Annotated in this window: 60 protein-coding genes and 1 other annotated feature (2 of these 61 cut by a window edge); of the genes, 17 read left to right on the top strand and 43 right to left on the bottom strand. The window is 47.2% G+C overall.

Translation table 11 applies throughout. The features are described from left to right. Positions 1–2,784, bottom strand: partial view of a D-2-hydroxyglutarate dehydrogenase YdiJ gene (gene ydiJ, locus HGT71_RS01135; protein ID WP_214216165.1) — the 5' portion only. The gene continues 276 nt to the left of window position 1, outside the view; 2,784 of the gene's 3,060 nt are visible here — the first part of the coding sequence; its start codon is at positions 2,782–2,784; the stop codon falls past the left edge of the window. Between the two features lie 177 nt (positions 2,785–2,961). On the opposite strand from ydiJ, the gene ydiK reads away from it, so the two are divergent. Then, positions 2,962–4,113 carry an AI-2E family transporter YdiK gene (ydiK, locus tag HGT71_RS01130; protein WP_214216164.1) on the top strand — a complete coding sequence of 384 codons (1,152 nt, stop codon included), beginning with the start codon at positions 2,962–2,964 and terminating at the stop codon, positions 4,111–4,113. A gap of 230 nt (positions 4,114–4,343) precedes the next feature. Next, the gene (locus HGT71_RS01125) at positions 4,344–5,387 is read left to right on the top strand and encodes a 3-deoxy-7-phosphoheptulonate synthase (RefSeq protein WP_214216163.1); all 1,044 of its coding nucleotides are present in this window, start codon (positions 4,344–4,346) and stop codon (positions 5,385–5,387) included. Between the two features lie 12 nt (positions 5,388–5,399). Here HGT71_RS01125 and HGT71_RS01120 read toward each other — a convergent pair whose 3' ends face one another. The 9 genes from HGT71_RS01120 to thrS all read right to left on the bottom strand — a co-directional run bounded on the left by HGT71_RS01120 (position 5,400) and on the right by thrS (position 14,541). Then, positions 5,400–6,836, bottom strand: a complete 1,437-nt coding sequence (locus tag HGT71_RS01120; RefSeq protein ID WP_214216162.1) for a protein adenylyltransferase SelO — start codon at positions 6,834–6,836, stop codon at positions 5,400–5,402. A 22-nt stretch (positions 6,837–6,858) separates the two neighbouring features. Then, entirely contained in the window at positions 6,859–7,317 is a 459-nt protein-coding gene (locus tag HGT71_RS01115; protein ID WP_214216502.1) for a C40 family peptidase, read from the bottom strand. A gap of 121 nt (positions 7,318–7,438) precedes the next feature. Further along, complete coding sequence (ihfA, locus tag HGT71_RS01110) at positions 7,439–7,738, bottom strand: integration host factor subunit alpha (RefSeq protein ID WP_048912075.1); 300 nt, start codon at positions 7,736–7,738, stop codon at positions 7,439–7,441. Positions 7,739–7,742: 4 nt separating this feature from the next. Then, positions 7,743–10,130, bottom strand: a complete 2,388-nt coding sequence (pheT, locus tag HGT71_RS01105; protein ID WP_214216161.1) for a phenylalanine--tRNA ligase subunit beta — start codon at positions 10,128–10,130, stop codon at positions 7,743–7,745. A gap of 14 nt (positions 10,131–10,144) precedes the next feature. Then, positions 10,145–11,128 (bottom strand): phenylalanine--tRNA ligase subunit alpha, encoded by a 984-nt coding sequence (gene pheS, locus HGT71_RS01100; RefSeq protein ID WP_062812169.1) that lies wholly within the window; start codon positions 11,126–11,128, stop codon positions 10,145–10,147. Positions 11,129–11,198: 70 nt separating this feature from the next. Then, positions 11,199–11,327, bottom strand: a sequence feature (Phe leader region). Positions 11,328–11,380: 53 nt separating this feature from the next. Then, on the bottom strand, positions 11,381–11,737 hold the full coding sequence (gene rplT, locus HGT71_RS01095; RefSeq protein WP_048912072.1) for a 50S ribosomal protein L20: 357 nt from the start codon (positions 11,735–11,737) through the stop codon (positions 11,381–11,383). A gap of 41 nt (positions 11,738–11,778) precedes the next feature. Further along, on the bottom strand, positions 11,779–11,976 hold the full coding sequence (gene rpmI / locus HGT71_RS01090) for a 50S ribosomal protein L35 (protein ID WP_004157374.1): 198 nt from the start codon (positions 11,974–11,976) through the stop codon (positions 11,779–11,781). 90 nt (positions 11,977–12,066) lie between these two features. After that, complete coding sequence (gene infC / locus HGT71_RS01085) at positions 12,067–12,609, bottom strand: translation initiation factor IF-3 (RefSeq protein WP_099825336.1); 543 nt, start codon at positions 12,607–12,609, stop codon at positions 12,067–12,069. 3 nt (positions 12,610–12,612) lie between these two features. Further along, on the bottom strand, positions 12,613–14,541 hold the full coding sequence (gene thrS / locus HGT71_RS01080; protein WP_214216160.1) for a threonine--tRNA ligase: 1,929 nt from the start codon (positions 14,539–14,541) through the stop codon (positions 12,613–12,615). 379 nt (positions 14,542–14,920) lie between these two features. Here thrS and HGT71_RS01075 point away from each other — a divergent pair, with 379 nt between their 5' ends. Then, the gene (locus tag HGT71_RS01075) at positions 14,921–15,937 is read left to right on the top strand and encodes an acyltransferase family protein (protein ID WP_214216159.1); all 1,017 of its coding nucleotides are present in this window, start codon (positions 14,921–14,923) and stop codon (positions 15,935–15,937) included. Positions 15,938–16,282: 345 nt separating this feature from the next. Here the strand turns inward: HGT71_RS01075 and HGT71_RS01070 are convergent, their stop codons facing one another. From HGT71_RS01070 to HGT71_RS00980, 19 genes are all read right to left on the bottom strand, one after another. Continuing rightward, on the bottom strand, positions 16,283–17,710 hold the full coding sequence (locus HGT71_RS01070; protein ID WP_214216158.1) for a packaged DNA stabilization protein: 1,428 nt from the start codon (positions 17,708–17,710) through the stop codon (positions 16,283–16,285). Beyond that, entirely contained in the window at positions 17,658–18,176 is a 519-nt protein-coding gene (locus HGT71_RS01065) for a packaged DNA stabilization gp4 family protein (protein ID WP_214216157.1), read from the bottom strand. Before HGT71_RS01065 ends, HGT71_RS01070 begins: the two co-directional genes overlap by 53 nt. Continuing rightward, positions 18,154–18,297 carry a hypothetical protein gene (locus tag HGT71_RS01060; RefSeq protein ID WP_241594926.1) on the bottom strand — a complete coding sequence of 48 codons (144 nt, stop codon included), beginning with the start codon at positions 18,295–18,297 and terminating at the stop codon, positions 18,154–18,156. The genes HGT71_RS01065 and HGT71_RS01060 overlap by 23 nt, the downstream gene beginning before the upstream one ends. Before the next feature lie 87 nt (positions 18,298–18,384). Then, positions 18,385–19,674: a P22 phage major capsid protein family protein gene (locus tag HGT71_RS01055; RefSeq protein ID WP_214216155.1), complete on the bottom strand. Its 1,290-nt coding sequence runs from the start codon at positions 19,672–19,674 to the stop codon at positions 18,385–18,387. Beyond that, entirely contained in the window at positions 19,674–20,585 is a 912-nt protein-coding gene (locus HGT71_RS01050; RefSeq protein ID WP_214216154.1) for a scaffolding protein, read from the bottom strand. The genes HGT71_RS01055 and HGT71_RS01050 overlap by 1 nt, the downstream gene beginning before the upstream one ends. A gap of 25 nt (positions 20,586–20,610) precedes the next feature. Beyond that, a complete protein-coding gene (locus HGT71_RS01045; RefSeq protein ID WP_214216153.1) occupies positions 20,611–22,779 on the bottom strand; it encodes a portal protein in 2,169 nt (722 codons plus the stop codon). Beyond that, a complete protein-coding gene (locus HGT71_RS01040) occupies positions 22,779–24,227 on the bottom strand; it encodes a phage terminase large subunit family protein (protein WP_214216152.1) in 1,449 nt (482 codons plus the stop codon). Before HGT71_RS01040 ends, HGT71_RS01045 begins: the two co-directional genes overlap by 1 nt. Next, positions 24,196–24,645: a terminase small subunit-like protein gene (locus tag HGT71_RS01035; protein ID WP_099822223.1), complete on the bottom strand. Its 450-nt coding sequence runs from the start codon at positions 24,643–24,645 to the stop codon at positions 24,196–24,198. Before HGT71_RS01035 ends, HGT71_RS01040 begins: the two co-directional genes overlap by 32 nt. A 196-nt stretch (positions 24,646–24,841) precedes the next feature. Beyond that, positions 24,842–25,270 (bottom strand): head fiber protein, encoded by a 429-nt coding sequence (locus tag HGT71_RS01030; RefSeq protein WP_214216151.1) that lies wholly within the window; start codon positions 25,268–25,270, stop codon positions 24,842–24,844. Between the two features lie 92 nt (positions 25,271–25,362). After that, entirely contained in the window at positions 25,363–26,151 is a 789-nt protein-coding gene (locus HGT71_RS01025; protein ID WP_214216150.1) for a S1 family peptidase, read from the bottom strand. Positions 26,152–26,232: 81 nt separating this feature from the next. Beyond that, positions 26,233–26,490, bottom strand: a complete 258-nt coding sequence (locus HGT71_RS01020) for a hypothetical protein (protein ID WP_214216149.1) — start codon at positions 26,488–26,490, stop codon at positions 26,233–26,235. Between the two features lie 62 nt (positions 26,491–26,552). Then, entirely contained in the window at positions 26,553–26,789 is a 237-nt protein-coding gene (locus HGT71_RS01015) for a hypothetical protein (RefSeq protein ID WP_214216148.1), read from the bottom strand. Next, positions 26,786–27,262, bottom strand: a complete 477-nt coding sequence (locus HGT71_RS01010) for a lysis protein (RefSeq protein ID WP_214216147.1) — start codon at positions 27,260–27,262, stop codon at positions 26,786–26,788. Before HGT71_RS01010 ends, HGT71_RS01015 begins: the two co-directional genes overlap by 4 nt. A 49-nt stretch (positions 27,263–27,311) precedes the next feature. Then, a complete protein-coding gene (locus HGT71_RS01005; protein WP_214216146.1) occupies positions 27,312–27,734 on the bottom strand; it encodes a structural protein in 423 nt (140 codons plus the stop codon). Next, positions 27,721–28,062, bottom strand: a complete 342-nt coding sequence (locus tag HGT71_RS01000) for a phage holin, lambda family (protein WP_214216145.1) — start codon at positions 28,060–28,062, stop codon at positions 27,721–27,723. The genes HGT71_RS01005 and HGT71_RS01000 overlap by 14 nt, the downstream gene beginning before the upstream one ends. A gap of 1,080 nt (positions 28,063–29,142) precedes the next feature. After that, complete coding sequence (locus HGT71_RS00995) at positions 29,143–30,024, bottom strand: antitermination protein Q (RefSeq protein WP_214216144.1); 882 nt, start codon at positions 30,022–30,024, stop codon at positions 29,143–29,145. Between the two features lie 109 nt (positions 30,025–30,133). After that, entirely contained in the window at positions 30,134–30,325 is a 192-nt protein-coding gene (locus HGT71_RS00990; protein ID WP_214216143.1) for a hypothetical protein, read from the bottom strand. Between the two features lie 59 nt (positions 30,326–30,384). After that, on the bottom strand, positions 30,385–30,909 hold the full coding sequence (locus HGT71_RS00985) for a recombination protein NinG (RefSeq protein WP_214216142.1): 525 nt from the start codon (positions 30,907–30,909) through the stop codon (positions 30,385–30,387). Then, a complete protein-coding gene (locus HGT71_RS00980) occupies positions 30,872–31,561 on the bottom strand; it encodes a metallophosphoesterase (RefSeq protein WP_244986369.1) in 690 nt (229 codons plus the stop codon). Before HGT71_RS00980 ends, HGT71_RS00985 begins: the two co-directional genes overlap by 38 nt. Before the next feature lie 12 nt (positions 31,562–31,573). Between HGT71_RS00980 and HGT71_RS00975 the strand changes: the two genes are divergently transcribed. Continuing rightward, on the top strand, positions 31,574–32,371 hold the full coding sequence (locus HGT71_RS00975; RefSeq protein ID WP_214216140.1) for an FAD-binding oxidoreductase: 798 nt from the start codon (positions 31,574–31,576) through the stop codon (positions 32,369–32,371). A 30-nt stretch (positions 32,372–32,401) separates the two neighbouring features. Here the strand turns inward: HGT71_RS00975 and HGT71_RS00970 are convergent, their stop codons facing one another. The 3 genes from HGT71_RS00970 to HGT71_RS00960 all read right to left on the bottom strand — a co-directional run bounded on the left by HGT71_RS00970 (position 32,402) and on the right by HGT71_RS00960 (position 34,570). After that, positions 32,402–32,920, bottom strand: coding sequence for a hypothetical protein (locus tag HGT71_RS00970; protein WP_048912066.1), 519 nt, complete (start codon positions 32,918–32,920; stop codon positions 32,402–32,404). A gap of 113 nt (positions 32,921–33,033) precedes the next feature. Continuing rightward, positions 33,034–33,795, bottom strand: coding sequence for a DUF481 domain-containing protein (locus HGT71_RS00965; protein WP_214216139.1), 762 nt, complete (start codon positions 33,793–33,795; stop codon positions 33,034–33,036). Positions 33,796–34,036: 241 nt separating this feature from the next. After that, positions 34,037–34,570 carry a YniB family protein gene (locus HGT71_RS00960; protein ID WP_214216138.1) on the bottom strand — a complete coding sequence of 178 codons (534 nt, stop codon included), beginning with the start codon at positions 34,568–34,570 and terminating at the stop codon, positions 34,037–34,039. Between the two features lie 110 nt (positions 34,571–34,680). Here HGT71_RS00960 and hxpB point away from each other — a divergent pair, with 110 nt between their 5' ends. From hxpB to HGT71_RS00945, 3 genes are all read left to right on the top strand, one after another. Then, positions 34,681–35,352 carry a hexitol phosphatase HxpB gene (gene hxpB / locus HGT71_RS00955; protein ID WP_214216137.1) on the top strand — a complete coding sequence of 224 codons (672 nt, stop codon included), beginning with the start codon at positions 34,681–34,683 and terminating at the stop codon, positions 35,350–35,352. A gap of 89 nt (positions 35,353–35,441) precedes the next feature. After that, positions 35,442–36,026, top strand: coding sequence for a metal-dependent hydrolase (locus tag HGT71_RS00950; RefSeq protein WP_214216136.1), 585 nt, complete (start codon positions 35,442–35,444; stop codon positions 36,024–36,026). Between the two features lie 118 nt (positions 36,027–36,144). After that, positions 36,145–37,536, top strand: coding sequence for an L-cystine transporter (locus tag HGT71_RS00945; protein WP_099825347.1), 1,392 nt, complete (start codon positions 36,145–36,147; stop codon positions 37,534–37,536). Positions 37,537–37,572: 36 nt separating this feature from the next. Here HGT71_RS00945 and osmE read toward each other — a convergent pair whose 3' ends face one another. Continuing rightward, complete coding sequence (gene osmE, locus HGT71_RS00940) at positions 37,573–37,914, bottom strand: osmotically-inducible lipoprotein OsmE (RefSeq protein WP_062812166.1); 342 nt, start codon at positions 37,912–37,914, stop codon at positions 37,573–37,575. A gap of 187 nt (positions 37,915–38,101) precedes the next feature. Here osmE and HGT71_RS00935 point away from each other — a divergent pair, with 187 nt between their 5' ends. Together HGT71_RS00935 and nadE are read left to right on the top strand one after the other, a co-directional pair. After that, positions 38,102–39,304, top strand: coding sequence for a multidrug effflux MFS transporter (locus HGT71_RS00935; RefSeq protein WP_214216135.1), 1,203 nt, complete (start codon positions 38,102–38,104; stop codon positions 39,302–39,304). Between the two features lie 78 nt (positions 39,305–39,382). Next, complete coding sequence (nadE, locus tag HGT71_RS00930) at positions 39,383–40,210, top strand: ammonia-dependent NAD(+) synthetase (RefSeq protein ID WP_214216134.1); 828 nt, start codon at positions 39,383–39,385, stop codon at positions 40,208–40,210. Positions 40,211–40,245: 35 nt separating this feature from the next. Here the strand turns inward: nadE and HGT71_RS00925 are convergent, their stop codons facing one another. The 3 genes from HGT71_RS00925 to HGT71_RS00915 all read right to left on the bottom strand — a co-directional run bounded on the left by HGT71_RS00925 (position 40,246) and on the right by HGT71_RS00915 (position 43,093). Continuing rightward, positions 40,246–40,725 (bottom strand): Spy/CpxP family protein refolding chaperone, encoded by a 480-nt coding sequence (locus HGT71_RS00925; protein WP_214216133.1) that lies wholly within the window; start codon positions 40,723–40,725, stop codon positions 40,246–40,248. A 188-nt stretch (positions 40,726–40,913) separates the two neighbouring features. Next, positions 40,914–42,332: a YchO/YchP family invasin gene (locus HGT71_RS00920; RefSeq protein ID WP_214216132.1), complete on the bottom strand. Its 1,419-nt coding sequence runs from the start codon at positions 42,330–42,332 to the stop codon at positions 40,914–40,916. A gap of 80 nt (positions 42,333–42,412) precedes the next feature. Beyond that, positions 42,413–43,093, bottom strand: coding sequence for a gamma-glutamylcyclotransferase (locus HGT71_RS00915; RefSeq protein ID WP_214216501.1), 681 nt, complete (start codon positions 43,091–43,093; stop codon positions 42,413–42,415). A 427-nt stretch (positions 43,094–43,520) separates the two neighbouring features. On the opposite strand from HGT71_RS00915, the gene chaA reads away from it, so the two are divergent. Continuing rightward, on the top strand, positions 43,521–44,612 hold the full coding sequence (gene chaA, locus HGT71_RS00910) for a sodium-potassium/proton antiporter ChaA (RefSeq protein ID WP_214216131.1): 1,092 nt from the start codon (positions 43,521–43,523) through the stop codon (positions 44,610–44,612). 41 nt (positions 44,613–44,653) lie between these two features. Here the strand turns inward: chaA and kdsA are convergent, their stop codons facing one another. The 5 genes from kdsA to hemA form a co-directional block, all read right to left on the bottom strand. Beyond that, a complete protein-coding gene (gene kdsA, locus HGT71_RS00905; protein ID WP_048913181.1) occupies positions 44,654–45,508 on the bottom strand; it encodes a 3-deoxy-8-phosphooctulonate synthase in 855 nt (284 codons plus the stop codon). Between the two features lie 35 nt (positions 45,509–45,543). Next, complete coding sequence (gene sirB1 / locus HGT71_RS00900) at positions 45,544–46,353, bottom strand: invasion regulator SirB1 (RefSeq protein ID WP_214216130.1); 810 nt, start codon at positions 46,351–46,353, stop codon at positions 45,544–45,546. An 80-nt stretch (positions 46,354–46,433) separates the two neighbouring features. After that, positions 46,434–47,285, bottom strand: coding sequence for a peptide chain release factor N(5)-glutamine methyltransferase (gene prmC, locus HGT71_RS00895; RefSeq protein WP_214216129.1), 852 nt, complete (start codon positions 47,283–47,285; stop codon positions 46,434–46,436). Continuing rightward, complete coding sequence (gene prfA / locus HGT71_RS00890) at positions 47,285–48,367, bottom strand: peptide chain release factor 1 (RefSeq protein WP_048913184.1); 1,083 nt, start codon at positions 48,365–48,367, stop codon at positions 47,285–47,287. The genes prmC and prfA overlap by 1 nt, the downstream gene beginning before the upstream one ends. A 44-nt stretch (positions 48,368–48,411) precedes the next feature. Continuing rightward, entirely contained in the window at positions 48,412–49,668 is a 1,257-nt protein-coding gene (hemA, locus tag HGT71_RS00885) for a glutamyl-tRNA reductase (protein WP_214216128.1), read from the bottom strand. A gap of 192 nt (positions 49,669–49,860) precedes the next feature. Here hemA and lolB point away from each other — a divergent pair, with 192 nt between their 5' ends. From lolB to prs, 3 genes are all read left to right on the top strand, one after another. Continuing rightward, complete coding sequence (gene lolB / locus HGT71_RS00880) at positions 49,861–50,490, top strand: lipoprotein insertase outer membrane protein LolB (RefSeq protein WP_342355439.1); 630 nt, start codon at positions 49,861–49,863, stop codon at positions 50,488–50,490. Then, entirely contained in the window at positions 50,487–51,341 is an 855-nt protein-coding gene (ispE, locus tag HGT71_RS00875; protein WP_214216126.1) for a 4-(cytidine 5'-diphospho)-2-C-methyl-D-erythritol kinase, read from the top strand. Before lolB ends, ispE begins: the two co-directional genes overlap by 4 nt. A 120-nt stretch (positions 51,342–51,461) precedes the next feature. After that, entirely contained in the window at positions 51,462–52,409 is a 948-nt protein-coding gene (prs, locus tag HGT71_RS00870; protein WP_048913187.1) for a ribose-phosphate diphosphokinase, read from the top strand. A 42-nt stretch (positions 52,410–52,451) separates the two neighbouring features. Here the strand turns inward: prs and HGT71_RS00865 are convergent, their stop codons facing one another. Beyond that, the gene (locus tag HGT71_RS00865; protein ID WP_214216125.1) at positions 52,452–52,721 is read right to left on the bottom strand and encodes a DUF2583 family protein; all 270 of its coding nucleotides are present in this window, start codon (positions 52,719–52,721) and stop codon (positions 52,452–52,454) included. A 197-nt stretch (positions 52,722–52,918) separates the two neighbouring features. On the opposite strand from HGT71_RS00865, the gene pth reads away from it, so the two are divergent. The 4 genes from pth to HGT71_RS00845 all read left to right on the top strand — a co-directional run bounded on the left by pth (position 52,919) and on the right by HGT71_RS00845 (position 56,226). Further along, positions 52,919–53,506, top strand: a complete 588-nt coding sequence (pth, locus tag HGT71_RS00860) for an aminoacyl-tRNA hydrolase (RefSeq protein ID WP_214216124.1) — start codon at positions 52,919–52,921, stop codon at positions 53,504–53,506. 101 nt (positions 53,507–53,607) lie between these two features. Beyond that, positions 53,608–54,699, top strand: coding sequence for a redox-regulated ATPase YchF (gene ychF / locus HGT71_RS00855; RefSeq protein ID WP_214216123.1), 1,092 nt, complete (start codon positions 53,608–53,610; stop codon positions 54,697–54,699). Positions 54,700–55,148: 449 nt separating this feature from the next. Then, positions 55,149–55,481, top strand: coding sequence for a YegP family protein (locus tag HGT71_RS00850; RefSeq protein ID WP_214216122.1), 333 nt, complete (start codon positions 55,149–55,151; stop codon positions 55,479–55,481). A gap of 259 nt (positions 55,482–55,740) precedes the next feature. Continuing rightward, positions 55,741–56,226: a cold-shock protein gene (locus tag HGT71_RS00845; protein WP_214216121.1), complete on the top strand. Its 486-nt coding sequence runs from the start codon at positions 55,741–55,743 to the stop codon at positions 56,224–56,226. A 29-nt stretch (positions 56,227–56,255) separates the two neighbouring features. On the opposite strand, the gene araD is transcribed toward HGT71_RS00845, so the two are convergent. After that, on the bottom strand, positions 56,256–56,574 hold the final stretch of the coding sequence (gene araD / locus HGT71_RS00840) for an L-ribulose-5-phosphate 4-epimerase (RefSeq protein ID WP_214216120.1). 380 nt of this gene lie beyond the right edge of the window; only the last 319 of its 699 coding nucleotides appear in the window; the start codon falls outside the window, past its right edge; it ends in the stop codon at positions 56,256–56,258.

Below are 56,574 nucleotides of genomic sequence, written 5' to 3'. Positions count from 1 at the left end.
TCGCCACTGCTGTGACGCTGATGGCAATGCAGTCACTTCTGTACAGTGTGAGAAGAGATACCATGATTCCTCTGCATCAACCGAATCCGCGCAGGGTAAGCTGACTGTTTTCAGCCACTCGTGAGCCAGCAGTACATTAAATTCCCCCCGCTCGCTGCCCAGCATTTTATACTCATCGCGATAGCACAGAACCAGAGCCGGATCAGTGCCCACCATCGGTACATTTAATGCCGCCACGCGATTCAGCACCTCAGCGCTTTTCTTAGCCGTGCGAGTAAAGCGTTTCAAGAAACCTTTTACTTGCTGAGGCTTACCGTTCGGCACGAAAGGTAACAGTACCGGCTTAAAGCCTAATACCGTAATCAGCTGCACTAAATCATTGACGAGATTTGCTTCGTAAAAACTCGTGAAGGGATCTTGCACTACCACCACATAATCGGCACGCTGCTCAGCAGACATCCCTTGCAGGTCCTCAAGGGTCGTGGTCAGGGCAGCGTGGCCACTAAGCTGACGACGTAGCGTCGGATAAGATAAGGCAGGCAAATCAACCATCCCCACATAACGCCGACTCAGTTCATTCACCCATGGCTTCGCGAGTAAGAAATTGATGGCCTGAGGGGCTTTCGCCATCACCGGCAGTAAAGGCTCGATATTAGCAACAATATGGTCAGCTACCGGCCGCAAATAGCGCGTGTGGTAAAGCGCTAAGAAACGTGCACGAAAAGCTGGGACATCAATTTTAATCGGGCATTGTGTTGCGCAGGCTTTGCAGGCCAGACATCCGCTCATCGACTCTTTCACTTCATGAGAGAAGTCATAGTCAGTTTTAGCGCCCCAACTGTTTTTCACCTTTTGGCTAAGCGAGCGCAGCGAGAAGCCTGGCGAACTATCTAGGGCGTCGGGGTCGATATTCTGCTCGGAGAGCAGCCGTAACCACTCACGCACTAAAGTTGCTCGGCCCTTAGGTGAATGAATCCTATCGCGAGTGACTTTCATCGACGGGCACATTGGGCTGTTAACGTCGAAATTAAAACAGAGGCCATTACCGTTACAATCCATGGCCCCCCGCCAGCTCTCCCGTACGACCACGGGTATCTGCCGGTCAAAGGCCCCTCGTGTAGGACTGTCTATCGCCAACAGTGGCGTATTATTATCTAACGGCTGGCAGATTTTTCCTGGGTTTAGACGGTTATCGGGATCAAACGCCGTTTTGATGCGGCGTAACTGATAATAAAGTTCAGGCCCAAAGAAGTCAGCGCTGTAAGCAGAACGATAGCCTTTACCATGCTCACCCCATAAAAGCCCGCCGTAAGAACGGGTCAGCTCAGCGACTTGGTCAGATATTGTCAGCATCAGTTGGTGATGTTCGGGCAGCGTCATATCTAAGGCAGGACGCACATGTAACACTCCGGCATCGACATGGCCGAACATCCCGTATGAGAGTTTATGCTGGTCCAGAATCGCTCTGAACTCCGTAATGTAATCAGCAAGGTGTTCAGGTGGGACTGCGGTGTCCTCAACAAATGGAATCGGTTTAGCGCGCCCCTTGGCGTTTCCTAACAGCCCTACTGCTTTTTTACGCATCGCGTAAATTCTTTCGACTTGATCTAGCTCTCGGCAACACTGGTAGCCAATCACGCCCGCTTGATGTGTTTCGCGCAACTGATCCAGTTTTTGGCATAGCTCGGCCACCTGTTGCTCAATCTGCTCAAGGTCGTCCCCGGCAAATTCCACCAAGTTGATGCCTTGCATCACCTGACCTTCCACTTCGGTAATCAATTCGCTCACCGAATGCCAGACGATATCTTCACGCGCAAGGTTTAACACCGTGGAGTCAACCGTCTCGACTGATAACGCTTTCGCTTCTACCAAAAAGGGGGCATTACGTAACGCAGAATCAAAGGAATCGTATTTGATATTAACGAGCTGACGCACCTTAGGTATCGGCAAGACATTTAGCGTCGCTTCTGCAATGAAAGCGAGTGACCCTTCTGCACCACAGAGTATGCGTGTTAGATCGAAGCATTCATCTTGATCGGAGAAAACATGCCGTAGGTCGTAACCGGTAAGAAAGCGATTAAGCTTGGGAAATTTCTGTTCGATCAATGCACGGTTTTCTAAACAGCTACTCATCACTTCATGGTAGATGGTCGCTTCTTGTGAGGGGCCTTGCCCCTTCATCTCCGCTTGCTGGCGAGAGAGCGGTAAAGTGTCAATCACCTCGCCATTGAGCAGTACTGCACGTAATCCCAACACATGGTTCGACGTCTTACCGTACACCAAAGAGCCTTGCCCGGACGCATCCGTATTTATCATGCCGCCAATGGTGGCACGATTACTGGTCGAGAGTTCCGGTGCGAAGAAGAAGCCTTGTGGTTTTAGCCAGCTATTAAGCTGATCTTTTACGACGCCCGCCTCAACACGGACCCAGCCCTCTTCCGCGTTAAATTCTAGAATACCCCGCATATGGCGCGACAGATCAACCACAATCCCATTGGTTAGCGATTGTCCATTCGTGCCGGTTCCACCACCGCGTGGAGTGAAGGTTATCTTACGATACGGTTCGCTTGAGGCCAGTTGAGTGATCGTTACGATGTCTGCTAAAGATTTAGGAAAGAGAATCGCATCCGGTAAGTTTTGATAAATACTGTTATCGGTTGCCATGCTGAGGCGGTCGGCATAGCGCTGCCCAATATCTCCCGTAAATCCATGGTGTTTGAGTTGTTGTAAAAATTTACGGGTGAGATCTGTCTGTCCAGGAGAGTGATGTAGTTGTGGAATCATTTGCCCATTGCCAATTTTAAAAGTGGTCTTCGATCAACTCCTTTGTTTTAACATATTTTCAGGGCGCTGCCTTGTTGGATTACCAAATTTATCGAAAAGAGATGTTGTTCAGGCAGCGAATCAAGCATCATAGGCGAGATAAAAAGCTAGCCTTTATGAATACAAGGAACATTTACCATGAGTAGACCGCTTCCACCGGAGCGAAGTATTCCACAACGGTTACTAACATTAATATTTTTCTTGTTAATGATTGTGAGCTGTTTTTGGGTCGTGCAGCCCTTTATATTAGGTTTTGCCTGGGCGGGAATGGTCGTCATTGCGACGTGGGGGATGATGCAGCGTATCCAGCGCTTGCTCTGGAACCGGCGTACCCTAGCCGTTATTGTGATGACCTTTATTATCCTTTTGGTGTTCATCATTCCTATCGCCTTACTGATTAGTAGCGTATTGGATAATGCACAGCCAGTGCTCCATTGGCTCAGTGCGGGACACTTGGTTATGCCGCAGTTAGCTTGGCTTGATAGCTTACCTATGGTTGGCCACAAAGCCTCACGTTACTACCATCAAATGATAGCAGGTGGCGGCGCGCAACTTCTCGCGACTGTTCAACCTTACATTGGCCGGACAACCGGCTTCTTTGTCGCACAAGCAGGTCATTTCGGTCGCCTACTCGTACATTTAGCGCTGATGCTGCTTTTTAGTGCCCTACTGTATTGGCGAGGCGAACGCGTGGCCATGGGTATCCGTCACTTTGCGTTTTGGTTGGCAGGGAGCCGAGGCGATGCCGTAGTGATTCTGGCTAATCAGGCGATAAAAGCGGTGGCGTTGGGGATAGTGGTAACAGCCCTGTTGCAAGGCGTTGTGGCGGGCATTGGCTTAGCCTTAGCGGGTATCCCCTATGCGACCATCCTTACCGTGTTGATTATTCTCTGCTGCCTAATCCAAATCGGACCTCTGTTGGTACTGATACCGGCGATTATCTGGCTTTACTATACGGGTGATACAACGTGGGGCACCGTTCTCGTTATCTGGAGCGTAGTCGTCGCCTCAATGGACAGCGTGATCCGCCCGATGCTGATCCGCCTCGGTGCTGATCTGCCCATGCTGATTATTTTGACAGGAGTCATTGGCGGCCTAATCGCCTTTGGTATGCTTGGGCTGTTTATTGGGCCAGTGGTGTTAGCCGTGTCGTATCGACTGGTACATGTTTGGATGCATGAAGCCCCTTGTCCCGATGCACCGCCTGAAGAGGTGCTAGAAGAACTGTTCGAAGATACGCGGCACATCGCGGAGAATCAGCGCCAAATACGCGTCCCTAAAGAGCACTGATCCGCTTCTGGGAGAATTCTTACATATTACCCTGTACTGACAGGGTATTATTTTTTCAGACGCGTTTATTTCACCTGTCTTAATTATTGAATTGCTGTGTGTAGTCTTTTCCCGCCCAATGGCGGGCTTTTTTTTGCCCAGAATTCACGATGTTCTTCCCCGCTATTTTCGTTTATTGTTGAGAGATAATTATCGGCATGTTGCCGGTGAGTCAGACAACAGAGTAAACCATGACGTTAACCGACGAACTTAGAACGGTGCCAGTCGGAACCTTAATGACCGCGCACCAATTGAATCAACAAGTCCCTATTACCGAGCCTTGCCAACAACTGATCCACGCTACTCGTCATGCAATCAGTCAAATTCTTCACGGCCATGACCCACGATTGCTGGTGATTATTGGTCCTTGTTCAATTCACGACCCTGCAGCCGCTGTCGAATATGCGACAAGGCTTAAGCCTTTACGTGAGAAATATCAAGATCGTCTCGAAATCGTGATGCGCACCTATTTTGAGAAGCCCCGCACTATAGTTGGCTGGAAAGGTCTGATCAACGATCCCCACCTCGATGGCAGTCACGATATTAATCATGGATTGGTTGTCGCCCGGCAGTTACTTTCTGATATTAATGCCCTAGGGGTGCCGACGGCGACCGAGTTCCTCGATATGGTGACCGGCCAATATATCGCTGACCTGATTAGCTGGGGGGCGATTGGGGCACGTACAACAGAGAGCCAAATTCACCGTGAGATGGCTTCGGCGCTGTCATGCCCTGTCGGCTTTAAAAACGGTACTGACGGTAACTGTAAGATCGCGATGGATGCTGTGCGGGCCGCCCAAGTTTCACATCTCTTTCTCTCTCCGGATAAACAGGGGCAGATGTCGGTTTACCAAACACGAGGCAATCCTGATGGCCATGTCATTCTTCGCGGCGGTAAAGAACCCAACTACCAAGCGCAATATGTGAAAGCTTGTCAAGAAGCCCTCGCAGCGTTATCGCTTTCTGACCGTATGGTCATCGATTGTAGCCATGGAAACTGTTTAAAACAGCATAAGCGCCAGCTTGAGGTGGCGAATGATATTGCTGAGCAGCTCAGCCATCCGAATCATGGTATTGCTGGCGTAATGGTTGAAAGCTTTTTGGTCGAGGGACGTCAAGATTGGCAGGGCAATGGTAATGACCGCTATGGCCAATCCATTACCGATGCCTGTTTAGGCTGGGAAGATACCGAGCAACTGTTAGCCACACTCGCAGCGGTCCCCTCCCAAGCTTAGGCTCATAGCCTATTAACTTGAGCAACTAATCGTTAATTGCTTTCCCCACTCCGGTGGGGGCTTCGCAAAGGCACTGCCGTCAAGCTGGGTTGCAAAGGGGTTCTGCAGCGCCAAGTGAAGCGCTTCAAGCTCTGTGGTATCCCCTTTTTCTGCAGCAACGATTGCTTGCTGCGCCAGATAGTTACGCAGTACGATCGCTGGGTTTTCATTAAGCATCCGCACTTGTCGCGCTGCCGAATCCATTGGCTCGTGTTCAAGCCGCTGTTGATAACGTAAAAACCAACTATCGAAAGCAGCCCTGTCGATAAAATCGTCGCGTAATGCTCCGCCTTTATCTCTCCCCGCTGCATAACTCAGCAGTCGGAAAGTTCGAGTATAGTCTGCTCTCTCGCGGCCCATTAATGTAAAAAGCTCAATCAATAAATCGTTGTCTTGGGAGTGAGTGTCATAGAGACCGAGTTTGGCACGCATACGTTCTCCCCATGTGGCCATCAGTGCAGGCTCATATTCCTTCAGCGCCAACTTAAGCTTGTCCATCGGTAACAGCCCAGATAGCGCATGCGCGAGACGGTTAAGGTTCCACAAACCGACAGTAGGTTGGTTTTCAAAGGCGTAACGTCCCTGATAATCGCTATGATTAGAGATTAATTCAGGATTGTAGTCATCCATAAACGCGTACGGGCCGTAATCTAACGAGAGTCCTAACAATGACATATTGTCAGTATTCATCACCCCGTGGGCAAAGCCCACACTTTGCCATCGTCCAATCATCGTTGCTGTGCGTCGCACAATATCGGCAAACCACAGAGAGTAACGGTCCGCTTGATCCTGAAGCTCAGGCCAAAAGTTCTCGATACTATAATCCGCCAGTTTCGTTAATGCGTCGGTCTGTTGACGGTAGAACAGATGTTCGAAGTGTCCGAATCGTAGATGACTTTCGGCTGTGCGGATGAGCATCGCGCCCGGCTCTGCCACTTCGCGCTGCACAAGGTCACTCCCCGTGGCAATACTTAGTGCACGGGTTGTCGGGATCCCAAGACCATGCATGGCTTCGGAAGCGAGAAATTCACGGATCGTTGAGCGTAATACTGCTCGACCATCTCCCATCCTAGAATAGGGCGTCTTACCTGCCCCTTTCAGATGCCAATCGACCTTCACACCCGACGCGAGTTGTTGTTCACCAAGAAGTAAGCCTCGCCCATCGCCCAGCTGCCCGGCCCAAACCCCGAATTGATGACCGCTATAAACTTGAGCGACCGGGCGCATGCCTGTGAGCAGTTCACCGCCCCACCATACTGACGAGTTTTGCAGTGTTTCTGTGGCGGGAAGATTTAAATCGTCGGCAAGCGCGCGATTAAGATAGAGAAGCCTGCCTTCTTGTAGTGGCGTCGGCATGACCTCTGTGCAAAGTTCTGGTAGCTGATTGGCCCATTGATGTACAAATTTCATTTTTTACCTCGGACGAAAGCCGTTATAGACGACGCGCTTGCCAAAAAACCTTTCGCCAGTAGACATTATTTAACGACGAGCGCATCACGCCGCGACTGGTCGACGCATGAATAAATTGATTCTGGGTATCGTAAATGCCAACATGCAATCCGCCTTCGCCCCAACCTGTCTTAAAGAAGACCAGATCGCCCGGCAGTAAGTCTTTTTTACGGATACGTGTGCCAAGATCGCTCTGTTGGCGGGTGGTTCTCGGTAACTGAATACCGAAGCGCTCGCGGTAAGTGCGATACACAAAACCGGAACAATCGATACCACTGCGGCTTAAGCCGCCGTATCGATAAGGCGTTCCACGCCATTTCACCAATTGGTCACTCAGTACTTGGTGGACCACGCGGGGGTTTGAAAGCCGTGCATCGGGTGAAGGCGCATGACTACTACAGCCAATCACTAAGAACGCTAGCAATATTGCAAAAAACGGCATACTACGAGAAAGAAACGTTTTAACCATAAGCCTACACCACTCCTTGTCCTGAACGATAACGCAAGCACTAGAGATAAAAAAAGCTGCCGAGGCAGCTTCTTTTATTATTAGGGTATCTGCATTAACCTTTCTTAGGTACTGCAGTTTCAACCCGGCTTTTAAGCTTCTGGCCAGGCCGGAAAGTCACGACTCGGCGAGCAGTGATCGGGATGTCTTCACCGGTCTTAGGATTTCGTCCTGGACGTTGGTTTTTTTCCCGAAGATCAAAGTTACCAAATCCCGATAGCTTGACCTGTTCTCCCTTCTCCAGCGCACTGCGAATCTCTTCGAAGAAAAGTTCCACTAACTCTTTAGAGTCACGTTTGCTTAGACCCAATTTTTCAAACAAATATTCTGACATTTCAGCTTTTGTAAGCGCCATCGGTTCAATCCCTCAAGGTTGCCTGGAATCGCTCTTTTAACGCTGCAACACAGTCAGCTACCGTGGCAGCAATATCCTCTTCTTCAAGTGTACGCGTGGAATCTTGTAGGTGCAGGCTTATTGCAAGGCTCTTAAAACCTGGCTCAACCCCCTTTCCACGGTATACATCGAATAAGTTTACGCCAACCAACTGATTTACGCCAACTTTCTTACACTCAGCGATAATATCTGCTGCATTAATCGATTCTGAGACCACCACAGCGATATCGCGACGGTTGGCTGGGAACTTAGACACTGGCTTAGCATGCGGGATTTCACGCTCTGCCAATTTGTCCCATAAGAGTTCAAAGACAACTGTACGGCCGTTCAAATCGAGTTTACGTTCCAGCTCTGGATGGACCACACCAATCCAGCCGATCACTTCGCCGGCCAGCACAATTTCAGCACTCTGCCCCGGATGCAGTGCACTGTGCTCTGTGCGGCGGAAGGAGATGTGCTCGGTTTTACCAGTTAAGTCGAGTAGCCCTTCCAAGTCCCCTTTCAAATCGAAAAAGTCTACATTTTGACGCTCGATTAACCAGTGCTCGTCGCAACGCGCGCCGGCAATGACGCCCGATAGCATCATTTCCTGACGGATGCCTAAAGGTGCCTGGCTATCCGGGACAAAACGTAATCCGCTTTCGAAAAGACGCACACGGCTTTGCTGACGGTTTTGGTTATAGACCACAGCATCTAATAAGCCAGTCCACAACGATAACCGCATTGCCGACATATCCGCAGAGATTGGGCTAGGAAGAATGAGGGCTTCCTGTTGTGGATGCAGCAAAGATTGTGTCTTAGGGTCTACAAAACTATAAGTGATAGCTTCTTGATAGCCTTTATCGACCAGTAGGGTTTTGACGCGTTGCAGTGCGAGATTCGCTTCACGGTGCGCAGGCATAATCAAGCTTGCTTTAACTGGCACGTCAGGAATATTGTTATAACCATAGACACGAGCGACTTCTTCGATCAGATCTTCTTCAATCTCCATATCGAATCGCCAAGTCGGCGCAACCACCTGCCACTGTTGCTCAGCTGCAGTGACGTCACAACCGAGTTGCGTCAAAATATCGGTAACTTTTTGGTCAGCAATTTCATGACCAATCAGACGATCTAATTTACTGCGGCGTAAGGTTATTGCAGCGGGCTTAGGTAAATGTTGCTCAGAGGTTTTCTCGATAACTGGACCGGCTTGTCCTCCACAGATCGCCAATAATAGCTCGGTAGCACGCTCCATCGCTGCGTATTGGCCCGCTGGATCGACGCCGCGTTCATAGCGGTGTGAAGCATCAGTGTGCAGACCGAAACGGCGAGCGCGCCCCGTGATCGCTAATGGAGAGAAAAAGGCGCATTCTATTAAGACATTCTGAGTGGTTGCAGAGATACCGGACGCTTCTCCACCGAAAATCCCCGCCATCGCGAGCGCTTTCTCGTTATCAGCAATAACCAGAACGTCGTCAGTCAGTGTGACGTTATTACCATCCAATAAGGTCAAGGTTTCGCCTTGTTTCGCCTGACGCACCTCGATCTTGCCAGCTAACTTCGCTAAGTCGAATGCATGCATCGGCTGACCACGTTCAAGTAAGACGTAGTTTGTGATATCGACTATCGCGTCAATCGAACGAATACCACAACGACGCAATTTTTCTTGCATCCAGAGTGGCGTCGGGGCATTGATATCAATATTCTCGATCACACGACCTAAGTAGCGTGGACACGCTTCCCCTGCCGTTAATTCGATGGGGAATTGATGGTCGCTAGTTGGGGTGACCGCTGCTACCGCGGGGACGTTGAAGGGCAGTCCATTCGCTACCGCTACATCGCGAGCAATCCCCATAATCCCTAAGCAATCAGCACGGTTGGGCGTGACACTGATTTCAATGGTGTTGTCATCAAGCTGGAGGTATTGACGAATATCTTGACCGATCGGGGCATCAGCGGGTAGTTCAATAATCCCTTCTGACTCCACATCGATACCTAACTCGGTAAAGGAGCAAAGCATCCCTTCAGAGGGCTCGCCACGTAGCTTAGCCGGCTTGATTTTAAAATCACCCGGTAAAATCGCGCCCACTGTGGCCACGGCAACCTTTAACCCTTGGCGGCAGTTTGGTGCGCCACAGACGATATCGAGTAAACGCTCGCCACCGACGTTGATTTTGGTCACACGTAATTTGTCAGCATTGGGATGCTGATGGCACTCGACCACTTCACCGACCACGACACCGTTAAATACACCTGCAACGGCTTCAACCCCATCAACCTCTAATCCTGCCATGGTGATTTGGTTGGAGAGCTCATCACTTGTTAGGGCCGGATTTACCCATTCACGTAACCAGAGTTCACTGAATTTCATTGGATAACCTGCCCTTATTTAAACTGTTTGAGGAAACGTAAATCATTTTCGAAGAATGCGCGAAGATCGTTAACGCCGTAACGTAACATAGTCAAACGCTCCATCCCCATACCGAAGGCAAAACCAGAGTAAACGTCAGGGTCGATGCCAACGCTACGCAAGACATTAGGATGCACCATGCCACAGCCAAGCACTTCTAGCCATTTACCGTTTTTACCCATCACATCCACTTCTGCAGAAGGTTCGGTAAAGGGAAAATAGGATGGACGGAAACGGACCTGAAGATCTTCTTCAAAGAAATTACGCAGGAAATCGTGCAGCGTACCTTTAAGATTGGTAAAGCTAATATCTTTATCGACGATCAGCCCTTCCATTTGGTGGAACATTGGCGTGTGGGTTTGATCGTAGTCGTTTCGATAGACGCGGCCCGGCGCAATAATACGGATAGGCGGTTGCTCTGCCTTCATGGTGCGGATCTGTACACCTGAAGTTTGCGTTCTGAGAAGACGGTCTGCATCAAACCAGAAAGTATCATGGTCGGCACGAGCCGGGTGATGCGCAGGAATATTCAGGGCATCGAAGTTATGGTAGGCATCTTCAATCTCTGGGCCTGTTTTCACGCTAAAGCCGAGTTCACTAAAGAAGCCTTGAATGCGATCAATAGTCCGCGTGACCGGATGTAGGCCGCCATTCTCGATACGACGACCAGGGAGGCTGATATCGATGGTCTCTTCGGCTAAACGCGCATTCAGTGCCGCATTCTCTAGCGCCTCTTTACGCGCATTAAGATGTTCTTGTACCTGGCTTTTTGCTTCGTTAATCACTGCGCCCGCCGCTGGGCGTTCTTCGGCAGGTAACTCACGCAATTGGGTCATCTGTAAAGTAAGGTGACCTTTTTTACCTAAATATTCGACACGCACCGTGTCTAATGTGGCGATATCCGTCGCCTCGTCAATCGCGCCCTTTGCTTGGGACACCAATTCTGCGAGTTGGGACATGTCTTTCCTCTTTTATCCAGTCTATCTGGGAAGTTATGCTATGTAACAATGAATAACGACAAGTCTTAAAAACGACAAAGCCTCCTTAATGGAGGCTTTTCGCGCGTTTTTTCGTTTCTTATCTCATGCGCAAAAGCCTCAATTGTTTAGAGGCTAAAGAAAAAAAAGAAACGAAAAAAAACGGTATTCATAAGTAGAGTCCAATTCGAGAGTAGAAAATAAAAAAGGGAGCAAGCTCCCTTTTCTACTGACTTATGCCAGTGCTGCTTTCGCTTTTTCGACCAACGCAGTAAAGGTTGATTTGTCGAATACAGCGATATCAGCCAAAATCTTACGGTCGATTTCAATAGACGCTTTTTTCAGTCCATTGATGAAACGGCTGTAAGAGATGCCATTCTGACGAGCTGCTGCGTTGATACGCGCGATCCACAGCTGACGGAATTGACGTTTGCGCTGACGGCGGTCACGGTAAGCATATTGACCTGCTTTGATGACTGCCTGGAAGGCAACACGGTAAACACGTGAACGTGCTCCGTAATAACCTTTAGCTTGTTTTAAGATTTTTTTGTGACGAGCACGGGCAACAACACCACGTTTTACGCGAGCCATAGTAGCTCTCCTGTTTTATATTCTGAAATTAAAAAAATGACTTATGCGTACGGCAGGCAGGCAATAACTAGACCTAAATCGCCTTTTGACACCATGCCTTTCGGACGTAGGTGACGTTTACGCTTAGTTGATTTCTTAGTCAGAATATGACGCAGGTTCGCGTGCTTACGCTTAAAACCGCCAGAGGCAGTCTTTTTGAAGCGCTTAGCCGCGCCACGTACAGTTTTAATCTTTGGCATTTTTACAAATATCCACTTCGCATTGTTAATAATATAAAACAACAGGCGAATACAGCGCCAGCCGAAGCTGACGCAGCATTACTTGATGGCCTACTGTTTCTTCTTCGGCGCAAGCACCATTATCATCTGGCGGCCTTCGATCTTCGATGGGAAGGATTCGACCACTGCCAGTTCAGACAGATCTTCTTTCACGCGGTTAAGCACTTCCATACCAATCTGCTGGTGTGCCATTTCACGACCACGAAAACGCAGTGTGATTTTGGCTTTGTCGCCATCTTCGAGAAAACGAATCAGGTTGCGTAGTTTGACCTGATAGTCGCCTTCATCAGTGCCAGGACGGAATTTAATTTCCTTAACCTGAACAACTTTCTGCTTTTTCTTCTGTTCCTTAGAAGACTTGCTTTTTTCATAGAGGAATTTGCCGTAATCCATGATTCGACAAACTGGCGGCTCGGCGTTCGGGCTAATTTCAACTAAATCGACACCCGACTCTTCGGCTTTCTCTAAAGCTTCACGCAGACTAACGATACCGAGCTGCTCGCCTTCGATCCCCGTCAGACGTACTTCATTTGCGCGAATCTCGCTGTTAATACGGTTCGGACGCGTAGGTTGTACTCTTTTTCCGCCTTTAATACCTTATTCCTCCAACTGATGAATACTTCTGCTGCGAATTTCGTTTTGCAGCTTCTCAATCAATACGTCGACATCGAAAACACCTAAGTCTTTTCCACGGCGGGTGCGCACGGCAACTTTGCCTGCCTCGACCTCTTTATCACCGCAGACTAACATATAGGGTACGCGACGTAATGTGTGCTCACGGATTTTAAAGCCAATCTTCTCGTTTCTCAAGTCTGCTTTAGCTCTAATACCCGCATTTTGTAATTTTTTGGTCAATTCACTGACATATTCTGCTTGGCTATCGGTGATATTCATCACCACGGCTTGCATTGGCGCTAACCATGTTGGGAAGAAACCGGCAAACTCTTCGGTCAGTATCCCAATAAAGCGCTCAACGGAACCTAGTATAGCACGGTGAATCATTACTGGCGTTTGACGGTCATTATTTTCACCGACATAAGTGGCTTCTAAACGCTCAGGCAGAGAAAAGTCGAGCTGTACTGTACCACATTGCCATGCACGATCCAGACAATCATATAAAGTAAATTCGATTTTCGGGCCATAGAAAGCCCCTTCACCCGGCTGATATTCAAATTCAATATCATTATTTTTGAGCGCTTGCGCCAGATCCTGTTCCGCCTTGTCCCATAATTCATCGCTACCGATACGCTTTTCAGGACGCGTGGACAATTTTACCACGATCTTTTCAAAGCCAAAGGTGCTGTACATATCATAGACCATACGGATGCAGCTGTTTACTTCATCGAGAATTTGGTCTTCGGTACAGAAGATATGGGCATCATCTTGGGTAAAGCCACGAACACGCATCAAACCATGTAACGCACCCGATGGTTCATTACGGTGACAGCTTCCGAATTCAGCCATACGAAGTGGCAGATCACGGTAAGACTTTAATCCTTGATTAAAGATCTGGACGTGTCCTGGGCAGTTCATTGGCTTAATGCAGTACTCACGGTTCTCAGAAGAGGTGGTAAACATTGCTTCTTTATAGTTTTCCCAGTGCCCGGTTTTTTCCCACAGCACGCGGTCCATCATGAACGGACCTTTTACCTCTTGGTATTGGTACTCTTTAAGTTTACTGCGAACAAAGGTCTCTAACTCGCGGAAGATTGTCCAACCATCGTTGTGCCAGAAGACCATACCTGGCGCTTCTTCTTGCATATGGTAAAGATCGAGTTGCTTACCGATTTTACGGTGATCACGCTTAGCCGCTTCTTCTAAACGCTTTAAATACGCCGCAAGCTGTTTTTTATCCGCCCAGGCAGTACCGTAAATACGTTGCAGCATTTTGTTATCGCTATTGCCGCGCCAGTAGGCACCCGCCAGCTTCTGTAACGTGAAGTGGTGGCAGAAACGCATATTCGGAACGTGCGGTCCGCGACACATATCAACATATTCTTCGTGATGATACAGACCAGGTTGATCATCACGGCTGATGTTTTGGTCAAGAATTTCCATTTTGTACGGTTCGCCACGCGCTTCAAAGGTATCGCGCGCTTCTTGCCAACTAACGGTCTTCTTGACGACTTGATAATTTTTTTCGGCCAACTCGTGCATACGCTTTTCGAGTTTTTCGAGGTCTTCCTGAGTTAATGTGTGGTCGAGATCGACATCGTAGTAAAACCCATTCTCGATAACAGGACCAATCGCCATTTTGGTATTTGGCCACAGTTGCTTAATCGCATGTCCCAATAAGTGCGCACAAGAGTGACGAAGGATTTCAATCCCCTCTTCATCCTTAGCGGTAATAATTGAGACGCTTGCATCGTCAGTAATCGGATCAACGGCATCAACCAGTTCGCCATTCACACGTCCGGCAATACAGGCTTTAGCAAGACCAGGACCGATGTCTTGGGCTATATCCATCACGCTAACGGCATGATCAAAACTACGTTGGCTTCCATCAGGAAGAGTAATAACTGGCATTCTATATCCTTAATTGCAGTGGTAACCCACACGACAGGCTACATGCTAAAATGTTTTGTTCTTTATAATCAACTGGTTAATTTCATTAGTTCGCTGATTTTTCGGATTTGGTACACCATTTGGTACACACTTTCAAATCTATCTATCTGAGTTAACCCCAGAAATTACAATATTACAGGTTTAGGAGGATGACTTAAAGGGCGAGGTTCAATTCTGGATTTCATCGCCATCACCTCTCGGCAATTCCTTCACCATAAATGTCACCACTCTTAACACTCTGGCATCATCAAGAGCGTCACTCTAGACAGTCATTTGCTTGTGTTTTTACAAATGATACAATTCTTATCAAATTATTTTCTTTAACAAGAGGCAGTATTTAATGAGCAATGATAGATTCAACTCGCTCGATGGAATGCGTGGCTTGATGGCTGTGGCAGTTTTATATAGTCATTTAATAGGAACATACTATGGATGGTTGCCAGATAGACCTCTGGTTGGTGCTGGATTCTGCGTTATGTACTTTTTCATGCTTAGCGGTTTTGTTTTATCTGCATCGCATAAAGAAAATGAGGGGATAAAATACTTCTTTGTCAGGTTTTCTAGGCTTTTCCCTTTGCACTTCATCACAACAATATCAATGCTCATCATTTACGCATTTAACAAGAAAAATGGGCTTTATTACTCTAGTGATGATGTTTTCAATATCAATGTTATCATTAAAAATATTTTATTTATGCATGGGATAACACCAAATAACTTTATTTTGCTGAATGAGCCATCATGGAGCATAAGTCTTGAATTTTGGTGCTCCTTGCTTGTTCCTTTCATTTTAATGAAATTAGGAATAAAAGAAAAATTAATATCAGTCCCAATCATAATGGTCTTAACATTTAATTTTTTCCCTGAGAATTTACCTCATAATTTTCTAATGGCATCAATATGCATGTTGATTGGAAATGTTGCCTACACAATAAAATCTAAAAAATCAGTTATAAAAATAGCAGAAAGTAAATACTTCGAGTTATTATCTGTTATTTCCATAGCAATATGCATTCTTGCAATATATTATGGATCATCAGGATTTGAATCATACATTTGCCTTATGGCGTTTTGCCCACTTCTACTAATTGACCTTACGAGAAGAAATTTCATTATAAAAAGAATACTTTGCTGTAGATTCATCTTATTTCTTGGGTTTATTAGTTTCCCTTTATACCTTTTCCATGAATCAATAATCGTCTCTGACATCATCCCAAGACATTTCAACTTCTATACTTACTCTACATTAATTTTATTAACGACAATGACTGTCTCATACCTATACAACAGGAAAATTGGCTCCCCATTATATAAATACTGTAAAAATAAAATATACACATCAGGTAAAAAAAATTAAGACTGCAACTGGTAGTACTCAGCAATAAAATGTATTTACTGAGCACTACCAGTGCCATTGTGTATAATTAGTGATTCATCGCCAATACCCCCCCCCAAACATTACCAACAAGAGTGGATTTCGGATTAAAAATTAATAAAGAAGCAATTGGCGTCGCGGTAAATGTGAGCTTATATATCCACTCGTGGCTTTTACCTGAATCTACGAGCACTGAAATATCTTGCCGAGCACTTTTTACTATATGATTTTATTCAAAGTTTATTATATCAATTTCATATCCTTATGAATTTAGTTGCGGTTCAAAAGCAACTATAGTTACTAGGGTATTGAGGGTTTTATCTGCCATTATTCGGCCCTCACTTGGCAACCTGATAGCGTAATGGGTGACATGGTTATGACTCGCACCTTAAAACCGACATTCTTCCTGATTCGACCTATGCGCCGCCACAGTACGCGCCTATCGTACTCAAACGGACTATTCTGGCTAATCATCTGTTCTCGACCGAAGTTGATACCGTCAGTCGTAGCAGACAGGAATAATCGCCGGGCTTTCTGACTAATACCTGTCGACGCCTCAAGCTCAAAGTCGAATATCAGATTGTTGTCAGCTTTGAAAAGTGGCGTGTAGAGCAGGTGTTCTTGCTCTGCGTCGTACTGCGTTGAGTGAGCGTCATTAAGATACCCGGTCACAGATTGAGTCTTGTCGCCACAGGTAATCTGGTTATCCTCATACATGAAGTCGATTGCACGATAAGGTGAGTCATAGAGTCCAGTTTTCAGGATTGACCATTGTGGCCCATTCTGGCTTGCTGAGGCGTCATAGCAAAGTACATCATTCGGTAGGTGGATGATGATTAGCTCATGCCCATCGAATCGTAATGACTTCATGTACACCTGATCCAAATCAGTGGCACTGTAACTTCTAAGTACCTTATCGACACTGACCGAGGAGATTTGCGTGGCTGAGCCTTGGCTAATCACATACACAGACGGCGAACCATTGGCTGGATTACTGACGAAAGCGTGTGAGTCTGCATAGCGACACTTGGCGAACGTTCCAGCGATCCCCTTCTGTACCATCAGGGACGGTTGAGCAACGTAAATTGCCGCACTCGTATCAGTGGCCCCTGTCAGGGAGAAATACTCAATCGTTGACGTACCGAACATCACCGCGAAGTCACGCCATGAGTCACAACCTAGGATGCCATCTGGCTGGCTCTCTGCTGTGTAGAATGGGCGAAATTGGTCAGGGTGAGATTCGTTATCAATATCAGTTACGCCGAAGTCCTGCGACCCATCCTTAACCCAGATATAACGGCCACGCAGCCGACATACATCACGCACAGACCCGATTTCGTATTGCGTATAGGTAACATCGCCGACGGTATCAGGCCAGTTCTGCAGCGTCTTCACCGTACCGTCGTAGCGATAAAGTGTTAACACGCCATTTGCAGAAACTGCCTGACTCGTTGCTGAGTGAGCCATGCCTACACGGCTAGAGCCTGATACATCACCTGCCTGTGACTGACCTCGATACAGCTTATTACCCAGAACCCGATACACTACTGATTCGTGAGTATTGAACTGCACGCCCCGCGACAGGCCAGCCACATCATCGCGCTTATCAATGCCGGGGAATGAGCGGAGGTAACCCGAACTATCAAGCACCTCTTTCGGTACCGCCAGCATGTTCACTGGCATGGCATCGATATAGTCAGCGTTAACCTGACTCTTTGCTATCCCCTTCATCAGGGGTAACTGTTGTATTGGCATTGTGTTTCCCCGGATAGAAGTTCCAGCTATTAACCCTCGCCCACTTGTTACCGCTACCGATAGGCATGCGACTTGGGTATGAGTAACCGGTTTGAGCGGCACGAAGGATAGCTGTCGATTTCATCAATCGCTCCTTGCCGTAACGAGCGGTCGTGATGATTTTATCGGTAGGAGTGACTTGATAGTCAGGAGCAATACGCAGTGCGAGATTGTGTACTACTGCGCTAATCGATCTAGACTGCATAGAGTGGTCGTCACCTTCTGCCGGCGGGTCTTCATCATTAGCAAACGTGTAGCCAGTGATAATCCCTCGCCCATCCTGATACCATTCGCCCATCATCATCTCGAGGTCATTAACGCCGTCCTCCATCGATTGAGGCTCAACATCGGTTAGCGTAGCGTCAGAGGCGATACCTAGCTTGCGCAGCGCCACACGGACAATATCACCCTTCGTTTGAGTCAGCATCGGTCACCACCTTAGCTTTGCGCCGCTTAGGTTGTTCGAGCAACTTTGATGGGTGGTCGAGCCAGCCTTCTTTAACGTGCTTACCAACCTCGGAATGGTCAACAACCTTGACGTGAGCCATAACGCCCCATACCTTGCACGGGCCATCTGGTTTATATACTGCTGTGTCCATATCGACCTCAAAGTAAAGGGGCCGAAGCCCCATTGATTAAGCAGTTTGCCCAGCCAGGCCCACGCCGATTGCTTCCGGACGGGTTGCGTTGACGCCATACCACACTGCGATACGGCATAGGCCGGAAAGCGTTGAGATGTCGCCTTGCGTTGCGAAGATACCGCTGATACCCACGTCAGGGATGTCAAACGAACGAGTCTTCATACCTGCAAACATTTCGTGACTTGCTGGAATTGGCTGAGACACGATACGGATCGAGTCGTCTGCCCAGAAGACATTTGTCCGTGCATCCTGAGTGTTCAGGATGTTGATTGCTGTTTTATCAGCAAGAGTGGTATTCACGTTTGCGTAAGCGCGTTGCTCCGGTGACAACGTGGTGTCATTCAGTGCTACGGGCTTCGGCGTGATCTCAATGTGAGTACCATCAACCACTCGGACTACTGAGAACGTCGCGTCATGCGTCAGGACGTTTTTAGCCATCTGACCGAGGAACTTGACGCCCGCAAAGCTAATTTTATCGCCACGTTTCAAGCCTGAGGTGCTAGACAATGTCAAGCTAGCAAAACGATTATCAACGTTGGATTTATTACCTTCGTTATCCAGAGTCCAAGCCTGAGGCTTGAATGATTGTGCGCCAGAAACTGTCAGCCCCGTTGCTGTTGATTTAGGCAACACAGTGAGTTTCGGTGAGCGCATTACCTCATCAAAGCCAGCAACTTGGTTTTGGATGCTGCCAGTCTTGTAAGCATCTTCGGTCAGTCGACCAAAGTTGTCTTTACCAGCTAGGTTATAACCGGCCTTGGTGTAGTCCTTCGGGTTGAAGAAGTATGACAGTCCTGAATCACGGTTTAACTCGCGGTCAAACATAATTTCTTCAGCTTCAGCCAGGAAAGGCCAAGCACGATTATCCTGAGAGATTTCACCATCACTGGTAACCACAAGAGAACCCATTTCTGCGGCCATGGTGGCGATCTTAACTTCAAGATTGCTAGCTAACTTCTTGGCAGATGCCTGAATACGGCGTCGGTAGCTTGTTTCATCTCGTAAATCGTCAGCGCGAAGGGAGAAAAAATCGTTGTCTGGGTCACCTAAGTTCACCGCGACGCTTAGCTCCTCGATTCCCGTAGCTTTCCCAGTCAAATCCCACCCTTCCTGAGTAGGAGCCTCCTGCTCTACTGGCATCCAGATAGTATTGCTGCCGCGTTGCATGGCTCCTGCAGGCGGAGTATATTTATTAGCGCGTTGCGCCATTGGTGTCAGGTTAGTGACGGTTTCGATTACCTCGTCGATTGCGAGGGTGACCATTTGGCCTTCATTCAATGCCATTAGCGAATTCCTTTAAGTTTTAATTTGAGTTTGCGGTACAGCTCGACATCGCCACTGCTAGAAGCCTTGTCCATCTGCTTTTGAATGGACTCTCTATTGGCCGCAGTCACATCACCGGCGATCGCTTCATCAGCCGGGGGTGCTTTCGATACTTGTTTACCGCGAGGTTTAATCGTGAGTTGTGCGTCAAGTCGGGCCAACTCAATCAAGGCTTGCTGACCATTGAGCGAGTTGATGTGACGTAATTTCTCTGGGTTTGCGCCTAGGTGATACATGATTGCCGCTGATTTCTCTGGGAACAGACTCATAATCGTGGTGTCCACACCTTCTGGAACCTGCGACCGAAAGTAATCTTCCTTCTCCTGATAGTCCGGGAGGTTGAGCTTCTCAGCGGCATCGTAGTGTTTACGCACTGACTCGACCGTCTGCGTTGAATGCTGTGTGTACTCCTGAGTCTTACGGCCTTGTTCGGCTACGGCGTTGCTACGGGCATCCTGCGCTTTAATCAGCCACTCGTTATTGGCTTGGCTAAAGGCTGCAAGTGCTCGCGTTTGGTCGTAACCGTACTTCTCCAGACCATCATCAGAGAGATACTGATTAATGTCAGGCTGAGGTGGCAAGTCAGGATTTACACGCAGTGTCTCCGGTACCTCGCCGCGACGAACAGCTTCAAGTTGCTGCTCTAGTTCACGCTGGCGTTTACGTTCGATACGCGCCTGTGCAAACTTCGCGTTAGTTGCCGGGTCTTGTTTCTGTTCAGTCTCGCCGTCAGACAGGACAATCTCGAAGCCCTCATCTTGCCCTTCGCCACCGTTGGCATTATCGGTTAGCTGACTATCATCAAGTGCCGCTTGCTGATTGCCGGACAGGGTTTGTTCTTCAGTTGCCTGAATGTTGTCGGTATTACTCATGATTCACCTCATGGAAGGGATAAAGTTACTCGTCAGGATTGACGGAAGGTTGTTGATTCTGTCTCTGCTGTTGCAGGAGTCCGGCAATATCGAGTGCTTGACCATGTTGCTGTTGGTTAGCCCGTAGCATTTGGTCAGCCTCGTTATGTGCCGCTGTGTTCTGTTTCTGATACCAGTCAGACAGTGTGCTGAGTGCGCTCTGTAGTGACTTATCGTTGAGTGATTTAGCGTTAGCTAATGCTTGAACGGCTTGCGCTTGGGTGAGTTGTGCCTGTTGCTGTGCGGTGTAGGCTTTGATTTGCAGGTCGGTCTGTTGGTTCTGAGCTTTCTGCATGTCTGCTTGGCCTTGCAGTAACACGCCTTGAGCCTGAATTGTCGCCGCATCTGGCTGCCCTTGCTGCTCCTGCTGAGCTTCCTGTAACCACTGCTGTTCTTCTGCTGTCTCTGGCTGCTTGAGTCCCTGTACGATTAGCTGCTTGTTAGCGTAATCACGGGTAATCTCAATGCCTTTACCATCAAGCAACGTCAGGTATTGCAGCAACAACACATTCCAGACTTGCTGTGACGGGTCAATCTGGCCTAACAACTCTTTCAACTCGGCGCGGTGCTGTTCTTTCATCGACTGGAACGAAGGGCCAACATCGGTGTAGCACTCGAACCGACCGCTAATATCGTTGAGCACGACTGACTGACCAGACGCCACATCGACAACGCTCATCATCGTCTGCACTGCTTTCTCTTCGCCATCCGGTAGCGTCATGGTGACCGTGCGCGGAATATCGTAGATATCTGCAACCATCGAGGCGTAAATCTCACCGTCACGGCGCATCGCAGTAGCTAAGTTGTCCTGAAACACGAAAGTTTGCAGGTCTGAGCGCATGTTTAACTGGTTGACGGTATCAAACGCAACTTGACCATTGGCTGCTTGGTTATCGACACCTAGGTCAGCAACCTGTTGAACGGCATCACTGGCAGCCTGTAGAGCATATTGGTTAGCCGGGGGGATCTCAGGGTCATCGAGATAAGCCATCGGGCCGGGGTTTAAATCCTGATTGCTCTCGTCGGTGCGATTCATCAGGTAATACGGGTAATCCGCATCGCCCGAGTACATATACTCGTAGCCTTCGATTTGCTCAGGGTAAAACACAGGCTTCTTGCGAGGGTTTCGCGCCACGATGTCAGCATTAAAGCTCATAATCATGTTACGCAGTCGCTGGCCGTCTTTCGTCAACCGGACGATACCCTCATAGATTTCTTTGTCCTCGACAAAGCCCCACTCACCGAAAACTGGCACAATCGGCAGATGTTCACCGGCAATCAATGTGCGGTCTTTCAATACTGCGGAAGATGTTAGGATCGTCTTATACACCCTGCGGCGTTTAATTTTCTTCTCACCAATCTTCTTCATGCCACGGTCGGCAAGCATGTCGATAACGCTCTGAATATCTCGCTTGAAGTAGCTAACAGGCTCGCCGGTTAGCGGGTCCTCGTAGATGTAAGCGACCTCTTTCTTCTCTTCAACTTCGTAATACTCTGCGATGTACAGCGAGTTACTGGTCAGCCAAGGGAATACCCAATCATTCGGCGATTGAAAGCTAGGCTTATCGTCTGGATCGAGTCCGTACTCTTCGGCGAATGATTCCCAGCCATCCTGCGACAACGCGCTGATAACCGTCACATGCTTAGCGTCAGACTTATCTTGCTGCTTGGCATTGGCATCCCAGATAACGTGAGAGCATGCTTCGTGGATAGGCAGACGACGGATAATCTGGTTGTTACTGGTCGGGTCTTCGTCTTCGTACTCGGTGACGATACGCCTTGCGCCGATACCACACTCAATTTGCTCTTTCACTGCCACGTTGACCGAAGTCTTCGCGGTGTTATGTCGCATGTCGGTGCGGTACATTCCCATCAGGATTTCTGCTGAATTCGGGTCAGCGTTATCCTTTGGTCGGAATAGCACATCAATCGGGTTCTGGCGCATCTCAGCGACCAGTTTACGCACCACTGGCCGGACAATATCGAACTGTCCACGGTATTGCAGCGTGGTGTATTGAGTCAGCCAATCATCCCACTGACTCACCCGACTAAAGAATAAATCGTTTTTCGCCTCGGTTCTGGCTTCCTCGCTGGCCGTCCAGTCCCGGTCGAACTTACCGAGAATGGCTTCCAGTCTGTCATTTGTGTCGGCCATTATCGCCCTCTCGGTATTGGTCTAATTGGTGCCGGTGCTTTTGGTTTCTTTACTTTGCCAATGTCACCGTAGCGCTTGGCATAACGGCGCATCATATAGGCGTAACGTGTCGCATCGAGCAAGTCATCGCGAACCTTAACTAATCGGCCTTTATCGTCACGGTGGTAGAAGTTGAACTCTTCGAACCAGTCACGCAGCCCACGGAAAACTTTGAATTTACCGTGCCGCATTAAGTCGTATAGTTCGAATAATCCAGCCTCTACCGAACGCGAACCATCAGGCCATTGCGCGGCATCGTTGAGCATTTGGAATCCGGCATCGTGGTAATACTGCTTTTGTTGCAGGCCTGAGCCTTTCTCAGTCTGTAATCCATCTTGAGGCCATGCGGTAGGTACTTTGTTAGCCCATGAGCGAACAGCGCCCCACGCTTCGGCGGGTGATGTCTGGCTGGCCTTCCATGCTCGGGTGAGGTAGAAAGCATCGTTATCAGGGTCGATAACTAATTGGACGTGAGCTTGAGGGTGGTCCCAACCAAAGTCCATGCCGTCGATAATCATCCAGTGATCGGGAACTGCAAACGGATCACATGTTATTAGCTCCTCGCCAAAGTCATAGATACGACCATGACCAAGCATCGGTATGCCTTTCGTCCTCATGTCACGTTGATGAGGCGGGAACGAGGCAAGCAATTCCTCCTTCACTCGCTCACTCAGGTGCGGCGCATCATCCCAGCCAACATTCATGCACGTTTGACCACTGGATGGATTATCCATGAAGCCGATAACCAACTCAGTGCGGCCATTCTCAGGCGTAAACGTCAGTATTCCTCTACCACCACGACCTTTATCACCAGTAGCAGTACGCGTTAAAACCTGCGGATAGATTGATGGGTCTTTCGGCTCCTCATCGATATGGAACCAATCGACGCTATCACCCATCAGAGCGTGCTGCCCCTGTGAGTATGACCAAAATTGAATCTTTGCTAGCTTGCCTGATTTATGGCGAACATAGGCGGTACGAACAGCGTTTGGCGTACCAGACATCGGCTCGGTGTCAGCAATCAATTCACCAGGTATTAACCCACCTTCCCAACCGTTATCAGTTTTACGGCCGAGGATAGGATTCTGTAATAGGTCACGGCACTTCTCGCCCGAGTAACCTAGGCACCAGATAAGCGGTGCATGGTCGAACTGGTAGCCATCCCAATCATCGGGGTAATCACCCATGGCGTGAATAGCGTCTGTGTAAGTCGCGGTGTCGGTCTTGCCAACACGGTTAGCTGCGATCAATGCGACCGGTGAAAAATGCTTACTCTTACCGATGAAGTTTTTCTGCCACGGATAACGTGTTGAGTAGTAATTCTTGTAGCGGTAGACATGCGCCCTACGCTTCTTCTCTTCAAGGAGTCGGATTAATTCAATCTTCTGTTCCCGATTGAGGCTGTCCATTGGTTAGCTCCTTGAGGCGTCGGTCTATCTCGTCGTCGGTTAAGTCGGTGATAGTGATGTTTTGGTCATGCTGAACGCGGTCACCGTATTTCTTCGGGGCAACCTTCCCGGCATACCACTTACGAGCGTCGACCTGTAATCGAGCTTTGGCAACTGCTGCGCCCTCTTCGACTGCCGCGTCTGCAATATTCATGGCATCTTCTGCAAGAACCTCGGCCTGAATCTCGCGTGCGCGTGCGTATTGCACCGAAAATTCCTCATGCTTAGTCAGCCATAAGGTCACAGTGCTCAGTGATGGCATACCTGTGCGCTTACAAATCGACCTTAAACTTTCACCAGTCATTAGCAGAGAGCAAATATCATCCGCGACCTCTGGTAAATAATCAGATGGGCGACCACGTTTACTTTCTGCTGCCATGATTATTTTTCCTCTGTTACTGCATCCCATTCTTCACGGAATTTTTGTGGGTTGGTTGAGCCTTGAATAGCCATACAGAACATTCCTCTATGTTGTGTTGATACTTACTCGGAAATCTCGGTATCAACGCTGATAAATACCTATATAAAACTCTGTTAAGGCCACCAATAAGATGACCTTTGCAGAGCTTTATAAATTACGATGCGATAGCACCTGATGCGCGGAGTGATGCGAGTAACGCTGCAAACTCTGCCTTGGTTGGCGTGTCACCTGCTGCGTCTGCTACTGCTGCGCCCTGCTTTACGCCGCCGAGAGTTGAAGTAGTTGCCGCTGGCAGTGTGTAGCCGCCCTCTGATGTGTATTTGGTGTACTTAGCCTCAAAGTCTGATTTGCTCAGATAAAGGATTTCACCGTACTGGCTATTAAACAGGTAGCCGCCGACTTGTGGCTTGAACGTTCCTATGAATGCTACGGAGACGTATTGCTCGTTATAAGCCCCGTCGAACTCTACTTGAGCAGAACCGTCGTTAGCGTAATCAATCGCTTTGATGGGTAGCGCACGGATGTAAACGCCGTCAGCGTCTTTGTACAACGGCCATTGGGGGATGTAGTTTGGATTGGTCATGATATTGTCCTGTAGGGTGATTGCATTAAACAGCACCCGATAGGATGCTCTGTGATGCAGACATAAAAAAACCGCCCGGAGGCGGTTGAGTATTAATTTTGTAGTAGAGGCTTAAAGTCATTCAGCTTAGATGCGTGAATGACAATGCCAATGTTCATCATAAGCTCTGTGTTGACGATCATTTTAGTAGAGGTCGGTATGTCAACAATTTCCAAGTTGCCTTGTGCATTCAATGTTGGTCCTGCATATAGAATACCCAAGAAGATTAGCCTTTCTCCTGTAACTAAATGGCCTTCGTGCATAAATGAACCTTCATTCAAAATATATACTGGAGAACCACTTGAACCTCCGAAGCAAGCCATGTCTATCATGAAAACAGGTCTGCCTTGCCAGTTCTCTTTTGGCGATGAAGCAGTAATGCCTTTTCTAGTTATAGGTCGGTTGTTAACATTATCCCACAGCCCATTTGGGTAACCAGTCATGAACACATCTTCAATAGGAGTTATGCTTTTGTCCTTCAAAAATAGTTGGTCAGTGAAAAAGTATGGCTCAACAATGATATCGTTATTTCTCAACTCGGCTAATATATTAGCCACGGGAAGAACACATAAGTCTATATCATTATCTGGGTGGAATATGAAATGCTCCCTTTTTGCATCGATTTCCCCCATCTGATTCTCTTCATTACCTATTTTACAGCTAACCTTTAGACTGACTGATATGGCCGAATCTACCACATGCTTGTTAGTAACAAGAACTGGCAAAATATTTTGCTCATCCAACCTAAATCCGAACCAAAACCCCGTCCCAACAGAAATTCCATTCTCTTCTTGGCATTCTATCCTGACTGTAAGCTTAGATATTTTTTCACTATATGACATTTTTAAACCCCTTCAATTAGGAGCTTAATCATTTATCAAAACGAATGATGAATATCTATATATTTTTAAATAACCACTGCATTATTTGATTTCAGAATTAAATTTATATCCATTTCGAGTAGTTACTGATAAAACTATTTCTGCAAAATTGTAGGATTTTAAAATAGGACCAGCTAATTCAATTAACTTCTTTATTCCTTCTATATCTTTATCTGAGGAAGATAGAAATTCATGATCAAGCACCTGATTATTGCTGAATGTTGGCCAAGGGAACGGCTGTGAACTATGTGCTAATTCATCTAGTACAATCACTTTCTTGTCTACCGTTGAAGCTCTCATATATAACCCCTTAAATCGAGTAACCACAATCGAGGCCACGTTAATGACCTCTGTTCTGGCTACTAAATAAGTTGCTTGGCAAGCTTACACAGGTCGTCGAATACTGCATGGGATTGACTGCCGGCAGCGGTGACTAGCTCTTTCAGTTTGGCTTCGAATAACTCGACATCGGTTTTCACTTGCTCGACGTCGGTTTTAACTGTTTCTGGCGCTACTGCTGGCTGTTCGGTAGTTACTGGCTCGGTCATGGATTTACTCTCTTTGGTGAATAGGCTGATTAGCCACTGGATGATTTTCATTTGGTTATTTCCCTGATGTAAGCCTGCAAGCCATTAATCTGGGCTGTGGCTTGAGCTAATTGGCTTCTGAGGGTGTAATAATCTTGTCGAGCGTCTGCTGAGAGTTCGGCGCTGGCTGCATTAGTGCTGCCGGAGGCGGTGTTGGTTTGGGACATTCCGCTGGGACAGCTTGCTTTGACACGCAACCGGACAGAACCAGACTTAACCCTGTCGCTAAGAGAACTGATTTCATCGTCTTTCGCCTTGAGTTTGAGTTGATACGCTTGGTCGATTGCCGAAACAGCCTTTTGCTGAATTTGCATCTGGTTGATTGTCTTTAACCTGGTGTCGGCGACTGCTGATGCCCGGGCTGATTTGCCCTTCCACTCTATAGCAGTGTTACGGTAATGATTGACTTCGCTTACCAGAGCAATGATTCCACCGAAAAGAATGGTTATCAGAACTAAACGCCAGTTAGCAATTATCCATTCCATTATTCACCCCACAAGCAGATTTCACGCTCTACCTCTCTGCTCATAACCATTACCCGTTAGCTAAATCAATTGCCTTGACGAAGGTAGCGAAGTCATAAGGCTGATTTCCGTTCTCATGGGTAATGACTGCCTCAAGTAAAGGGATCATCACCCGGCTATCCGTCACATCGATAACCTTATCCGCGTCAACGCCGACTTGTTTAGCCACGCTGTTGATATAAGCATCGGTATCGTTTTCAACAGGAGGGGCCCAGCGGTTAATGATTTTTCTGACGGTGTTTAACCCGTGCTTCTTTTCATAGTTCCGCAAAATGATAATCATGGCGCGTATACCATATTCAGAAGCCGTAAACTGACAGAATGACTTATCAATACGCTCTGACTTGGGCACTAAGCCCTGCCAATCATCTCCCCATCGAATATTTCCCGGGTTGTTATTTCGAATCCCACGTGCGCCGCTAGTGCTGGTCATTGCTCACTCCTAATTTGTTTCCGATAAAGCGCATAGCGAAAGCTCTAATTGAGTCCACGCCAATAAAACCGACTGCGCCACCAATACCTACAGATAGCGTCTTAGGTAAGTTAAAATATTCAAAAGCAGAGGCGAAGGTAAGCGTTAAGGCACCACACAACAGTCCTTCAAGTAACATCTTTTTCCAGCCGCCGCTTGTGTAAGCAATTCTTAGAACAGACATCACGACTGCCATAAGCACCGCCCCAACAGGTGTGTCTCCTGACCACCAGCTATGCAGGAGTCGTCCCCATTCAGAGACGATATGAGGGTCATTATTCATTTTCATTTCCACCCCCGAGTGGGGATTTGTAGTAGGGATTCACCGCCTGTCACTTGATAGTATCTGTGTGGGATAATTGGGATTGACTTGCGGTGAAATAAAAAAGGCCTCACCGAAGTGAAGCCTTGAAATGTGTTATGTACGCACCATCGACATATATCAGTAACATGTCGATTATTTGCGGTTTTGTAACCATATTGCTGACGTCGCGAAAATGGTTTATTCCCTCGAATTCGGGGGAATAAAAATGATGATACTACGAAACGTCGCTATTTGATTATGATGGTTTTCCAACTACCAGTCTGGAGACTTGCCAGACATTATATCCCTTCTCATTTCTTTGGCTCTCTGCCTGTCAGAACCTGTATCGAATACCTTGCTGCGACCTGGGAAAACACCAATTTTACCGGGGGTTTCCCTCCTGCCTATATTGTCCAGCGAACAACCGGTAACCATGAACACAATAACCAATAATAATACTTTCATCTTGGCCTCTACTTGATAAAGTCGAGAGCGAATTTTAAGCATTCTGGAAATAGTTTATGTGAGCAAGTTAGAAATATTTTCAAAAAATTAAAAAAAAGCCCCACATCTGTGAGGCTTAAATTCTGGTTGGGCGCATGGCAATGCATTCTTACCATGTCTTTGTAGTCAAGAACACAAAAGCACAGGCAGTCTTTTGTATCCTACCGCCCTAATGCGTGATTAACCGGATGGGTTTGTAGGCGGCGCATAATATTTACAACAATGTAATTACTGGGTCAATACTCTCAAACACACATTTATCACAACGAAAAGCGCACTCATTTAATGCCGCTGACTGATAGCCGGAAGCTGTGAATGCGCTCATCTGTTGTGTGCCCGTTATTAATCACACCGGGCCAGTGCGCCAGATTCGGTAACAGGGAACTGGAATACCCCGTGGCTAGGTTTCTTAGGCCGCCGCCAACTTATAATCATCGTTTGCATTTATTTTTAGATGATAAAAACAATCGCTAACCATGACGAAAACTCCATAAAAAAACCCCGCCGGAGCGAGGTTCTTTTTCATCCCTTACAACAGGACGGAATACTAATTGTTGGTAATCATAACCACAGGTTCGGGAAAAGTAAATAGCCTGTAGAAATATTTTCTCCAATTAGATATTGCATAGTTGCTTTTGCTAAAGAAGTATTAGCCCACGACTCTTCTATTTCAATTTTAGTGATTAACTGGTCATAGAATGGCTTAATGCTTTTCTTCCGTGTGGCCAAGGTTAAAACTACCTCTAATTCCTCAATTGCTCGGAATGCTTCAGTGGACGGTATCCTCTCGAATCCTCTACCAACGCAGCGTTTGCACTCTCCGATTACTGGTACGCCTTGTTTTAACGTTTCCTTGCGGTCTGCCGCCTTCCCTCGCCCCTTGCAGTCGAGGCAGGCAGATGATACAACGCCTTTGCCTTTACACTCATGGCACAGGACTTTCACAACCTCTCTAACCTCACGACCCACGTTACAGCCAAGTCGTGATTCAAGTCTGGTGATGGACGTTACCTGATCCGGCCTAACGACCCCGAATGCTGATTTCATCGTGAACTTCTCAACCTCAATAAAGCCTGTTGCTTCACAACATTGGCATGGCTTTTTGGTTGATGCGCTTTGGCAATAATCCATGTAGGCATAAATTGCGAGTCTTTGCATAACAAGTGGCTTAATATCAGCATCAAGCTTGCGTAAGGCGGCAACCTTATCGCAGTTTTCTAAGGCATATTCTGTTAGTAGTGATACGGCGTTTTGAGCGTCGTTTTCACTAATTCCAACCTTCCCCATAAATGCATGATAGCCAAGCTGCGCATTTGACATAGCGAAACCCATCGCTGCGATGTAATCCGTGCCCGTTAGTTTGTCAGGAGATGTTGCCCGGGCCATACCACTAAAGTTTTGTGTCTTAGCGTAATGATACTTCACTGTTGATTCTAAGCTCATCACTTCTTCCTCCGCTTATTGCCGGGTTGGGCTGGATAGCTCTGTGGGGTTTTGTACTGGACTGTTGGGGTTATGGGTGAGAAGTGGTTAAGGAGTTTGGTTAGCCAAGTCATGAGTGACCTGCCTTTTCCAGAGCATCTTCGAGAGTAGCTATCGCGGCTTTAGTGAGAAATGTATCACCTGTAACCCTCTGCATTCTTATTTCTTCCAGAGCCATTTTTAATAATCCAACACTCACAGTTACTGGCTTGCGATTTATTTCAGCATTTCTAGCGATTCTTTCTAAGTGAAAGTGATTCATACCCACTCCCTCTGCTTAATTAGCTCTCTGGTTTTCTGCCTGTAGTACGCCGCCAGTTGCTACAACTCTTCCCGCGTCCATTTCTTTACCGGGTGCGGACCCATTAAAACTTCGAATGCCTCCTGCCCTATTTTTTCGATAAGGTTCGGCGTGTAGTTTTCGATATTTCCTGATAAGTGCTGGTTACAGGGAACGCATTGCTTATGGCAGTTGGCTTCGTCATAGCGGGTCGCTGGCGAGGCTCCACGCGTTCGATAATGCCCTGCGTCGTACTTACCCTCGTGATGACGCCCGCAGCTGATACAGGGCTGCTCTGCGTCCCTTGTGCGGATGTATGTGTTGAATGCTGCTTGGGCTTTGCTGTGGAAATAACTGAGGGGTTTTACTTCTAGCTTTCGTATCTGGTGGTGACGTCTTTCTTGCTGGGCTTCTTTCTTGCGTTGCTGCTCTTTTTTGAGTTTCTCCTTCTCTCTGAGGATTAATCCATACTCTGCGCCGTGTTCTGGGCTGCACCACCATTCGTTATCGAATCTGGGATTAAACCACTCACGGCATATCTTGCATCGGCGTCTTGGCTTTCGCATCACTCCCTCCCTGAATTTGGTGCACGGTTAGGTTTCCGCAGAACACAGCTCCGGTATCGATGTACATCTGGTTGTGATACTGGTACGGCCTCTGGGCTGGTGTGTGACCGAAAATAAACAGGTCTGCCCCATCGATATTGAATCCAATGCCATCCCACGCTTTACTGACTCGCTCCCTGTTCCAGATAACTTTCTCCACATCAACGGGCTTACCATACTCATACTTTGAACCGGGGTAATCTGCGTGGCATACCACAATTCGCCGACCATCTTTCATATTTATTTCAATGATATGCGGTAACTTGATGACCTGATTGATAAGGCTTTTGACTTGTAGCTCTTGCTCATAATCGAGATGGAAATACCAATCACCACCGTTCATCGTCCAGTGAAGAGTAAGTGATGGGTTATTCAGGCCATCTATCATCATCTGCTCGTGATTGCCGCGCACCGCTGCAAACCAAGGCATATTGATTAAATCCAAGCACTCAATATTCTCGGGCCCGCGGTCTATCAGGTCACCAACTGAAACGAGTAAATCTTTCTCGGTATCAAACCCAACATCATATAGTCTTCTCATCAATAACGTGTGGCAACCGTGCACATCACCAACCACTAATATATTTCGATATTTGCGGCTGCTTATCAACAGCTGGCAGCATTAATGATTGATACAGAGAAAAGAATGTATGCGCAATTAATGCAAGAACAAGGCGGGTGGTCTGGATGGCGTGAATTTACTCTCGTTAAAAAAGTTGCCGAAACTGCCAACGTTAGCTCCCTTTATTTAGCGCCGACTGATGCTTTAGCCTTACCGGCTTATCGTCCAGGTCAATATATCTCAATACGGGTTCAAGTTCCGTCATTGGGCTATAAACAACCCCGGCAATATAGCCTCTCTACTGCACCCAATGGGCAATTTTTTAGAATAACCGTTAAAGAAGAGTCGCTCGCACAAGCACCCGGTTATGTCTCCTCGACTCTCCACCATCAGATGCAAGTGGGTGACCGTGTAGAAGTCAGCGCACCAATGGGAGACTTTACCGTTAAAGATGCGACGAAACATAACGTATTTATTAGTGCAGGTATTGGTATTACGCCTATGGTGGCCCTATTAGAGGGGCTAACTCAAATGCCGACTTCCCAGCCCCCAGCAGCGATCAGTTTTATTCATGTCACACAAGATGCCGCCCATTATGCCCTGCGCGAGGAGGTGACTCGGCTTGCAGAACACCATTCTCGCGTTAAGACATTGATACATTATAGCCAAGCCCTAACTGGTGGCGGTCGATTTACGCTCGAATCGGTTCCGCCCTCACTGCTGACTGATAACGCTGATTACTATCTTTGCGGGCCTGCAGGGTTTATACAAGCGGTCTCTGCTGACTTACTTAAACGGGACATTTCTCCTCATCAGATTAGCCATGAGGTATTCTCAACGGGAGGATTGACACCATCTTAATCTCTGGTCAATCAAGCCTCGCAGTAGTGGTTACCAAAAATGAAAATAGAGCGTAATCCCGCCTAGCACTAACCATAATAACGCGAGTAGGATAGTTGAGCGTCTTGAGAAGAAAATGGAATATCGATGCGCCTTATTGGCGTAATACTGCTGGGTAAAGAGTGGACGCTCATCGAATGCATGGCCGATCACTATATCGGAGTTAAGCAGGCAATCCTGCTTCTCTTGCCAGTGATCCAGCGCTCGGTAAACTGCACTAATTTCGATATAGGAATTCACACAATTGAATACCCCAAAGATGGTCAATAATACCGGAATATACAGCGTGTAAAGATCACCCCAATGCGGATTGGTATTATTCATTGCGGAACAATAGGCAATCACCATAAAAGACTGGGCGGTGAAGAAGGCATTCGTTCGTTGAGCCAAGGAGGAGATTTCTTGATGAATCTCTTGACGATAAAAGGTTAATCGTTCTCGTGCCGTCGAAAACAGCGCGAGGGATTTATCGTTAAACTCGGGAGGGGTATTTCCGATGGAAGAATCCATAACGTTCTCCTGCTAAAAGTTAAAGTAAACTTAAGCATAGTCTCGAATTACTCAGCTCGGAGAACGGTTAAGATAACTCTTAGCCACCCAACATATTCAAGGGTGGCAATCTCTTACATGGTGTAGGACAGTAAGATAGAGGTTTTGGTATCAGTACGGTCTGGCGCGGACGAAGGCGGATTATTGTTCCACGTCACGTTATACGCTAATTTCAGGGAGAAATTAGAATTAATCGCTACTTGTAAACCTGTTTCAGAGTTCACCGTAGTGTCTTCACCGAACGAACTTAATACCGACACACCTTGAATGAACTTAGTGGTATCAGTGAGCTGCCATTGGTAGCTTAAAGCACCATAAGCCAACGCTGTCGTTTTATGACCACCTTCATGATAATCATCATAACGCACACCTGGACCTAATTCTGCGCGCAGGGAGTGCACAGGGCCATTTAAGATTTGGCGACCATAACCCGCTACCGCGGTATCACGGCTGTCATAACCATTTAAGCGATCACTTAACCATGTTGCTTGACCGAATAGGTAGTCATCAGCATTTAAGTTGTGACGAATACGGCCACCAATGCTGTAAGTTTCTGAAGAGCGTTCATCATTTGAAGAGGTATTCGAAGCATTACCGAATAGGCTGTAGGCCATCGTATCTTGGAACCACGTCATATTCGTTTGCACGGTAAAGTTAGAGCTTTTGGTATTGCCACTTTGCGCGAGGTAACCTGCTGAAGCTGACCCATCAAAAGGTTTCTTAGCCGTCGCTGGGTTATCCATTGAGGTAAATACTACGCTATCGGCGAGCGCTTGCTGGCTCAATGCGCCCAATCCTAACAAAACGGTGAATGCAACTTTATTAAAAACTTTCATTAAATGACCTGTACTGACAAAAGGGGTCCAAAAATGCAGGATAACTGCATACCTGAATATAAATGCATAGCAATAGCCTTAAGCTCCCGTTTCTAATTGTTGGGAGACGGTTGGCTGGGTGCGTATCATAACGATGAATTTTGAAAATAAAAGGGGGTAAAGTGTAAATCAGATGAATAACTGTTTTTGTTAGACTCAAAGCGCGCTAAGCCCTGCTTAGGACTTAACGCTAGAGTATTTATCAAATAAGCGATAACCAATGTAACAGAATGTAACCTATTACCACGACAATGATAGGTAATAGATAGAGCAAGTAATATTGTCGGAACGGACTTTGATTGGTTAACTGAAGACGTTGGGCCTCAATGGGCGTTCTTTCCCGTTCACCCATTGCATTCTCGATCACCTTATGGTCTTCAAGTTGCTCGGTAACATAGCGATATTGACGCCATTGACGTGAGCCCGCGGCATTCAGTGCCATACCAAAAAAGATCAATATAAAAAATACCCAGAACAGTAAATTCGCGCTATGACCAAAATCTGGTACTGGCGAATGCTGCCAAAATAGATTTAAGAAAGACGTATTAAATCTAACCATATCGACGATGACACGGGTGAAGTCGGAGAGTACTGCGCTAATACTCGCCAGTTTCTCCCGTTGACTACTGAGATAATTAAGAAGTGAAATTGCAGTAGAAAGCGTAGCGATAATAAAGATAATCCATCCAATACATTTCTTAAGGATTGCGCCATTACGCGCTTGTGCGAGGGTCATAGTCTTGCCTATCCAGTGATTAATCCATTAATAAATAGCATAGCTTATTTGACAAATCGATCGGAGTTGGAACAATAGCGTTTATAACTCACCAATTAGTTGGAGCGACAATGTCCGGTATACATGCGACAAAAGCCGTCATTTTTGATATGGATGGTATTTTAATTAACTCAGAGCCTTATTGGAAAACGGCTGAACAAACGGTCTTTTCGGCGCACGGCATCGACCCAGCAATACAACAACAACTTCCTGACACGACGGGCTTGCGTATAGATCAAGTGGTGAAGTTATGGCTACAGGTGGCCGGAAATAAAAGTGTCAGTGCCGCCCTGATAACTCAACAAATTATTGACTTCGTGATTAATAAAATCAATGAAGAGCGACCACTGCTGCCGGGCGTCAAACACGCATTACAGTTATGCCAACAATCTGGTGTTAAGATCGGCTTAGCGTCGGCCTCACCAATTTCGATGATCACCACGGTCGTCAGTCTGTTTGAATTAACACCCTACTTTATCACCCTCTCTTCTGCTGAGGCCTTGCCTTATAGTAAACCGCATCCACAAGTCTATCTCAACGCGGCAAAGGCTCTTGGTGTCGATCCTCTTCATTGCTTAGCAATTGAAGATTCTGTCAATGGCATGGTTGCCGCGAAAGCTGCCCGCATGAAAGTCTTCACGGTACCTGCCCTAGAACAGGCAGAGTGGCCGGTATGGTCCTTAGCCGATCGTCAGCTGCCCTCACTGAATGCGCTAACGTTAGAAATGTTGCAAGGAAAGTAAAACGATAACTCTTGTTACAACGTCACTATTCACAAACACTGTATACTTATCTATACTGGATGTATTTCCAGCTTTAAGTGTATCCACTCATGACCGCCGAAGGCCATTTACTGTTTGCGCTGGCGACCGCCGTCGCCGCCAAACGCTATGATTTAACCCCAATTATCAGTACTGCCGATTGGTGGCACCTTATTCCGGCGTGTTTACTCACCAGCCTGCTTCCTGATATTGACCACCCTAAGTCATTATTAGGCCAGCGTCTGCGCTGGATATCATTACCGATCTCACGTATTTTTGGTCATCGAGGGTTTACCCATAGTTTGATTGCTGTGCTTATCGGCATATTTCTCCTGATGAATAAACTCCCTGCCAATTTGTTTATCCCTAATGATGTGATTCAGGGCATGGTATTAGGCTATTTAAGTCATATTCTGGCCGATATGCTGACACCAGCCGGTGTCCCACTCCTCTGGCCTTGCCGCTGGCGTTTTAGGTTACCCATTCTCCCTTCGTCTAAGCATCCCCAACCGGAGCGCTATTTCTGTATAGCCTTATTAACCTTTACGGTATTGACTCCGGAGAGTCTCACTAAGCAATGGATTACCGTTGGATCACAGCAAATGAACCAAACTTGGCAGCAATGGTCTCCGCTACTCCTACGCTTAACCCACTAGCGAAAAAAAGTTATAAAATAGATCTGTTAGTTATAAGCATATCAAGGACTCAACATGGTAAAGTTTGGCCCTTTTTCACGTTATACCGTCGAATCGGGCACGCTATATTGAGGTATTCATGGATTGGTCATTAGTGATTAATATTGGGATTTTCGTTGTACTATTATGGATTTTATCAGCGATTGGTAATGATAAATGGAGCTTATCTAAGCGAGTATTCAGTGGTCTAATCATTGGTGTACTGTTTGGGATTGGCTTACAAGCAGTATATGGTGTAGAGAGCTCCGTATTAACCACCTCTATTAGTTGGTTCAATATTGTCGGCAATGGCTATGTGCAACTGCTGCAAATGGTTGTGATGCCACTGGTCTTTGCTTCCATCCTCAGTGCGGTAGCTCGATTACATAATGCCAGTTCGCTCGGGAAAATTAGCTTCCTCACCATTGCCGTACTGCTGTTCACCACCGCCATTGCTGCTTTAGTTGCCGTCTTTGTCACCGGCTTATTTAAACTTAATGCTGAAGGCCTGGTTCAAGGAGTAAAAGAAACGGCGCGGCTAAATGCGATTCAAAGCCACTATGTTGGGCAAGTAGCAGACTTAACTGTGCCGCAATTAATTCTCTCTTTTGTGCCAAAAAATCCGTTTGCTGATCTAACGGGTGCAAGCCCGACATCCATCATTAGCGTGGTTATTTTTGCGGTATTCTTAGGCGCGGCGGCCATTCAACTGGTGAAAGAGAGTCCAGAGAAAGGTCAACGAGTCATCGCGGCTATCGATATTTTACAAGCCTGGGTGATGAAATTAGTTCGTCTGATTATGCGCCTCACCCCTTATGGCGTGATGGCGTTAATGACTAAAGTCGTCGCGACCTCTAACTATCACGATATCGTTAAATTAGGCACCTTTGTCATCGCCTCCTACTTAGGCCTGTTAATTATGTTTGCGGTACATGCCTTACTACTGGCGATTAATGGGATCAATCCGCTACGTTATTTCCGTAAAGTCTGGCCAGTGATTAGCTTTGCTTTCACCAGTCGTTCAAGTGCTGCATCGATCCCACTCAGTATCGAAGCTCAACAGAAGCGTCTTGGTACGCCAGAGTCTATTGCCAGCTTCTCTGCTTCATTTGGGGCAACGATTGGGCAAAACGGTTGTGCGGGCTTATACCCTGCCATGTTAGCCGTGATGATTGCTCCCACTATGGGGATCAACCCCTTTGAACCTATGTGGATTGCAACCTTAGTCGGCTTAGTCACTCTAAGCTCAGTGGGTGTTGCGGGAGTGGGTGGCGGAGCAACCTTTGCGGCACTGATCGTATTACCGACCTTGGGCTTACCGGTCACGCTAGTGGCTTTACTAATCTCGATTGAGCCACTGATCGATATGGGAAGAACCGCATTAAACGTTAACGGTTCAATGACCGCTGGAACGCTAACGAGCCGCTGGCTGAAGCAGACAGACCAATCAGTTATGGAGAGGGATCATCACGAGGAAACCTCGATTCAGTAATAAAAAAAGGGCCAGATATTGGCCCTTTTTTTATACTTATTTCTGAGCCACTTGTGGGTCAGTGTCGTATTCTTGACAGCTTTGGAAGCCATAGTTCATTACACGGTCGCTACCGTTGTAACTAACGAAATAGGTGACCGGCTTATTATCCGTGCCTTTACCAATGATATAAGTTTCACAAGTGCCACGCGCATGGACCATGGTGATATCAGTCGAAGGTGTACCCGCAATTTGGTGTACCTGCTGACGGCTCATACCCTTCTTAACATTCTTCACTACGGGTTGCGTAACGTAGCTTTCCGCTTGACGATAAGTGGTACACCCACTCAATACCGCTAACGCTAAACCGCCAACCATAATACCCGTTAATTTTTTCATAAAGTCCCTCTGCAAGATTCAATCATTGAGTTAGATTTATTGGTAATAATATAAACATTTTTAAGTGTAGACATAGATTTCCTGCAAAACAAATAGTTAACATAGATCTTTACAGGGTAAATGGCTATCCTTGGCCACTATCACGTCGCATTACCGCTTTGTCACCGAATCATATGATTGAGGATCCATGTCTACGACTCACACACCACGTATGGCACTAGCCATTCCACTCGGGCTAATGGCCGGTCTAGGACCGCTCTGTATTGACCTCTATTTACCTGCACTCCCCCAGCTGGCCACCGATTTAGCCGTCCCCACTGCGAGCGCACAACTTAGTCTTACTGCAGGACTCCTCGGCTTAGGGTTCGGTCAATTACTGTTTGGCCCCTTGAGTGATAAATATGGGCGTATTAGACCCTTATTGATTTCGCTCTGTATTCTACTTCTGGCCTCGATTGCCTGTTCTTTTGCACAAACCCTACCACAGCTCTTAACCGCACGGTTTTTCCAAGGGTTAGGTGGCGCAGGCGGCGCTGTGCTATCCCGTGCAGTGGCTCGCGATAGATTTAGCGGCCATGAATTAACACGATTTTTTGCTATGTTACTTTTAGTCAATGGACTAGCCCCTATTTTAGCGCCAATCATCGGTGGGTTCCTGACCAGCTATATGAGTTGGCGTGGGATTTTTGTGGTCTTAGCGGGCATGACTGTTGTGCTGCTTTTCTTGGCGAAAACCAGAATCGAAGAGAGTTTAGTGGTTGAGAAGCGTAGCCAAGGCTCGTTATTCAGTGCGTGGAAATTATTAATCGATGTTATCCGCCATCGACCGTTTATGGGATTTTGTCTCACTCAAGGTTTTATGATGTCAGGTATGTTTGCCTATATCGGAGCATCCCCTTTCGTGTTACAAGAAACCTACGGTTTATCGCCTCAAAACTTCAGTTTGTGTTTTGCGTTAAATGGCTTCGGTTTGATCCTCGCCTCGCAAATTAGTTCTCGTCTATGCCCTAAGTTTGGCGAATATACAATTTTACGCTGCGGGTTGATAATCGCCTTCATCGCCTCAAGCTGCTTAGTCATCAGTGGTCTTTTACACGCGAGTTTACCCGTCTTCTTGGTAGCACTGTTCTTCAGTATCGCCAGTAACGCAATAATCTCTACCACGGCATCCTCCCTTGCGATGCAGAGTCAGGGTCACCGGGCAGGCAGTGCTTCCGCCGTCATCGGTGTCACGATGTTTACATTAGGCTCTATCGCAATTCCGATAACGGGTATCGGTGGTTCTTCCGCATTGGCGATGGGAGCAACGATTTTTGGCTGCTTTATGATGGCAATCATCATGTTTATCTTTGTAGCAAAAAAACCAGAAACCCTGCAAAAAGGACATTAATTTCTCACTCCCCCTCTTTATATGAGGGGGCATTTTAGCGTTATGATAACGCTTAACCCGTTTATCAGAGGTTTTGCCATGTCTCTACAGCAAGAAATCATTCAAGCCTTAGGCGTCAAACCCACCATTAACCCTGAAGAAGAAGTGAGACGGAGTGTCGATTTTTTAAAAAAATATCTCACCCATTACACTGGCTTACGTTCTCTGGTGCTCGGGATCAGCGGAGGACAAGACTCAACACTGGCTGGAAAGTTGTGCCAAGTAGCCATCACCGAACTGCGCGATGAACTCAACGATCCAAGCTACCAGTTTATTGCCGTCCGTCTACCCTACGGCACTCAAGCCGACGAACAGGATTGCCAAGATGCCTTAGCCTTCATCCAACCGGATAGGACTCTGGTGGTGAATATTAAAGAGTCGGTGCTCGCCAGTGAACGTGCGTTAAAGGACGCAGGAATAACGGTTTCAGATTTTGTTCGCGGTAATGAAAAGGCCCGTGAGCGGATGAAGACGCAGTACAGCATCGCTGGAATGACTCAAGGTGTCGTCGTCGGTACCGATCATGCTGCCGAAGCGGTAACGGGGTTTTTTACCAAATACGGTGATGGTGGGACTGATATCAACCCGTTGTTCCGACTTAACAAACGACAAGGTAAGCAATGTCTTAAATATCTCGGCTGCCCTGAACATCTCTATTTAAAACATCCAACTGCCGATCTTGAAGATGATCGTCCCGGTCTTAAAGATGAAGTTGCATTAGGGGTAACCTACGCCGATATCGATGCTTACTTGGAGGGAGAGACGATTGCCGCAGAACGTGCAGCGATTATTGAAAACTGGTATACGAAAACTGAACATAAACGCCGGACGCCTATTACTGTTTTCGACGATTTTTGGCAGAAATAAAAAAAACTGCGGAGGCAACCTCCGCAGTCAATGATTTAGTTTTGTTGTGGGGCCGCATTAGGCGCCGGATGTTTAAAATTCTTCATCTTTTCATAGTTCGCTTGGTACTGTTTCTTTTGGTCAGCGGTCAATAAGTTATAGATTTTATTGTCCGTTTCTAAGCGATTTAGCATACGTTGTTTGTCTTGAGCAGCATGGCTATCTACCAAGCTTTGTGCTTTCGATGCATCAAATTTTTCTGCGGTGATCAGATCAAACGCCGCCTGACGGTCTGCTTTTGAAGGAGGCGTCATATTCTTACGCCCTTGGTCAAGAATGCCGTGGATCTGTTGCTTTTGAGCGTCGGTTAATACAATCCCTTTCATCAGCATCATTTCAGGTGCGCCATGTGGGCGCTTTTTCATATGGGGATGTTCAGTTGGGGTTGCGCTTAATGGTGCTGTCTCTGCATAGACCATTGATGCTGAACCCATCAATAAAGAACTAACTAATAATAATGATGTTACTTTACGCATCTTAGTTTCCTTAACTTATCTACAACCACGAGAATGTCGTGAACACGGAAGTCATAATAAGAGATCCATTGTCAAGCAACGCGCAGTTCAGTAAAAACCTGCAAACGTTCACCCCTAATATTCGTCTATATTGCAATCATTGCAAAGTCCAGCACATTACTCTGTTAAGAATGCGTTAACTGCTGCGATTATCCTGCATCACCTTGATTGAAATAATCAGGCTGCTGCGCCGGTGGCTCTGATTTCAACGTAATCGTATTTGAGGTTGCTCGTGTTTTGCCATTATCTACCGTCACCGCAAGGTGATATTCATTCTTTGCACCGGGTGCGTCGTTCCAAGCAGGCAGGATGATTGTCCACCCCGTTAATTGCTGAGCATTAACCGGTGGCGTTAGACTGAGTTGTCGGGTATCGCCTTGCCATTCAACGTTTTTAATCGATTTATTCGGCGTAGCCTGAACCACTAATGTGATCGAATCCCCGGCATTAAGTTGCCAAGGCGGGGTTGCCAAATAAACTGAGAAAGCTTGGCGTTTACGGTAGCTCATGACAGGCAGATTATTTCGCGTGACAACGTCATACCGACTGCCAAATAGCGATCGCGCATCGGCCACGGCATAAGGCGACAGCTGTTGCGAGAGGGATTGGCCAAAGTGATAGTTTACATTGAGGCCAAAGACATCCTGGCTCGTCCCCCCTGAGCCTTCTTTGTGCGAGGCAGATACCGTGACTAAGGGGATTGGGGTATAGGTCAACCCGACAGACATGCTGCGCGGATTATTATAGTAATTACCATCATTGAAGATATCGATGCCTTCGCCAAGATATTGTTGCCACGAAACGGTTACCCCCAGTTGTTGATAGAAAGGTAAGTAACCTTGGCTAGTAATATCATAGCCACGGGCCATCCGTTGAGACTGGGTCGCGGAAGTATTTTTCCACCCCGATAATGGCGTATAGTAATTTGCGGAAAAACGCAGGTAATGGCTCCATAGTTCTGTACCAATTGAACCGCGTTGCTGATTGTTGGTAAAGAGTTGGTCCAAGAAGGCGTTATAACCGAAGAGCCACTGATTATTGGAGAAGCGTTGTCCTAGCCCTGCACTGCCTACTGTCCCTAGGGTGCTCTGGTTAACAGAGAGTTGACTGAACGTTAGACGTTGGCCGTTATCATTGAGGGGAGTTAACAGCGATCCGGTCGATCCGGTAAATTTGCCTTCCATATCGACGTTAAGGCTGAGATTCGCTTGACCCAAGGGAGAAAGTATATGTTCGCCGGTGCTGTCGACCTTTTCCGTCAGTTTGTCTCTGACATGATTAAACGCCCACTCTCTTGCACTACGCTCGGCACTGGTATCATCGTCTGAATTTTGTAGGGACTTCCCCAAACTGGTTGCGATATCGGTAAGCCGCGGGTCGACCTGAGAGGTCGAAGATTGAGATGAACCTAAATCAGGTAGCGCTGCGGTGTAGGAAGCGCTTTCCATCGTAGCACTGGGCGTCGACGGGTGAAGCATACTACCTTGGGCACGACTTAACACCAGCAATGGAGAAAGCACCATTAATATCTTGGTTAAGGATGCTGGGTCACGCTTAATGGTTAACAATAGGAACAACTCCTCTTTTGATCATGCTGAGAGATAGGTCCGATAAGTATATAAGCCGAGAGCTAGATCACAATAGCATCTCATTCCGAAGTTGTAGCGCTCAATTCCATCGATAATTGGACTGCGTATTCTGTTAAGGCGGTCAGTGTGGGTTCTTGGATACCGTAACGCTGAAAAGTGGCGACCATCTCTTGTAAATAAGTCAGGTTTTTACCTAAAGGGCCTTGGGCACTTGCAATGGTTCTTGCTTTGAACGCCATACTTTCCTCAATTTTGAACTGACAATGTTGAGGATTGGCAACAAATACTAAGGCTTCAATAATTTCGCCACTCTCAAGAGTGAGAGGTTGCCAGAGAGGTCGATAACAACCGGTCAACATCTCCCTTTTCCATAATAACGCCAACTCAGATTCCCAACTCTCACAACAGAGTTTAAATGCGAGACCGGTGGTGCTGCCCCCTTTCACTAACGCTAACATCCGCCCGGGCGCCTCAGCGGTGCCCCGCCCCGCGATTAAACTTAAACAAAATTCCCTCGACCATCCTCCAAGATGTGCGGTCTCCACCCGATCATGATCGAGGAGCGGATTCCACATCAAGGAACCGTAACCAAATACCCAAAGTGGCCCTTTGCTTGGTTTGTTAAGTAAAAATTGGTGTAATGATGCGGTGCGTTGTTCAGTAGAAAGCAGCAAGCTTTCCTCGATTGGGCCAAACGACGATTGGCAGTCAGCACTTTTCAAAAACTCTCGGGTTAGCACAACTACGCCCCTCTGTGGTGGACACTTTCCCATCATGACAAAGTCCGTAATCAGTGTGAAGACTGCAGGCTGAGAAAGTACGCTAAAATTATTTCTTCTTATTAACGACAGCAGTTCACTAACACTTTACTTACAAAGCAACTATTCCGCACGGTAAACCAAAGGTATCGATCGAAACCGTTATAAATAGTAGTTATGGACATATAATTAATGACAAATACTTATGATAACTTCATGGTAATTTTATTAATAACCATTTTATTCAATGTGTTAAAATCCATCATTAGCTTTTTTAGCCAATTCGAACAAAGTAAAGCAAAGTAAAACAAAGTGAACTCGTCCAAATATTTGCTATAGTTATTATTCCCCCTTTAGGAATACTCTACTGGCGAGTCCCCCCTCGCTACGCATAGCACAAGGAGATTGGATGCCTGGTAACGAAAAAACACGTCATACGGAATTTAGTTTGGCGCTTCCCATTCTGGCTATCGGCCTATTACTGGGATTTGGACAACCTGACGGTCTAGCGTTAACCACCGGAATGAATATCATTGCTTTAGTGGCGATCCTTTCCAGTGCCTTCAGTGTGGTCCGCCATGCCGATGTATTGGCTCATCGCTTAGGTGAACCCTACGGCTCTCTCGTACTGACCCTTTCTGTAGTGATTTTAGAAGTGAGTTTAATCTCAGCGCTTATGGCAACTGGCAGCGCTGAGCCGACGCTCATGCGTGACACGCTCTATTCTATTATTATGATAGTGATCGGTGGGCTAGTTGGCTTCGCGTTGTTACTTGGCGGCGGTAAATTCGCCACACAATACGTTAATCTCGCGGGTGTGAAGCAGTATCTTATCGCGATCTTTCCCCTCGCTATCCTCGTGCTCATTTTCCCCAATGCTTTACCGGGTGGTAATTTTACTACGGGGCAATCGCTGTTAGTCGCAGCGCTCTCCGCGGTGATGTACGGCGTTTTTCTGTTGATTCAGACCAAGACTCACCAAAGTCTCTTTGTCTATGAACATGAGGACGATAGCGATGATGGTGATCCGCATCATGGTAAGCCCTCCGCCCACAGTAGTACTTGGCACAGTATTTGGTTAATTATTCACCTTATTGCCGTGATCAGCGTGACTAAGCTTAACGGCCCAGTGTTGGAAAACTTATTGCACGCCTTGCACGCACCGCAACAATTTACCGGCTTCTTAATTGCCTTGTTAATTTTATCGCCTGAAGGACTAGGTGCCATTAAAGCCGTACTGGCTAATCAGGTTCAACGTGCAATGAATCTTTTCTTCGGATCGGTGATTGCAACTATCTCGTTAACTGTACCGGTCATAACGATCATTGCAACGATAACGGGGAATGACTTACATTTCGGATTAGATGCGCCACAAATGGTGGTCTTAGCCAGCGTGTTAATCTTGAGCCAAATTTCATTCTCAACGGGTCGAACCAACGTATTGAATGGCGTGGCACACTTAGTTTTATTTGTGGCCTATTTAATGACTGTGATGCTGTAGAAAATTACTTTAAAAAAAAGGGCCTTCGCGGCCCTTTCTTATTAGTTACTTGTGTCCAACTCAGGGAAGGATTTCACCAAGTCATCAATCGCTTTCATTTGCTGTAAGAAAGGTTCTAACTTATCTAAGGGTAACGCAGAAGGACCATCACAACGCGCCTGTGCCGGTTGCGGGTGAGCTTCGATAAATAGCCCTGCGATACCTACTGCCATTCCTGCACGCGCCAGCTCAGCCACCTGGGCACGACGCCCCCCTGATGCAGAGCCGAAAGGATCACGTGTCTGTAAGGCATGGGTCACATCAAAAATAACCGGAGAATTGTTGGTAACTTTCTTCATTACATTAAAGCCCAGCATATCCACAACGAGGTTATCGTAGCCAAAGTTGCTTCCGCGGTCGCAAAGAATGACTTTATCGTTGCCGCCCTCAGCAAATTTATCAACAATATTTCCCATCTGCCCTGGGCTAACGAACTGTGGTTTTTTGACGTTAATCACAGCGCCAGTTTTAGCCATTGCTTCGACAAGGTCGGTCTGACGGGCAAGAAAAGCGGGAAGCTGAATCACATCAACCACTTCTGAAACAGGTTGTGCTTGGCTCGCCTCATGAACGTCAGTGATAATTTTGACGCCAAAAGTTGCTTTAAGCTCTTGAAAGATCTTCATCCCTTCTTCAAGGCCCGGGCCACGGTAGGAGTGAATAGATGAGCGGTTTGCCTTATCGAAAGACGCTTTGAAGACATACGGGATACCGAGCTTCTCAGTTACCTTGACGTAGTGCTCACAGATTTGCATGGCGAGGTCACGAGATTCCAGAACATTCATTCCCCCGAACAATACGAACGGCAGATCATTTGCTACACGGATATCACCGATAGACACAACTTTTTGGACCATACTTTTATCCTTTACTTGGCTGATTGCAGGGGTCACTAATGTAAAGTGACCGACTTATATTCGATAGTATGCATTTGCACTTTAATCATTTCACTGACCGGATCCTCGGGGCATTGTTCCACAAAATATGCCAGATCGGTCAATGCGATGTGTTCACATTCGAGTTGAGCGTAGATTAAACCGCGATCACGAATTTCATAAGGGTCATCGGGATCAAGCGCCACCAATACTTTACTAATCTGTAGCGCGAGCTCCATCTGGTTTTCTTCCATTAAAGAAACCTTAAGCGTTTCGAGTAATTTCCGAATCACCTCTTCAGAAGTCGCTGGCTCCAAATCGATATCATCGATGCTTGAAGTTGGTCCAATCGTCCCTTTCACCCAAACATCTAAGGTGTGTTCATCAAGCGTATCGCCGTTGAAAGGGTTAATTAACCACATTTCACCGTCCACCCAGTCAGCGCGTAAAATCAACTGTGTTGGGAAAATTACTGGGAACAGTGGAATCTCCAGTTGTTCACTGAGGTACAGTAAGATTGCCCCGAGCGATACAGCACTGCCCTCGCGGCACGTCAACACATTGTCTAACCAAAGTGCCTCAGAAAGCCGATACACGCCACTGATGCTGGCGAAGCCCCACTGTTTAAAAAATAAATCCAACAACCGATCCAATTTCAGATCTGGATTAGGCTCGGCGGCTAAATATTCTTTCGCTTCGCTAAGTAATGATGCCAACTGTTGCCGCACCCAGGTTTCTGGGAAATCGTCACGAACTTGCGCAGTCAGCGCAATCATTGCTTCAGATAACGAACGCTGTGTAGTGGTTACCATTTCGTCGGGAGCCATCATTTACTCCCTATTAATAAATAAGCCGAGCAACGCTTTGCGTGACTCTTTCGAGATATAGTTTTCAAATAGTTCATCATCTACAATAACTTTTTCGACACTTGAGCGAATTTGCCATAAGTCACTCGTGGATTACCACCATAATCAACCCGCGTCGCCACGGCGTCAAACCCTTCCGAGACAAAAAGCTGCTGAACTTGTTGATGTTGTTGCCAGCCATGCTCAGCTAATAACCATCCACCAGGGGCTAGCCATTGCGGGGCTTGCTGGATAATAAGCTGTAAATCGGCGAACCCCTGCTGGGGAGCGACTAAGGCACTCCGTGGCTCAAAATTAACATCGCCTTGAGTAAGATGGGGGTCGTCTGCATCGATATAAGGTGGATTCGTCACGATCATATCGAAAGCATTTGGCGATAACGCCTCAAACCAGTGACTCAATTGAAACTGGCAATTATTAATTGAAAGACGCTGCGCATTACCGCGTGCAAGTTCCACCGCCTCAGCAATACGATCCACACCTATAAACAGCGAGTCAGGCCGCTCACTGGCCAAGGCTAGGGCTATCGCCCCCGTTCCCGTCCCCAGATCAAGCACCTTAACCGGTGTTGGCGGCAGAAGGCTAAGTGCCTGTTCAACCAGCACTTCCGTATCCGGCCGCGGGATTAAGGTTGCTGGGGAAACCGACAAAGGTAAAGACCAAAATTCTCGCTGCCCACATAAGTATGCGATCGGCTCACCCCGACCACGACGCGCGATCAGCTCAGCCAAAACAGCCAGCTGTTCGACCGTTAATCCGTAGTCATCAAAAGCGATTAACCAACTTCTGGGCTTATCGAGGACATGGCTGAGGATCACCTCAGCATCACGCTTTGCACTGTCACTGTGCTGCAGTAATGGGACTACTTCTTGTAGCCAGTGACGGATCTGCATTACTCTTGACCTGCTAAGGCCGCCAGTAGATCGGCTTGGTGCTCTTGAACGACCGGTTCGATAAGACTCTCAAGTTTTCCTTGCATCGTCTCATCCAAACGATAAATGGTAAGGTTGATACGGTGATCAGTAATACGACCTTGCGGGAAATTATAGGTTCTAATCCGATCAGAACGGTCACCACTCCCCAACAGGTTACGACGCGTAGACGCTTCTTCTTCGTGGCGTTTCGCCATTTCAGCGGCGTGAATTCTCGCGCCAAGTACAGAAAGTGCTTTAGCTTTGTTCTTATGCTGTGAACGCTCGTCCTGACACTCGACCACGATACCCGTTGGTAAGTGGGTAATACGGATCGCAGAGTCGGTGGTGTTAACGTGCTGGCCACCTGCTCCCGACGAACGGAAGGTATCGATTTTCAGATCGGAAGGGTTGATATCCGGGAGTTCCGCTTCAGGGATCTCTGGCATCACGGCAACGGTACAAGCTGAGGTGTGGATACGCCCTTGTGATTCGGTCTCCGGGACACGTTGTACACGGTGACCGCCGGATTCAAACTTCATTCGACCGTACACACCAACACCTTCAATGCGCGCGATAATCTCTTTATATCCGCCATGCTCACCTTCATTGGCGCTGACCACTTCCACGCGCCAGCGATTTGCCTCGGCATAACGGCTATACATTCTAAAAAGGTCGCCAGCAAACAGGGCGGCCTCGTCACCACCGGTTCCGGCACGTACTTCGACGAAGCATGAACGTTCGTCGTCAGGATCTTTCGGTAACAGTAGGACCTGTAGCGATTGTTCGAGTTCTTCGCTTTGCGCTTTAGCCTCTTTCAGTTCATCTGAGGCCATTTCACGCATTTCGGGATCGGCTAACATTTCATTGGCCGTTTCAATGTCTTCTTGTACCTGACACCATTGACGGAAACAATTGGTCACGTCGGTGAGCTGAGCATATTCCCTGGAGAGAGCGCGAAAACGCTCCTGATCAGCGATAACACCTGCATCGCCGAGCATCGCTTCGACTTCCTCATGACGTTCCTGTAGGGCTTCAAGTTTGGCAACAATAGAAGATTTCATGTATGAATTATTTGTCCAATAACAAAAGGGGAAATAGCCTGTGCCTAACTGAGGCCGAGGCTATCACGCAGGATTTGTAAACGCTCAGCATCGCCTTCACGCGCAGCTTGCTGAAGAGATTTTGTGGGTGAGTGAATCAAGCGATTCGTCAATTTGTGGGCCATCTCTTGCATCACTTTCTGTGGATCTTGACCTTGAGAAAGTGCGGATAATGCCCGTTGCATTAATTCTTCACGGATATCTTCGGCCTGATGCCGATAATCACGGATCACATCGACGGCATTTTGCGCTTGCAGCCAAGCCATAAACTCACCGCTCTCTTGTACCACGATGGTTTCTGCTTCAACGGCTGCTGCTTCTCGTTGCGCCATATTGTGTTGAATAATCGCTTGCAGATCATCCACGGTATAAAGATAAGCAGACTCTACTTTACCGACTTCGGGTTCGACATCGCGCGGAACCGCAATATCGACGATCAGCATCGGTTGATGACGTCGTTGCTTTAAGGCACTTTCCACCATGCCTTTACCAATAACGGGTAGCGGGCTGGCGGTGGAGGAGATAATAATATCCGCGGAGGCAATATGTTCAGGTAGCGCCCCAAAGTCGATGACTTCAGCATGGACTTCTTCCGCCAGACGCTGTGCCCGTTCACGGGTACGGTTGGTGATCATAAGCCGTTTAACCTGATGTTCACGCAGGTGACGCGCAACCAGTTCAATCGTCTCGCCCGCGCCGACCAGTAAAACGGTGACTTTTTTCAATGATTCAAAAATTTGCCGGGCTAAGGTACAGGCGGCAAAGGCAACAGACACCGCGCTACTACCAATTTCAGTTTCAGTCCGCACCCGCTTAGCCACAGAGAAGGTTTTTTGGAACATACGTTCCAGTTCACCATTAATGACATGCCCGCGCTGGGATTCGGCGTAAGCTTTTTTAACCTGCCCCAAAATTTGCGGCTCGCCCAAAACAAGAGAATCAAGTCCACTTGCCACGCGCATTAAATGGCTAACGGCGGCGTTATTCTGATGCCAATAGAGGCTATTGAGGACCTCTGTTTCATCCAGATGATGATAGTTACATAACCATTGGATTAGCTGTTGCTGAATATCGTGCTGTTCATCAACACTTAAATAAAGCTCGGTTCGATTGCAGGTTGAAAGTACGACACCACTGTGCACTGATGGCTGAGACAGTAAACTGTCTAATGCGTTATCTAAGATATCAGGGCCAAACGCCACCCGTTCGCGAAGCGCGACAGGAGCAGTTTTGTGATTTATTCCAAGTGCTAGCAGCGTCATAATGATGTGATTACTTTTACCCTACAAACCTTACAGGCATTTTTGTGCGGCCATTCTACAAGATGCTTCCTGTCATGAAAAGCCATACAAAAGATAAGTGTGTAATAAGATTCTTTTCTTGCATGTGTTATGCTGAATATAGCATTGATCGTTAAATTCCGCCGTCATCGACGGCCCGTCAAGGAGAAAAGCGTGCGAGTTATTCCTGCAAAGCGTTTACGAGTGGTGATCCCGGTGGTCACACTGTTATTAAGTGCCTGTGTTTCTCATCAAGCCCCTCAAGGACCCGGTAAAAGCCCTGACTCTGCGCAATGGAAACAGCATCAAGCCCAAGTGAGCACCGTGACCCATTTTGAAACACTTGGTGCCTTCGCCTATCTTTCAGATAAACAAAAGGTTTACGCGCGCTTTAACTGGCAACAACAGGCGACTGACCGCTACCGTTTATTATTGACCAGTCCTATCGGCAGCACCGAGCTACAGCTCGATCAACAAGGCAATACGGTTCAACTTGTGGATAATAAAGGTCAGCGTTACATGAGCCACGATGCCCAGACGATGATCGGCAAACTCACTGGCATGCAGATCCCTCTAGATAATTTACGCCAATGGATGTTGGGCCTACCGGGTAATGCTGATCATTTTACGCTTAATGATAATTATCAGTTGCAGAGCGCAGATTACAGCCAAAATGGCGTAACTTGGCATGTGTCGATCAGCAGCTATAACAACAGTGTTTCCCCTGCGCTACCCGCCAACGTAGAGTTAACGACAGAAGGACAACGAATCAAGTTACGTATGGATAGCTGGACGACACAATGATTGAACGCTGGCCCTCCCCTGGCAAATTAAACTTATTTCTGTCAATAACCGGTCGACGTGACGACGGCTATCATAATTTGCAGACGCTCTTTCAGTTTCTGGATTATGGCGATGAGATGACCTTTGCGGCGGATCAACACGCTCATATTCGTCTAATGAACGATATTGAAAATGTCCGCTGTGAAGATAATCTGATCTATCGCGCCGCCTTGCGTCTTAAGGCGCAAGCCATTGCTGATAAGCGGTGCGAGGCAACGGTCGGCGTCACCATCGGGATTGATAAGAAATTACCGATGGGTGGCGGCCTAGGCGGTGGCTCATCTAACGCTGCCACGACCTTGATTGCACTGAATCAGCTATGGCAACTTAACTATTCTCTCACCCAACTCGCTGACCTCGGCCTGGCACTTGGTGCTGATGTGCCGATTTTTGTCCACGGCTATGCAGCGTTGGCCGAGGGGATAGGCGAGCAACTGACCCCCGTGCAGCCTGAAGAGAAATGGTACCTGGTTGCTCATCCTGGCGTGAGTATCCCGACGCCAGTCATTTTTAATGATCCTGATTTGACCCGTGATAGTCCGGTGCGGAGTGCAGAACAATTAATGCATTCGCCTTGGTCGAATGATTGTGAAGCAATCGCAAGAAAACGTTTTCGTAAGGTTGATGAATTACTCAACTGGCTGCTAGAATACGCTCCGTCAAGACTGACGGGCACTGGTGCTTGCGTGTTTGCTGAATTCGACAGTGAAGCCGCTGCTCGTCATGTCCTTACTCTCACTCCACCTTGGATGACTTGTTTTGTTGCAAAGGGTGCTAATATTTCGCCCTTGCATCAACGGTTATCGGAGTGATTGGCGGCAGGTAACTGGCTTACCCGTTCCAGGGTCTGTACCTGCTGTTACTTACCTATACCTGTGAGAATGCCCGATTACGGTGGGCATTCTTTGGACCCAAAGCCTGAGGTTTAACTCGTGCCTGATATGAAGCTTTTTGCTGGTAACGCCACGCCGGAACTAGCGCAACGCATTGCCAATCGTTTATACACGACTCTAGGAAACGCCGCTGTAAGCCGTTTTAGCGACGGAGAAGTCAGTGTTCAGATTAACGAAAATGTACGGGGCGGTGATGTTTTCATCATCCAATCCACCTGTGCGCCGACCAATGACAACCTGATGGAACTGGTCGTCATGATCGATGCACTGCGTCGTGCCTCGGCCGGCCGTATCACTGCCGTAATCCCTTACTTTGGGTATGCGCGTCAAGACCGTCGCGTGCGTTCTGCACGTGTCCCAATCACCGCCAAAGTGGTTGCAGATTTCCTCTCAAGTGTTGGTGTTGACCGTGTCCTGACCGTTGACTTACACGCCGAACAAATCCAAGGTTTCTTCGATGTGCCGGTCGATAACGTGTTCGGTAGCCCAATTCTCCTTGAAGATATGCAGCAGCTCAACATGGAGAATCCGATCGTGGTTTCTCCCGATATCGGGGGTGTTGTACGTGCACGTGCCATCGCCAAATTATTAAACGATACTGATATGGCAATCATTGATAAACGCCGTCCTCGTGCCAACGTTTCTCAAGTGATGCATATTATCGGTGATGTAGCAGGTCGCGACTGTATTCTCGTCGACGATATGATCGATACGGGTGGGACGTTGTGTAAAGCAGCAGAAGCCTTGAAAGAGCGTGGCGCAAAGCGTGTCTTTGCTTACGCAACCCACCCTATCTTCTCTGGCAACGCGCTCGAGAATCTTCGCAACTCAGTGATCGACGAAGTAGTCGTCTGTGACACCATCCCGTTATCACCTGAAATCCAAGCACTTCCGAACGTTAGAACCCTAACCCTCTCGGGAATGTTGGCAGAAGCGATCCGTCGTATCAGTAATGAAGAGTCAATCTCTGCGATGTTTGAGCACTAATTACGTAAAAAATGGGCCGAAAGGCCCATTTTTTTTCCGCCATTAGGAGTGACGACGACGGTGTGGATGCCGTTGGTGGAAACGTAGTAGATAATATTTTTCACATACCTTCTCTCGGCCACTGAGCTGCGCCCCCATTAACCAGAAAAACGCCCCCAGAAAAATCCCTAGCACCGAACCTGTTGCCCAACTATCCGTAAAGATCGATCCTTCGGCTTGGCTTAATAACGCGATCAGTAGACTACTGACCGATAATACCAATCCCACCACCATTAACGCATTGCCTATCAACGAAGTATGTACGCGTTTCATTCGCTTCTCCTTAGCTAAGTCTTACAGAACTTGACAAAAGTGTAGGCGCTAATCGCAGGATTATCTTTAACCGGGATCACAGTCTGGGACTTTTTAACACTTTGTGCGACCCAACAAAATACGTCGACGGGAATGTTTTTGAACTTCCCTTCTTGCATGCAGTACACTAGCGTTTTGCCCCGCGAAGGATAATTCCTGTGAGTACCATTAAATTAATTGTTGGCTTAGCGAATCCCGGTGCTGAGTATGCCGCCACGCGACATAATGCCGGTGCCTGGTATACCGACCTACTCGCTGACCGTTTTCGCCAACCCTTAAAAGAAGAAGCGAAATTTTTTGGCGCGACGGCGCGTCTATCCATTGCCGGGGAAGATATACGACTGCTGGTCCCCACTACTTTTATGAATTTAAGTGGTAAAGCGGTTGCGGCGATGGCTAACTTTTATCGGATCCCACCGCAAGAGATCTTAGTTGCACACGATGAGATGGACCTTCCTCCTGGCGTCGCCAAGTTCAAACAAGGCGGCGGCCATGGCGGACATAACGGTTTAAAAGATATTATCAATAAACTCGGTAATGTTGCCGACTTCCATCGCTTGCGTATCGGGATCGGCCACCCTGGTGACCGCAATAAGGTGACCGGCTTCGTATTAGGTAAACCGCCGTTGAGCGAGCAAAAGTTAATCGATGATGCGATTGATGAAGCCGCACGCTGTACCGAGGTCTGGCTAAAAGAAGATCGGTTACGCGCGATGAACCGTCTCCATAGCTTTAAAGCAAGTTGAGTGCGCTGCCCTCTTTGCTAAAATCTGTGTATAATGCGACAAATTTTCTGCTAGCCAGCGCGCTTTCGCGCAGCATAATTAACGTAATAAGGTAGTCAAGCATGGGATTCAAATGCGGTATCGTGGGCCTGCCAAATGTCGGTAAATCCACTCTTTTTAATGCACTGACGAAAGCAGGTATCGAAGCGGCTAACTTTCCGTTTTGTACCATTGAACCGAATACCGGCGTGGTACCCATGCCTGATACTCGTCTCGATCAACTTGCTGAGATCGTTAAACCTCAACGCACCATCGCCACCACCATGGAATTCGTCGATATCGCCGGATTGGTAAAAGGCGCGTCGAAAGGTGAAGGCTTAGGTAACCAATTCCTGACCAATATCCGTGAAACCGAAGCGATCGGCCACGTTGTGCGTTGTTTCGAAAACGATAACATCATCCACGTCTCTGGCACTGTAAACCCTGCTGATGATATTGATGTCATTAATACCGAATTGGCTTTATCTGATCTCGATACCTGTGAGCGTGCGATTCAACGTCTACAGAAGAAAGCGAAAGGCGGCGATAAAGATGCGAAAGCAGAACTTGCGGTGCTGGAAAAATGCCTACCGCATTTAGAAAATGCCGGTATGTTACGTAGCCTCGACCTTGATGCCGATGAAAAAGCGGCTATTCGTTACCTAAGCTTCCTGACCTTAAAACCGACGATGTATATCGCCAACGTCAACGAAGATGGATTTGAAAACAATCCATATTTGGATCAGGTTTACGCGATTGCTGAGCAAGAAGGCTCCGTAGTCGTGCCGGTCTGCGCAGCAGTCGAGTCTGATATCTCCGAGCTGGAAGATGACGAGCGTGACGAGTTTATGGCAGAGCTGGGGATTGAAGAACCAGGCTTAAACCGTGTGATCCGCGCGGGGTATCGCCTACTTAATCTACAAACCTACTTTACCGCTGGGGTAAAAGAAGTCCGTGCATGGACCATTCCTGTCGGCGCGACCGCGCCACAAGCTGCAGGTAAAATCCATACTGATTTCGAGAAAGGCTTTATCCGTGCACAAACCATTGGTTTCGACGATTTTGTTGCCAATAAGGGTGAACAAGGTGCGAAAGAAGCTGGAAAAATGCGTGCAGAAGGGAAAGAATATATCGTTAAAGATGGCGATATTATGAATTTCTTATTTAACGTATAAATTATTGTGTCTTCTTATGAGGTTTCGCTTAATCTTATAAGACTCACAAAAAATTATAAAACCCACGACTTATCGCGGGTTTTTAGTTCATAGATTAAACCGCCGCACTTGTTAACGTTATACGACCCTTTATTGCCTCAATGTCTTTAATCAATCACCTGTACAATAATGACGCAATACAGCCTTTAATCAAAATAAGGCTCAATAGTCATAAATTAGCACTGGAAAAACGTTCTAGTGATTAATATACCCTGAATGCGTGCTTCACTGCGGCGCTATATCGCCACAAATATCATAGAAAAATACCCATTCTACTCTCACGTCATAAATCAACAGATAAGAGAACACCGTTTCAAATTGGAATATGTGTTTCTTTTTGTGCATACTCAATCTGCCCGATGGCAATAATCCAAGCCGTTTATATTAGCAATTTACATCAAGGAGTTAACATGTCTGGTTGGTTCGAATTGAGTAAAAGCAGCGATAATCAGTTTAGATTTGTACTTAAAGCCGGTAACGGAGAGATTATTCTCACCAGTGAGCTCTATACAACAAAAAGCTCTGCGGAGAATGGTATTCACTCCGTTCAAACAAACAGTTCGTTGGATGAACGGTATGAAAAGAAAGTCGCCGCTAATGGTAAATTTCATTTCAATCTGAAAGCAGCTAATCACCAAGTTATCGGAACTAGTCAACTTTATGCCTCCGCACAGAGCCGAGATACAGGTATTGCTTCCGTAAAAAATAATGGTAGTACAACTGTAGTAAAAAATAATACCTGATATGTGTTACCCATATTGGCAGAATAGTCGCAGCCGTTCTGCCTTTATTTTTAATCTATCTGCTTAAAGGATAATCGTTCTGATGGTTCATCAGAAATACTACAACTTGCACAATACGTTGCTATATCCCTTCTCCAGCCCGCATCGATGATAAATGTCCCTCTTAAAATCCCACCTTCCCACGCTAAGCGATAGAGTCTTACCGCAATATGCATTACACTGCGCGCAGTGAAGAAAGTCAGACATAAGGTAGGATAACATGGCATTAAACGGCACCATCACCACCTGGTTTAAAGAGAAAGGCTTTGGCTTTATCAAAGACGAGATGGGTGATAACCGTTATTTCCACGAGGTTAAAGTCGCTAACCCCGAGTTAATCAAAAAAGATGCGGCGGTCACTTTCGAACCGACCACCAACAACAAAGGTCTGTCGGCCTATGCGGTAAAAGTGATCCCGCCGAGCAAATACCTGTTTATTGCCGGTGAGCGAGTGAAAATTACGGCAATTAAAAACTATCGGTTATATAGCGAAGAGGTTCCAGCGAACCAAAGCATCGACAAAGCGAACACGGTGTTAAGTGTTGGGATGCTAATGAATACCATTCGCCCGAAAACCAATACCGATCCTGAGGCGACGCGGACCTTACGTAAAATCGCTATCACCACCTTCCAAGGGGAAACCTTGGTGTTTAGTGAAGACGAAGTCGATATCGACGAAACGGTTAAACTGCTCAAATTCAAATAATTAGCACTCCTTGGCTAACGTCTCGCAAGCTACCGTTGGCCGTAGTAGGCATGCTTGCCATGTTTACGCAGATAGTGTTTATCGAGTAACGTGGCTTGCATCGCGGTTAATCGTGGCTGTAGCTGCTGGCTAAAGAGTGCCATATAGGCAATCTCTTCCAGCACTATCGCCGACTCCACCGCATGCGCCGGATCTTTACCCCAAGTAAAAGGCCCATGGGCGTTGACCAAAATCCCCGGCATCTCTTCAGGCTGATACTGATGGGCCTGAAGCGTTTCCGCAATCACCGCACCGGTTTGCCATTCGTACTGCTCACGAATTTCCGCATCGTGCATGGCTCGCGTGCAG

This window comes from Rosenbergiella epipactidis, from assembly GCF_018494055.1.
Lineage (GTDB): Bacteria > Pseudomonadota > Gammaproteobacteria > Enterobacterales > Enterobacteriaceae > Rosenbergiella > Rosenbergiella epipactidis.
The sequence above is the reverse complement of the archived record's forward strand: the minus strand, read 5'-3'. Positions and strand labels throughout refer to the sequence as shown.

What these genes read in the sequence shown, in the direction of transcription:
- ydiK (WP_214216164.1), top strand. Translation starts at nt 2,962, where the DNA reads ATGAGTAGACCGCTTCCACCGGAGCGAAGTATTCCACAACGGTTACTA.
- HGT71_RS01125 (WP_214216163.1), top strand. Translation starts at nt 4,344, where the DNA reads ATGACGTTAACCGACGAACTTAGAACGGTGCCAGTCGGAACCTTAATG.
- HGT71_RS01120 (WP_214216162.1), bottom strand. Translation starts at nt 6,836, where the DNA reads ATGAAATTTGTACATCAATGGGCCAATCAGCTACCAGAACTTTGCACA.
- HGT71_RS01115 (WP_214216502.1), bottom strand. Translation starts at nt 7,317, where the DNA reads ATGCCGTTTTTTGCAATATTGCTAGCGTTCTTAGTGATTGGCTGTAGT.
- ihfA (WP_048912075.1), bottom strand. Translation starts at nt 7,738, where the DNA reads ATGGCGCTTACAAAAGCTGAAATGTCAGAATATTTGTTTGAAAAATTG.
- pheT (WP_214216161.1), bottom strand. Translation starts at nt 10,130, where the DNA reads ATGAAATTCAGTGAACTCTGGTTACGTGAATGGGTAAATCCGGCCCTA.
- pheS (WP_062812169.1), bottom strand. Translation starts at nt 11,128, where the DNA reads ATGTCCCAACTCGCAGAATTGGTGTCCCAAGCAAAGGGCGCGATTGAC.
- rplT (WP_048912072.1), bottom strand. Translation starts at nt 11,737, where the DNA reads ATGGCTCGCGTAAAACGTGGTGTTGTTGCCCGTGCTCGTCACAAAAAA.
- rpmI (WP_004157374.1), bottom strand. Translation starts at nt 11,976, where the DNA reads ATGCCAAAGATTAAAACTGTACGTGGCGCGGCTAAGCGCTTCAAAAAG.
- thrS (WP_214216160.1), bottom strand. Translation starts at nt 14,541, where the DNA reads ATGCCAGTTATTACTCTTCCTGATGGAAGCCAACGTAGTTTTGATCAT.
- HGT71_RS01075 (WP_214216159.1), top strand. Translation starts at nt 14,921, where the DNA reads ATGAGCAATGATAGATTCAACTCGCTCGATGGAATGCGTGGCTTGATG.
- HGT71_RS01070 (WP_214216158.1), bottom strand. Translation starts at nt 17,710, where the DNA reads ATGCCAATACAACAGTTACCCCTGATGAAGGGGATAGCAAAGAGTCAG.
- HGT71_RS01065 (WP_214216157.1), bottom strand. Translation starts at nt 18,176, where the DNA reads ATGCTGACTCAAACGAAGGGTGATATTGTCCGTGTGGCGCTGCGCAAG.
- HGT71_RS01060 (WP_241594926.1), bottom strand. Translation starts at nt 18,297, where the DNA reads ATGGCTCACGTCAAGGTTGTTGACCATTCCGAGGTTGGTAAGCACGTT.
- HGT71_RS01055 (WP_214216155.1), bottom strand. Translation starts at nt 19,674, where the DNA reads ATGGCATTGAATGAAGGCCAAATGGTCACCCTCGCAATCGACGAGGTA.
- HGT71_RS01050 (WP_214216154.1), bottom strand. Translation starts at nt 20,585, where the DNA reads ATGAGTAATACCGACAACATTCAGGCAACTGAAGAACAAACCCTGTCC.
- HGT71_RS01045 (WP_214216153.1), bottom strand. Translation starts at nt 22,779, where the DNA reads ATGGCCGACACAAATGACAGACTGGAAGCCATTCTCGGTAAGTTCGAC.
- HGT71_RS01040 (WP_214216152.1), bottom strand. Translation starts at nt 24,227, where the DNA reads ATGGACAGCCTCAATCGGGAACAGAAGATTGAATTAATCCGACTCCTT.
- HGT71_RS01035 (WP_099822223.1), bottom strand. Translation starts at nt 24,645, where the DNA reads ATGGCAGCAGAAAGTAAACGTGGTCGCCCATCTGATTATTTACCAGAG.
- HGT71_RS01030 (WP_214216151.1), bottom strand. Translation starts at nt 25,270, where the DNA reads ATGACCAATCCAAACTACATCCCCCAATGGCCGTTGTACAAAGACGCT.
- HGT71_RS01025 (WP_214216150.1), bottom strand. Translation starts at nt 26,151, where the DNA reads ATGTCATATAGTGAAAAAATATCTAAGCTTACAGTCAGGATAGAATGC.
- HGT71_RS01020 (WP_214216149.1), bottom strand. Translation starts at nt 26,490, where the DNA reads ATGAGAGCTTCAACGGTAGACAAGAAAGTGATTGTACTAGATGAATTA.
- HGT71_RS01015 (WP_214216148.1), bottom strand. Translation starts at nt 26,789, where the DNA reads ATGAAAATCATCCAGTGGCTAATCAGCCTATTCACCAAAGAGAGTAAA.
- HGT71_RS01010 (WP_214216147.1), bottom strand. Translation starts at nt 27,262, where the DNA reads ATGGAATGGATAATTGCTAACTGGCGTTTAGTTCTGATAACCATTCTT.
- HGT71_RS01005 (WP_214216146.1), bottom strand. Translation starts at nt 27,734, where the DNA reads ATGACCAGCACTAGCGGCGCACGTGGGATTCGAAATAACAACCCGGGA.
- HGT71_RS01000 (WP_214216145.1), bottom strand. Translation starts at nt 28,062, where the DNA reads ATGAAAATGAATAATGACCCTCATATCGTCTCTGAATGGGGACGACTC.
- HGT71_RS00995 (WP_214216144.1), bottom strand. Translation starts at nt 30,024, where the DNA reads ATGAGCTTAGAATCAACAGTGAAGTATCATTACGCTAAGACACAAAAC.
- HGT71_RS00990 (WP_214216143.1), bottom strand. Translation starts at nt 30,325, where the DNA reads ATGAATCACTTTCACTTAGAAAGAATCGCTAGAAATGCTGAAATAAAT.
- HGT71_RS00985 (WP_214216142.1), bottom strand. Translation starts at nt 30,909, where the DNA reads ATGCGAAAGCCAAGACGCCGATGCAAGATATGCCGTGAGTGGTTTAAT.
- HGT71_RS00975 (WP_214216140.1), top strand. Translation starts at nt 31,574, where the DNA reads ATGATTGATACAGAGAAAAGAATGTATGCGCAATTAATGCAAGAACAA.
- HGT71_RS00970 (WP_048912066.1), bottom strand. Translation starts at nt 32,920, where the DNA reads ATGGATTCTTCCATCGGAAATACCCCTCCCGAGTTTAACGATAAATCC.
- HGT71_RS00965 (WP_214216139.1), bottom strand. Translation starts at nt 33,795, where the DNA reads ATGAAAGTTTTTAATAAAGTTGCATTCACCGTTTTGTTAGGATTGGGC.
- HGT71_RS00960 (WP_214216138.1), bottom strand. Translation starts at nt 34,570, where the DNA reads ATGACCCTCGCACAAGCGCGTAATGGCGCAATCCTTAAGAAATGTATT.
- hxpB (WP_214216137.1), top strand. Translation starts at nt 34,681, where the DNA reads ATGTCCGGTATACATGCGACAAAAGCCGTCATTTTTGATATGGATGGT.
- HGT71_RS00950 (WP_214216136.1), top strand. Translation starts at nt 35,442, where the DNA reads ATGACCGCCGAAGGCCATTTACTGTTTGCGCTGGCGACCGCCGTCGCC.
- HGT71_RS00945 (WP_099825347.1), top strand. Translation starts at nt 36,145, where the DNA reads ATGGATTGGTCATTAGTGATTAATATTGGGATTTTCGTTGTACTATTA.
- osmE (WP_062812166.1), bottom strand. Translation starts at nt 37,914, where the DNA reads ATGAAAAAATTAACGGGTATTATGGTTGGCGGTTTAGCGTTAGCGGTA.
- HGT71_RS00935 (WP_214216135.1), top strand. Translation starts at nt 38,102, where the DNA reads ATGTCTACGACTCACACACCACGTATGGCACTAGCCATTCCACTCGGG.
- nadE (WP_214216134.1), top strand. Translation starts at nt 39,383, where the DNA reads ATGTCTCTACAGCAAGAAATCATTCAAGCCTTAGGCGTCAAACCCACC.
- HGT71_RS00925 (WP_214216133.1), bottom strand. Translation starts at nt 40,725, where the DNA reads ATGCGTAAAGTAACATCATTATTATTAGTTAGTTCTTTATTGATGGGT.
- chaA (WP_214216131.1), top strand. Translation starts at nt 43,521, where the DNA reads ATGCCTGGTAACGAAAAAACACGTCATACGGAATTTAGTTTGGCGCTT.
- kdsA (WP_048913181.1), bottom strand. Translation starts at nt 45,508, where the DNA reads ATGGTCCAAAAAGTTGTGTCTATCGGTGATATCCGTGTAGCAAATGAT.
- sirB1 (WP_214216130.1), bottom strand. Translation starts at nt 46,353, where the DNA reads ATGGCTCCCGACGAAATGGTAACCACTACACAGCGTTCGTTATCTGAA.
- prmC (WP_214216129.1), bottom strand. Translation starts at nt 47,285, where the DNA reads ATGCAGATCCGTCACTGGCTACAAGAAGTAGTCCCATTACTGCAGCAC.
- prfA (WP_048913184.1), bottom strand. Translation starts at nt 48,367, where the DNA reads ATGAAATCTTCTATTGTTGCCAAACTTGAAGCCCTACAGGAACGTCAT.
- hemA (WP_214216128.1), bottom strand. Translation starts at nt 49,668, where the DNA reads ATGACGCTGCTAGCACTTGGAATAAATCACAAAACTGCTCCTGTCGCG.
- ispE (WP_214216126.1), top strand. Translation starts at nt 50,487, where the DNA reads ATGATTGAACGCTGGCCCTCCCCTGGCAAATTAAACTTATTTCTGTCA.
- HGT71_RS00865 (WP_214216125.1), bottom strand. Translation starts at nt 52,721, where the DNA reads ATGAAACGCGTACATACTTCGTTGATAGGCAATGCGTTAATGGTGGTG.
- ychF (WP_214216123.1), top strand. Translation starts at nt 53,608, where the DNA reads ATGGGATTCAAATGCGGTATCGTGGGCCTGCCAAATGTCGGTAAATCC.
- HGT71_RS00850 (WP_214216122.1), top strand. Translation starts at nt 55,149, where the DNA reads ATGTCTGGTTGGTTCGAATTGAGTAAAAGCAGCGATAATCAGTTTAGA.
- HGT71_RS00845 (WP_214216121.1), top strand. Translation starts at nt 55,741, where the DNA reads ATGGCATTAAACGGCACCATCACCACCTGGTTTAAAGAGAAAGGCTTT.